The sequence below is a fragment of the Chitinophaga polysaccharea genome, assembly GCF_007829335.1.
Lineage (GTDB): Bacteria > Bacteroidota > Bacteroidia > Chitinophagales > Chitinophagaceae > Chitinophaga > Chitinophaga polysaccharea_B.
Genome location: NZ_VIWO01000005.1, coordinates 519,043 through 576,713 on the forward strand (window position 1 = coordinate 519,043; position 57,671 = coordinate 576,713).

Sequence of the window (57,671 nt, forward strand, 5' to 3'; positions counted from 1 at the left end):
AACAACCTGGCGTATGCTGCTGAGCGGTTCAACGTGAACCTGGCCACCGCAAGGGTTGCGGCGGCAAAAGTTTTCCCGGATCCCAGCCTGTCATTTGGCTGGGTAGATAACGGTCAAAAGAGAATGAAAATGGGATATGGATTTAATACCTCCGTCAGCTGGCTGCTGGAGCTGGGCAATAAGCGGCAAGCGAGAAGTAGTGTAGCATTGAGTCAGCTGGAATTGACGCATCTCCTGCTGGAAAACTACTATCGCAACCTCCAGGCAGATGCCACGCTGGCCTACCTGCAAGCCATACTACAGGAAAACCTGCTTACCGTAACACGGGAATCTTATCAAAGCATGTCGCTGTTTGCCCGTGCAGATAGTATCCGCTTTCAACTGGGAGAAATCAAAGCAGTAGATGCCCGCCAGAGTAAGCTGGAAGCCGCCAATATGCTGAATACGGTGTACCGGAATGAAGCCACCTTTAAGGCCGCCTTATTACAACTGGGCATGCTGATGGGAAAATCATCGGATACGCTTTACTACCCGGCTGCTCTCAAATCTAGCTTTGACCGGGAGTTTAGTTTAAAAGACCTGATCGATGCCGCGATCAGCCACCGCGCAGATATCCTGGCTGCAGGGAAAGACAAAGAAGTAGCTCATAACCTGGTAAAACTGGCGCAGGCCAACCGGATGCCCGACCTGGGTTTGGCACTGGGGATGGCACAAAACTCCGGCGCCACTAACGTCATCGCACCTACGCCCTCTACCAATGTTATCTCTGCAGGCATTAGCATCCCATTGAAATTCTCCGGCAGGTCCAGGGCGGAGCTGCTATCAGCCCAATACAGCGCCGCCCAGGCTGCCGCCCGTTATCAGCAGGCAGCATTACAGGTACAAACCGAAGTAGCTACCAGCTATTATAACTACCTCGCTGCCCGCAAGCAGGTAAATCAATTTCACACCGGGATATTGGAAGATGCAGAAAAAGCATTGGCAGGTAAAATATACAGTTACCGGTCCGGCGAAATCAACCTGCTGGAAGTACTGAATGCCCAACGCACCTACAACAGCCTCAAACAAAGCTATTACGAGGCATTGAATGGGTATGCCGCAGCGCTGGTAGAAATGGAAAGAACAGCCGGTATCTGGGACATTAACTTATAAACGAATGATATGAAACATACGCTGATGATGATATTTTTCCTCGCGTTGCTCCAGCCTGTCTGCGCCCAGCAAGACAGCAGTGGATACCGGGAAGTATCATTTGGTATCAAGGCAGGGATGTCGGCCGGCTCACTATATGGTAAGGACCTCCATTTATTATCGACCGGCAGCTACGTAAAACCTTTACCCGGCATATTTGCCGGCATTACCGTACAAACCAGGTTAGGCAAATATTTTGGCATACAGTCGGAATTATCAGTGGGGCAAAGCCCGTTGATGCTGCACCTGTTAGACAGCAATAGTCAACAGGTATACAACAGCCGTTTTAAAAGTACTTACCTGCTCATCGCCCCCATCACACCTACCGTATACTTTCATGGATTCCGGTTATCTGCCGGCCCTTATGTAAGTGGGTTGCTGCATAGCAGCATAGAACGAAAAGGCGCCAACGGACAAATAACAGCAGATAAAAACATTTTCGGCACCGCTACTGCGTCCGGAGGATTTCGCTACAAATTAGATGCGGGCATCGCGGTACAGCTGCGTTACGAATGTAAAAACGGCTGGAATATAGGCGCAGGCTACTCCCGGGGATTTATACTGGTGATAGAAGATCCCCGCATGCAACATCAATGGAAAATATACAACCAACAATTCAACCTTTTCCTGGGTTACCAATGGCGGAAAAAATAAAACAGGAAAAACAAAGCCTCCGCGTTATCGCGGAGGCCTTTTATCAACTCATATACCAGTCGCCGTTTACATTCAGGGTTTGGCCATTGATGTAGCCATTGGTGGCCAGCAACAATACCACCGACGCTACTTCATCCGGCTGATCAAAGCGGCCGATAGGAATTAATGTGGGCTTAATACTGGGGTTGTCCTTAACCATATCTGTGGCAATCAGCGTAGGAGCGATGGCGTTGGCAGTAATGCCGCCATTACGGGCCAACAATGCTGCATAAGAGTGGGTAAGCCCGATGAGCCCTGCTTTGGAGGCCGCGTAGTGCGGGCCAATCACACCGCCTGTTTGCGCTGCCACAGAAGAAATATTGATAATTCTTCCATAGTTCTTTTCAATCATAGCAGGGATTGCATATTGTGTTGTTAAAAATGCAGATGTTAGATTTACGTCCAGCGCCTGCTAAAAGTCCCGTAGCGATACCTCCTGCAGCGAGCGGGTGGGATTAATCCCCGCATTATTTACCAAAATGTCTACCCTCCTGGGAAACTTTCCGGATGTTGTCAAACAAATTGTTCACCGCTTTTTCACTGGCTACATCCACCTGGAAAGCAAAAGCCTTGCCTCCTCTTGAGGTAATATGCTGAATCACTTCCTCTGCCCGTTCCCGGTTGCTATGGTAGTTAACAATAGCGGTGGCGCCGGCGGCGGCCAGGTGTATAGCGATGTCTCTGCCCCAACCCCGTGAGGAGCCGGTCACGAGGGCTACCTTTTGTTCCAGTGGTTGTTGTTCCATAATTGTCTGTTTTATAATCATTATCCATAATCAGGGAACAAATTTAAGATTAAATGCATCGGACGATTAACGTAGACTCACAGATAAAGGCCTTATAACTATTTGTTAAGATTATCCAAAAACGATATCCATCATTAAACGACAAATGCTATTACCGATCTATCTACTATAACATGTAAAACACTTTTATTATGAGAGCACCCATCTTATTAACAGCCCTTGTAGTTACCACCATGGCCATTTCTAATATTGCATCTGCACAAAATCAATTACCAGAAACCAAATGGCAAAAGAATCACCCCAATTGGACAGCCAATCATCCTGGCAGAACAGAAGTAAACGACCGCCTGGCTAACCAGGACAGGCGCATTAACCGCGAAGTAAGAAATGGTGAAATCTCCCGGGCTCAAGCCAATAAGATGCACTGGGAAGACCGTTCGGTAAGAAGAGAAGAGCGGAAAATGGCCGCAAGGAATGGCGGACACCTTACCCATGGAGAAGTGGCAACGCTGAATCACAGGGAAAATCGGATAAGCAGACGGATCGGACATTAATAGCCGTTTATATTATAACAAGAGGCCTGCTCCTTAATACGGAGTCCAGGCCTCTTTCTTGGGGCTATTCAATATCCTATGCTCATAGCTCCTTACCAGACTTTGAAACGAAGCTTGCCGCCAGCGCTCATTTCAAAAGGACCAGGAGCAGGGTGCAACTTTCTTTGTTTGCCGGCATAATCTGTACTGATCTTTACCAGGGATCCATCCGGGTTTTCAAAGAAAAGGCCGGGTATCAGTGCTTTCCCCAGCCCTTCTGTTGTGATCATCTCCCTATCTATATTCAGCCAGTTCTTATTAATATTCATTTCGAGAAAAATGTCGGCACCCTGGTTCACCAGGCGTGCATCGGCATCAAAAGTAGTGTCCAATACAGCGCTTTCCTCCTTTGCCGCTTGTTCCTTATACCGCTGCATTTTCTCCTGTGCATGCTGATCCATTTCACCATATCCCCTTTTCAATTTGGCATTATTAATGCCGGTAGCACCCTTCGTATATACGTTCCCTTTAAAGCTAACAGGCAGCAACGCGCTACTATACTGGCTGGCATTACCGCCCCTTACAAACAGGTTATTGAAAAATCGGATATCCCCATCGGGGTTATCGTGCAGTGCCTGCACAAATGTGGAATGTGACAACATAAAAGGTGTCATCCTGGAATCATAATGGATCACATCCATTTTACCACCAAAAATATTATGCACAAAGGCGGCGCCACTGGAGTTCATCAGCAAGCTGGTGGCGGAAAGCAGGATATTGTTGCTCACCAGCATTGGTCCGTGATTCACTTCCAGGAAAATATCGAGCCCGTTGTCATGCATCAGGTTACGTTGCAGCTGTGCCCCCTGCGCCATCCAGTCGAGCCAGATGCCCATATTGGTATTGTAAATATGGTTATTGATGATCTGTACGTCTATGGCGCCATGAAATTTGATGCCAGCCATCTCCGCACCATCAAACAGTTTATGCACATGAATATCATGTATCGTGTTGTGCTGGATAAGGCTGAACGAGCATCCCAGGCTACCCACAATACCCGTTTGCTCACAGTAGGCTACGATATTGTCACGCACCACATGCCCACCTATAGTGCCCTTGTTCCACCCGAAAGCCAGTGCGCGTTTAATTGTGCCCACATATCCTTCTGCCGATTCCGTATCCTTGTTATCAAATGTATCTCCATATTTACCCAGGGCAATACCTACGCATTTAGAATATTGAATGGTATTGTTTTCTATGATCCATCCACGGCTCCAGTGCGTTCCGATCAGGCCCATCTGCTCCGCTGTTGGCGGCGCCCAGTTGGTGGCGGCATGCTCCATCACAAAACCGCGTACGGTAATAAAATTGATGAAAGGCTTATCAGGATAAAATACTACAGGCCGCACGTTGATCTCTACCAACTGGCTATTCGGGTCCACACCCTTGAATTGCGCCTGGATAGTGGTATTAGCGCTGTCTACAACCGCCCACCACAACGGGTTCCCGGCATCAGCAGCAGATAAGGCCTGTTCCTGGCTGGCTGCTTCCATCAGCCAGCTGCCATTAAGATAAACGGCACCACGGTGATATTGGCGGTCCTTCGGCTTAGGCCAGAACCAATCGCCATGTATCAACTCCTTATACGGATTGAAGTCGCCAAATAAAGTATTAGGGATTACTGCTTCCCACGTGTCTTTTTGTAACCGTTTCCACCCCTTCACGATCTCTGATCCTTTAATTTCCACCCGTTCGCCCTTGGCCGCCTGGTACGTGATACGCTTCGTATCAGAGTCGCCACCCCTTGGTGGAGTGATCCGCTCGCGATACACGCCGGCATGCACGGTGATCACATCTCCCGGCATCGCCATAGCTGCAGCCGCTGAAATTGTTTTTAGGGGATGCTGCCAACTACCATCATTACTATTATCTCCATTCATGGATACATGGTACTCCTTACCATGCTGTTGTGCCGCAGCGACAGTACCTATCATTACGAAAATGAGTAAAAAAAATTGCTTCATAGTGTCTGTTATCATGTTAATTTATAAAGAAAACAGGTTGGGAACAACCCGTTGTTACTTAGTCCATTGTGTCGTTCATTTAAAAACGAACCAAAATCATTAACCTCCTTGAAAGGAGGCTAGCATTCACTTAAATCTCACGTTATAATTCAAAAATTACCTGTCTATTTAAAATATAAAGTGATTCACCTCTCAACAAGAGCAAAGTAAACCCACGAATATATATCCGCGGGCACTCTCATGTGAAGTGAACAAATTACCCGTTATTATGAATACCTGTCTCTCAACAGGTTCATCATATATACATTCACCTGCCATTGATCCACTACTGGCTTACCCGTTGATGGCTCATATACCATATAGGGATAAGGACCAAATTCGGTAGTAATGGTTACTGTTTTCTCTTCACGCTGTAGCCTTGCCACGATATCATCCCACCACGACAAATGTCTGCTTACGGCATATTCCCATTGGGCCATACGTGGATCTGACACCTGTGGGCCTTCTGTATACCCCACCCTTGCATGGATATGGTCGGTTCGTTCTATCGCCAGCTGCATCGCGGCGACCTGGTCTTCCAGGTATGACTCCGCCACGCATACCCAGTGCGAGGCATCCAACGTAATCCGCAATGCCGGTATCTGTTGGAGATAAGTACTCATAATATGCGCAGCAAAGGAAAACTTGTTACGGTGCGTTTCATGGATTACCAGCCGGCCACAGGCATTGGCTGCATCAATTAACTGCTTATTCTGATGAAAGGAAAAATAGTCCTTGCCAGTCTGCGAATTGATCTTCACCACAGGATATCCTGCCATCTTCTCCAGCCACTTACAATAATTATCATAATGCTGGGAGAAATCGGCATCATTGGTATCGTAATGTTGTGCAATAATTTCCAATCCTGCTTTAGCCGCCAGGTTCCATACCTGCTCCAGCGCCTGCTCTGGCGTATTGAAGGCTATGCCGCACTCAATACCATCGTACCCTTCCTCCTTAACCTTTTTAATGAACGCCTCCCACGAAAGTGACTCGCTTCCCCACCGTGGACAAAAAAATTGAATAGCCATATTGTTCTAAATACTTTTTATTATTCTTAACACCTCCGGACGGAGATAGGGTTTGTTTGCATCTACTGTCCCTTTCCAGGTATAAGGGTCTTCGCCGGATATCATTACAATATCCCGGAGATCCTCCGTTGGTGGCAACTTCCCGTCCTGATCCCAGGGCAACATCGATTCGGCGCTCATGTAATGATTGACCAGCGCGCTGCGGAAACAACCGGTCGTTTTGTTACGCAGCGAACTATGCAAAGTATACCCATTAAAAAACACGACGGACCCACTCTTCACTTCCACTGGCACCGGCTGTTCCGGGCATCCGGATACATCCACCGTATCTACATCGGCATATTCATCACTGTTGTTGGGCACTCTTGACATAATGTAACCCGGTCGTCCGGGAATGATCCATAAACAGCCGTTTTCAATTGTAGCATCATCAATGGCAATCCATACGCCTGTCAGCGAGCGGTCGCGGGTGGGGATATAATATTCATCCTGGTGCCACGATTGCCCTGCTTTTCCGGGCCCTTTCACAAATAACATCGACTGCATGCATTTTACGTTACTGCTGATGATGCTTTGTAAGGTCTTTACTATTTTTTCATGGAACAAGTAATGGTAGATCACAGGAGATATTTTATGTGGAAAATGGATGGCAACATATTTTCTCAATACGTCTTCATCCGTCATACCGGCCTCCACATCGAGCAGCCCTTCCAGTTGGCCGCGCTCCCCCCTGAAGATGGCAGCCGTTTCCTTTTTCAACGCTGCTATTTCCTCCGGTTGCAACAAAGAAGGTGCAACCAGGTAGCCGTTATCAGCATAAAAGGAAATATTCTCCCTGCTAATACCAGCTGCTGCTATAAAAGCATGTTCATTGTTCATAAAAATTATTTTGATGGGAAAAATAATGTCTCGATCTCTTCCAATGATTTACCCTTCGTTTCTTTTACCCTGGTAAACATGTACCAGCATGCAATAAGACATATTCCCGCGTAACAATACATGGTGGCGGCAGTGCCCAGCTGACGGGCCATCACCGGAAACGTATAAGTAACTATAAAGTCAGCCAGCCAGAGCGCCAGCGTGGCAACCGACATCGCAAGTCCTCTTACCCGGTTAGGGAAAATCTCGCTGAGGTACACCCACGTAACCGCTCCCAGTGTACAGCCAAAAGATGCAACATATAGCAACGTAAAGGCCAACACAATATAATGGTCGAAATAAGATAGCTGAAAACAAGCCCCCACGGCCATCAAAGACACCGTCATAGTCAGACTCCCGATAAGAAAAAACATTTTTCTACCGAGCCGGTCTACAAAACCGATGGCAAACAGTGTAGCCAATACCGTTACAATACCCACACCAATGGTCTGCATCAGGGAAGATGATCCACTGATGCCTGTTTGCCGGAAGATGACCGGCGCATAATAGATAATCGCATTAATACCTGTTATCTGCTGAAATACGGCAATGAGTATTCCCAGCCACAGTACGGCGCGGTACTTCATGCTGAACAGTTCCTTAACAGATGAGTGAGACGCTTGCTGGTAACTTTTTTGTATAGCCTCCATCTCCGCTTCCAACGGCGCCTCGCCATGTATCTTCTCCAACACGGTTTTTGCCTCCTGCTGCCGCCCGCGCCTGATCAGCCACCTCGGTGTTTCAGGCACCACTAGCAAAAAGGCCAGGAATAATACCGACGGAACAGCTTGAGACGCAAACATCCAGCGCCAGTTATTTTCGCCGGTGTGGTCCAGCAACAGGTTGGAACAATATGCCAGCAATATGCCGGAAGCGATCGCCATCTGGTAGAAAGCCACCAGCCGGCCTCTTAGCCTGGCCGGAGCCATTTCTGCTATATACATCGGTGATACCAGCGCCGCAGCACCTACACCCAAACCTCCCAGCAACCGGAAGAAAACAAACCAGTGCAACTGCTCCGATAAACCAGCACCTATGCCCGAGGCAGCAAAAAGCAATGCACACACCACCAGCACCAAACGCCTGCCATATCGGTCTGCCGCCCCGCCAGCCAGCAAAGAGCCCGCAGCGCAGCCAATTAATATCGCGCCTACCGCCCATCCCAACAAGTATTCATCCAGCGAAAAATACGCTGAAATATAAGGGATGGCTCCCGATATCACCGCAGTATCAAATCCAAATAATAATCCCCCTAACGCTGCCACGCAGGTAAACAGCCAGATATACCGCCGGTTCACACCAGCGGCTATCGGCTCCATTCTTTGTAAATCGACAGTTGTGACAGTTGAAGGTATACCTGGACTTTCCATTAACAGTTGTTTGTTATCAAAACGAGGAATAAAACAGCGCTATGCTAACGCAATGTTGGCTGATAGCTTCAATATAGCGCTATTGATTAGGACGGTAAATTATTCTAATCCCCGTTTCTACCGAATGTCATTTTGCGAAAAAAAGCAGTCAATTTGCGGCCGGCATTTCACTTGAAGCGGCTCCTGTATATTTTTGGGGTAATGCCTGCATACCCCCTGAAATACCGCGTAATATTATCCAGGTTTCTAAAGTTCATCTCGCAGGCAATTTGTTGTACGGTAAACCGTGAATGTTCGAGTAAATACTTGATCCGCTCTACCCGCACCTTTTTAATCTCTTCCAGTATTGAACTTTGTAACAACAGGTGGAACCTTTTTTCCAGGGCTCTTCTCGACAATGTAGTAGCTTTCACCACATCCAGCACCGTAATATCTTTCACCGGTGCTGCATTGGCGATATAATGCAGGGCCACCCGCACCTGCTCATCATTGACCGCCATCGCATTCGTAGAATTCCTTGCGATGACTGCTGTTGGTTTCATACCAATGATACCGGGAGGCCTTTCCTTGAATTCGATCCAGCGGCTCAGCGCCATTGCGGCCTGAGTGCCGGCCAGCCTCGCGTTATGGTCAATGCTGGATAACGTAGGACTCGATATTTCACAGATCATCTCATCGTTGTCGGCCCCCAGGATAGAAAGATCATCCGGTACCCTTATCCCCAACGTCTTCGCCGCTTCGAGCAATTGGGTGCTCAACTCATCCGTGACCGAAAAAACAGCACAAGGCCTGGGCAGCCTGGCCAACCATTTCGCCAGCTTACCGGGAAGGTCTTCCCATAACAAATGGGTATTATCGAAATTAAAGCTATGCACACCATAACCAGCATTTTCTATATACTTAACATAAGCCGCTTCCCGCTCCTGCGACCATTTGAAATCCTTGAACCCCAGGAAGGCAAAATTACTATACCCCTTCGGAATGAAATAAGCGGCCGCCAGATCGCCAACAGCATAATTATCTCCCCACACATTCACCTGCTCTACATAAGGACTGGTATGCGGTAATATGATCAGGGGAACCTTCAACCGGAACAGTTGTTTAAGACCATCCATCTCCCTTGTGATGATACCATCCGGCTTCCATGCTTTTACCCGCTCAATGAGGCGATGCTGGTGATCGGCGTGTATGAATTTCGGGGAAAAGAAAAAGAAAAGGAACTTGTCGTGGATTTTATTGAAATCCGCGATACCAGTTAGTATATCACGATCGTAGGCCCTGGAAGCATCCAGCAATACCGCCACTTTTTGCTTAGTCTTCACATTGTTGGTAATTTATAACATCATACACGTACACAAAGGTCATCTAATTTCCGGAAACATTTCAACGAGAAGACAACACGTTATACTTACAAGGATACAGCGTTGCGGCATCCACCTTTGGCACTGCGCGCAGCAAGGACTCCAGCTCACTGCTTTCCTTAAACAACAAAGGAAAATGCCTGCTGGTAAGCGCTACATCATGCGGCATAGGCGGGAAGTGACGTAATGCCTCCAGCCGCTCATAGTTATTTATATTACTCAGGGTACCGTCTGCCATAGCATTCAGCACAATAGCCCGCCTTGGCCGTTCTGAATAATTCGCATAGGAACCATGCATCATGAGTGGATGATGGAAGCTCGCATATCCCCTGGGCAATTCATTGGCAACTTTTTTATCAAAAATACGCACCTGCTCTTCACTCAAAACGCCCCGCACTGCATCCATATCGCCTGTTAACCCGGTAATGGGCAGCAGTCCCCACTGATGGCTACCTGGCACATAATAAAGGCAACCATTTTCCGTATTGGCATCATCCAGCCCGATCCAACAGGTAAGATGATGCATCGGCTTAGTGAAAGTCCAATAAGAAAAATCCTGGTGCCAGGCCACTACGCCGCCATGCCTTGCCGGTTTGCAAAATAGCTGATCGTGAAAAAGCCGGAAAGGAACGCCCAGCAATTGATACGCCGCCATCCGGTAGGCCGGGCTCCAGATCAGGTCATGAAATCCGGGCGTGATCCGCCATCCGCCGATAGCATGAAAAAGCACTTTATCCGGATCTTCCGATTCATTACTTTCATAATGGAAGAACAATTCTTTTTCCTTTTCACCGGGCGTTTGCAACTGCTCCAACTCCTTATTGAGCACATCCACCTGGTTAGCACTGAGCAAAGGTATGCCGGAGATATATCCGTTTTCCTGGAAATCGCGTACCTGTGCTTCACTCAGTATGTATGGTTCCCAGTCTTTCGCAGACAGCGGTTGAGGAAAGAGGTCTCCAACCGGACCACCGTGGTCCGCCAAATCAAATGACAATGTTGATACTTGTATTTTCATAACGACGCTTTGATAGATAAAAGAAGTGTGTCAGCAATATATAAGAAAACGTTAGCACCAGGATTGTCTGATTGCGAAAAAAAACTGTCTTTTTGCGAATAACTTCAGGTACTATAAAACGTTCGCTAAAACAGCAGGCCCCCCGGAAACGGGAGGCCCTTTTTCATTCTATTAACTACCGATTATTGGTCTAAACTTATTGAAACGGATCAAATGTACCTCCCCACATCATATTCTGCTGTAGTTTTGGATTCCTTGATAAAAAGCTATAGGGCAATCCGTATATATACATCTTGTCCGGGATAGCCAGGTTATCTTTGTCGGTAGTGATTACGGTGTAATTAAATTTGTTGTATACTTTATTGATATCCGCCATCGGCGCAGGATCGGTTTCTCCCGGCTTCAGTGTAACAGCCAGGCCATGCCGCTGCTTTCCTCTCAGCAAATCAAATCTTTTCCAGCGGCGAAGATCATCCCAGCGCTTGCCCTCAAAGGCGAATTCAACAAAACGTTCATCCTGGTAAGCTTTACGGATATCGTCGGTACTGGCTGCGGTGATACCATAATTGCCTGTTCCCTGGGAAATGCCGGCGCGCTGCCGGATATCATACAGTACCTGCAATGCCTCGCTGGTTTTACCCAGCTCATTAGCCGCCTCACCATAGTTCATCAGCACCTCTGCATACCGTATCTCCGGCCAGTCTACATCAGATTGCTCTACGTTGGGTGCATGCCTGTCTACCCCTTTCAACTTTAGGAAGAAACAGTTCAGCTCACCCATGCCCTGGCCAATCCAGTTGCCATCGGTCACAATGGAATTGAGGGTACCTGTTACGCCACCGGCTGGCGTAAAGGTGGGATTGGTCAGATAGGTCCAATAGTATTCATTTTTATTCACCATCTTGGGCGTAAACTGGACCGGGGCGCCGTTATAGTAGATCGTAGCATAAAAGCGGTCGTCCCTGTTTTGGAAGAAGGTAGGATAGTTAGCATCTGATGGTACGAAACGACTGCCATTCTTCATCGGGAATGCATTGACCAGCTCCAGGGAGGGCGCGTCATTGTCCCAATCGTCGGCCGAATAACGTAGTGGCGCGTTTCCGGGCGCCGCATAAAATGCATCCGGGAAGGTGAAGCGCCGTACCATTACCTGCTCCTTGTTCATCTCTGTATTCCAGATTTCACCGTACACGGGGTATAGTCCCTTTCCTACTCCTGCCAGGAAATTTTTAGCGGCCAGGTTGGCATCATAGGCCATTTGCCAGGTAGCTATCCCATTCAATCCATTAAACAACGGGCTGGCAAAAAACAGTAATACCCTACCCTTGAAAGCCATCGCTATTCCCTTATCGATCCGTCCAACATCCGCGCCCTTCCAGCTGTCTGGCAGTGCGGCGATCGCGTCATCCAAGTCTTTCAATATCTGCTTTACACATTCTGAAGTCTTGTTACGTGGCATTTGCACCTGCGAAAGATCGCTCACCGCCGCCTGCGGTGTGAGGATCAGGGGCACGCCGCCAACATCTTTCACCAGCTTATAATAAGCCCAGGCACGCCAGAATAATGCCTGTCCTTTGATCTGGTTCTTTGACTCCTGCGCAAAGGTGGCCTTGTCGATATTGGCGAGTACATTATTGCACGTGCGGATATCCCCGAAGGTATTTACGGCCCAGTTCAGGCGCACGCCGGCAGCGGCATTATCGTAGTTTTCCAGCCAGTCGTAGGTAGCGGTGCCCAACAATACTTTATCGGAATAACGATGCGGAGATATCGCCTCATCGGTACCATTACCGTTCCCAAAATTTACAAATTGCCAGTTCTTTACCCAGCCATCCCAAAACCAGTTATTATACACCCTGGAACAGCCGCCAGGGTTGCCCATCCCATACGGCCAGCAAGGCATCAGGTCATAGTAAACCGTATCCAGGTAAGCTGTTGCAGCCCGCTCTGATCCCCATACCTGCTCATTGGTAAGGGCATTCAGTGGATCTCTTTCCAATATTTTCCGGCAGCTGGCAAAACTTGCCAGCACCAGGATGGCCAATAATATATATTTTAAAATGTTGCTTTTCATGGTTGCACTTTTTAGCATTAGAACTGTACGTTAAAGCCCAGGGTAACATTTGTCATAATCGGATAACTGCCATAGGAATATACTTCCGGATCATACAACCTGAACTTTCTCAGGCAGAAGAGATTGGTAGCTCCTGCAAATACCTGCGCTGAGCTTAGGCCACTCTTCTTTAACAAGGTTTGTGAGAAATCATACGAGAGGTTCAGGTTTTTGAGGCGAAGGAAATCACCGCTGAATATATTCAGGGACGATACTACGGAATAGTCCTGTCGTTGATTTCCACTGGAATTGTACAGTTTCGGGAATTTGCCGTTGGGATTGCTATCGGAATAGGAATCCGCGTAATACGCAGGATATGGAATCTGCCCACCGTTCCTGCCCCATGGGTCATTATAAATCACCTTGTAACCTGCCAGACCGGCGAACAGTATGTTCAGGCGGAAGCCCTTGTATTCAAGATTAATATTAAGCCCGTAGGAGATAGGGGCATTATTGGACTGGGCTGCGCCTCCGTTACTGGGGCTGCCCAGGATCGGCGCATTGGAATATTTCGCTACCACCACTTTATCATAATTATCTATTATCCCATCTGGCTTTCCACCAGGGCCGCTTACATCAACGAAGTTCATCATTCCTCTCTCCGGTTTCACACCAAAGATGGTATAGCCGGCGGGGAGGGCAGCTACGTCCGCATCGGTGCGCAGGATGCCTGAAGTTTGGTATCCTACCTGGTAGTTCAATGGTTTACCAACAGGATCTTCCGCCGGCGTAGCACCCAGGGCTTTATCCTTTACCAGCACTTTGGTATTGGCCAGCCCAAAATTGGCTTTCACGTCGAAGGAGAAATCTTTCCCTATTTTCCCGTTAATATATCCCAACTCGATATCCATCCCTTTGGCGCTCATCCTGCCATAGTTTTCTATCGGGTAGCTGGAACCAAATTCTACCGGGGTCTCCAGTATGCGTTGTCCCAGAATGTTAAAAGTGTTCTTGGTCCATACGTCAAATACTGCACTCCAATGTTGCCTGTAATTCAGGTCTACGCCGGCGTTATAGGATTTGGCGCCTTCCCAGGTATAATTCGTTTGTGCTATACCGTTATAGGCGAGGATAGATTTCAGAGAAGCCGGATCACCCAGGTAAAATGGCGTAGAAGACGCATTATATATCTCTTTGAACAGCCAGGCGGGGATATTGTCGTTACCGGTAGATCCGTAGGATGCACGAAGTTTCAGCATATCCACACCACTTCTTTTCAAACCGGCCATGAAATTTTCTTCTGACAATACCCAGCCCAAAGAAGCTGCCGGGAAATATCCCCAGCGTTTATCTTTCGAAAATTTGGACGAGCCGTCAGCACGTACAGAAGCAGACACCAGGTACTTGTGGCCATAATCGTAATTCACCCTGCCCACGTAAGATACGCGCGCATCCAGGTAATTTTCAAAGCCATCTGCTTTGGTATCGCCAGAAGCGCGACTGGCAAAGGGAAATTGATCCGTAGTATATACCGGGAAATTATATTTATAGATGCTGGAATAAGTATAATATCCATCAGACTGTTCGTAAACGCCGGTAACATGGAGGTTATGCTTACCGAAATGTGTTTCATAATTAGCAATGGCGTTCAGCTGGTAAGAATTGGTCCTCCCATTTTCATTGCCCACATAGGGTTGTGCAGGCGAGGTGGACAACCTGGTGCCAATTACCTCATTGGTATAAAGCTGCTGTATACCGCTTTTGGGATCTAACTTGAACTGGTACAGCAAGGGTTGTATAGCATATGCTTTAGAAAAATCGTTCCCATTGTACAGGTCCACCACTCCTTTTAACGAAAGCCCCTTGATAAACGGCACCTTGTACTCCAGGTTGATAATACCATCCATATATTGCCTGGTGGTACGTTGATACCCGCCATTTTTGATGAACTCCACCGGGTTAGTAACCCAGTTAGGCGACATCGGTTTACCGTCGATATATGCATAAGTGGTAGGCGGCATGATGTATTTCAACTTTTCATACAGACCGGATAAATCGTCGGTCTGACCTGGTATGCTATGCCGTTGCCCGTTATTATAGCTCAGGTTTAGTCCGATGGAGAGATCCCGGGTGACGGCCACCTGTACATTGCTCCGCAGGTTATATTTCCGGTAAGACAATTGTGGCAGGAACCCCTTTTCATCATAGAAAGTACCCCCGATAAAGTACGTCACGCGGTCGGTGCCACCTGATATATTCAGTGACTGACGTTGATTGAAAGGATTGTGATAAAGTTCATCATAGTGCAGATTCCCCTTGGGATTATGCTGGTGTATCCAATCGCGGTCGTATTGGTTGTAGCGAAAATCTGCTGCGCCTGTATGCGTAGAGTTATACATGTCCATACTTTCGTCCATGCCCAGGTATTTTACATCTATTTCCGGCTTACTGTATACACCAAATACGGAATTGAACTGAACAGTGGACTTGCCTGATTTCCCGGTTTTGGTAGTTACCAGCAACACCCCGTCGGATGACCGGGAGCCGTAAATCGCTGCTGATGCCGCATCTTTCAGGATGGTGATCGTTTGCACCTGGTTGGGGTCCAGCGCATCGAATGCCACCTGGTCACGCACAATACCGTCAATAACAATCAGTGGTCCCGCACTGTTCCAGGAGGAAGAGGAGCGGATACGTACGATGGAAGCTTTACCCGGAATACCGGTACCCGTTTGCACAAACGTACCGGAAGCCCTTCCAGCCAATACATTTGACAGGTTGGACGTTGCAATATTTGTCATTTCTTTTGCATTCACCGTGCTGACCGCCGAAGTAAGACTTGCTTTTTTCTGGGTGCCGTATCCCACTACTACCACTTCATCCACCTTTGATTCGGAAGGTTTCAGGGTGATGGCCTGGAATCCAGCCTTGTTAACAGTTACACGGGTTTGTTGATACCCCACATAGCTTACCAGCAATACAGCGTTGCCGGAAGGCACCCTCAGCCGGAAAGTGCCATTGGCATCCGTGGCAGTGCCATCATGGGTGCCCTCCCTGGATACTGATGCTCCCGGAAGCGGAGTGCCATTGGCATCCACTACCCGGCCGGTGATCACCATCCCCGGCGTGTCTACCACCGGCGCCACCTCCTTCACCGGCGTCAGTCCTGCCTTTGCAGAAATGGCGATAATACCATCTACATCATTATAGGCAAAACGATCTTTCTTCAGACATAGATCCAGCACCTTCTCCACCGGTTGATTTTTCACATCCAGCGTAAGGTTGCCAATCTTCGAAAGTGTTTCTTCGCTTACCACCAGGCTTTTGCCCGTTTGTTGCTGTATCTCACGAAAAACTTCTTTCGCCGGCATATTCCTGACCGACATCGTAACATTCTGCCCGTTTGTACTTGCAACCGCCGATTGCAAGCCAATACAAAGTATTAGGAACGCAGTTACTTTCATGATCCTCAAAAATTTTTGAGTGGGCCCTAGCGCCCTTTGGTTCGATAAAATGTAAATAGGAATTAATTGCATAACTTTGCAATGTTTGGGTTTGTAAATCTGGTTGACAATCGTATTTAAAAGCCCATCCCCCGCCGGGAGTGTTAAGGCCACTCCTGGCTTTTTTGGACTAGATAACGCGGTAATAAATAATCAGTTAGTTCATGCTGATGATCAGTTTCTTCCCTGCTCCGGTAGTTAATTCTTTATCAATTTTAAAATGAGTGTTGGTTGTTTGCAGCGCCTTCAATACCGTGGATAAACTGTTGCTGCGCTTTATAATGGCAAATATCTTGTCTTCAGGTAGTTTCCCTTCAAAAACAATGTCTACATCATACCACCTCGAAAACTGCCGTAGCGCAGCCGCCAATGTGGTGCTCTCAAAGTGGAAATAACCTTCTTTCCAGGCCATTATTTCTGCTGTATTAACGTGTGTATTTACTGTAAGATGACCATCTTGCCCCAACACCGATTGCTGGCCCGGCAGCAGCCCCACCTCCTGTCGTTCTTTTCTAACCTTCACAGCCCCTTCCAACAAGGTAGTTGAAACTGTTGGCTCGTCCGTATAGGCGTTTACGTTAAAGTGCGTACCTAATACTTCTATGCTTGTATTACCTGCCGCTACTGTAAAAGGTAGCCTGTGTTTCCCATCGGGCGAAAATACCTTTGCTACTTCGAAATAAACTTCTCCCGTTACCTCCACATGACGCGTACCGTTTGTAAACGCCGACGGGAAACGGATACTGCTGGCTGCATTTAACCATACCTGCGTACCATCTGCCAATACCATCGACATATGCCTGCCTCTCGGCGTGCTCAATGTATTGTATACCACCGGCCCGCTCTCATGACCGGATAATTTATAGCTCACCACATCGGCCGACTTACTGATCGTCACCTTACCCTGTGCGGCTAACGCACCATTGCCGGCAGCATCCAGCTGAATCACCTGCCCGTTTCCCAGTGTAAGCACCGCGCCACTATGTCCGGCTGGCACATCTGCCGCTGCCAGCTCATGCCTGGTAACAACCGCTGTATGACGCCGGGACTGGGAAAGAAGAAAAGTGGCCAGCAACACGATAATACTTGCTGCTGCTATCATCCACCAACGCATACGGACAACTCCTCCCTGCGGCCCCTTCCGCTCTTCCCGGATAAACGCCAGCAGCGTTTCTTCCGCAGTATCTGACGGAAGACTGAGCGGTAACTCATCATGCATATATGTCCGCAGTATATTCATCAGCAGCCCCTTATTTGCCGGGGCAACTACCATCTCCATCAGCTCGCGCTCTTCCGCATTGCTCGCCTCGCGCGATACATAACGGTCAAAAAGAAATTGTAGCCTTTCCTGTTGCATGATTGTAAAAGGAGTTATTAATAGTAAAGAGTAGGGGGAAAAAGAAAACGGGTTAGCACAATTGAAAATAATTTTATTTAAAAAGATGAAGGTATTATAAGGTGAATAACCGGAGACCCGCCCGGCAATATTCCCTCACCAGCTTCACTGCTTTGGCAAGATGTGCCTTCACTGTTTCAGGCTTTATGTGCATCACATGGGCCGATTGTTCTCTCGACAAACCATCCACCTTCACAAGCTGGTATACCTGCTGTTGCTGAGGCGACAAGCTACTGATAGCCTGCTGAAGTAATCGCCGGCGTTCCGATGCTATGATCGTTTCCATCACCTCATTATGATGCAGCTCCTCCAAACCAGATTCCCCGGTGGAAAGCCGCTCCATCGCTATCTGCCTGAGGGCCTTATATGCTTTGTTGCGCGTGATAATAAACAGGTAGGACTGGAAACAGGATATTTCTGCCAGGCGCTCCCGCCTTTTCCATATAACAACGAAAACATCTTGCAGCAATTCTTCTGCATGCACGGGAGAGCGGGTAATGGTTAATAATATGGTGTAAACCTTACCCTTATTGTGATTGAATAATTTCAGGAATGCCAATTCGTTGCCGAGGGCAACCATGGTGAGTAGTGCTGGCTCATTATAATCATTGGCACATTCCATCTCTTTGATAATTGATCATAGATATTGCGACAAACTAAATCTAGGAAAATAGCCATTACAAAACCTCCACTAATTTGATCTTTATCGGTGTTTTCTTTGCGCAACAAGATTATGGCCGCAACAAGGGGTAATATTGTCCTCCGAAGAGGTAAATATGCCCATTCATTAAACTTCTCCCAGCCAGCATAGTCATTATGTGAATCAATTTGAATCGTTATATGAGCACATTTCTTTCATCTGTTAAATTTGTTACCACCACTGTAGCAGGGCTTGCACTGGCTACTGGCTGCAGTAAAAAAAGCGGCGCCACTTCAGCGATCTCACCATCGCCACTACCGCAAGGTGCTCCTGCAACAGTAGTGATACATCCTGACGCAACAGGGACGCCAATATCTACTTCATTTATGGGTTTCAGCTACGAAATCGGTATACTGCCCGACAGCACTTTTCTTTCGCCATCCAATACCGTGTTGGTGCAACTGATACGCAACCTTGGCGATGGGGTGATCCGTGTGGGCGGCAACAGCAGCGACCGCGTAGTATGGACCAACGCAGCACGCACCACCGCCACCGGCAGGGACTCCCTCACCACTACTGATATCGACCGCTTTGCTGCCTTTGCCAAAGCCACGGGCTGGCCGGTGCTTTTTGGCCTTAACCTGGGGGTATACGATCCGGCCAAAGCGGCAACAGAAGCAAATTACGTTAGCCGTATGTTAGGTGGTAGCCTGATGGCGTTTCAAACCGGCAATGAAACAGACCTCTTCAGCAGGAATGGCCATCGCGATGCCACTTATCAATATACCAATTACCAGCAGGAATGGAGCCAGTACTTCCAGGCAGTTCGTAATACGTTGCCGGCAGCCCCTTTCGCAGGGCCGGATGTAGCCTACAAAACTGCCTGGATCAACAGCTTCGCCATAGCAACGCATCAAAACATCCGCCTATTGGATGGTCACTATTATGTCACCGGTCCTGGTACCGACAGCACCATCACTTATCATACGCTACTAGCGCCGGATACTAAGCTCCCTGTTTATCTCACAGCCCTGAAAAACAGCGCACAACCTTATTCGCTGCCTTACCGCATTTCCGAATGTAATAGTATTTACTCCGGTGGAAGAAAAGGCGTAAGTGATATTTTTGCCTCCGCACTATGGGCACTGGATTATATGTGGACCGTAGCAAAATACAATGGGCAGGGTATCAACTTCCATGGCGGCACCGGCGGCCCCTATACGCCCATTGCCATGGTAAGTGGCTCGCCGGTGGCCCGCCCGGAATATTATGCCATGCTCGCCTTCCACCAGGCGGCACATGGCAGCCTGGTACCCACCGATGTAAACGCAGGGCAGCTCAATACCAGTGTGTATGCCTGTAAAGACATCAGTACAGAATATGTTACATTAATCAATAAAGAAGACAACCGGGATATATCTTTCACCATTACACCGGGTATGAAAGCCGCTACTGCACAAGTGTTTATACTTACGGCTCCTGGCATCACATCAACCGATGGCGTAACCTTTGCGGGTAGTCAACCGGATGCGGGTGGTAAATTCACGCCTGCTAACCCGGCAACATACAGCTCTTCAAATGGCAACTTCATCGTGAATGTCCCCCGGGGAAGTGCTGCCGTGGTAGTGATCCGGTAAACGAGGAAAGCCGGTAAATAAAATGCCCGCAGACGCCAATCTGCGGGCAAAAGGACAGCTAAAGCTTCCGGTCAGTTATTCGTATGTTGACTCCCTTTTCCATCCGACGTATAAGCCCCCATATCCACGCTATTATCAGTGTATGTATCCGACGTGGCATAAAACAGGTTGTCGTCGTAGGTCGTTTTGGTGGCATCTGCTTCAGTAAAAATTTCAATGCCCTGGTAACAGTTTACGATGATGTTGTTGTAAATATGACCGATGGCGTTGAGTCCGGGGCACCGGTATCGGTGATTGGGGTGCGCCCTGTGAGGCAGCCCGGGAAGCAGCCATCAGCAGTATCAAAGTAAAAAAATGCCTGACCTTAATCAAACAACTAATGACCACTTTGATTTTATTGGTATACATAAATATCATTCCAGTTAATGTCAAGTTTTGGGAGGAAAAAACAGTCCTTTCAATTGCCGTCAAAAACCAGTACGCGTAATAGTATCAAATAATGTTACCAGGTAAATAACCACGGCCCCACCGGTAAACAACACTTTTACCCAGATACCGTAGGTATTATGCTTGCTTTTCATCAACAGCCATGATTGCATTATCAGCGAAAAAACAATCGTAATATGCACGCCTGTAAAATAGCTCATCAGGTATACGGATCCCATAACGGTGGGAGTAGGCCCATGTTCATGGTGACTGGTAAAAATGCCACAGATATACCCCATCAACAACAGGATGTTCATGCCTGTCAACCATACTTTTCTAACCCAGCCCCTTCCCTTCTGCAGTGGTATATTCCTGGTTGCCCAATACAGGCTGATGGTCCAGAGTGGAATAAAAATCAGGGAGTACCATACCAGATTGTCTGTAAGTCCTTCAAAGAAAAAGTCCGCTATCACCGTCATCCCCGGGAAGGATAAAGGCAGCAGTAAGTAGATGACCAGGATATTCAGCGAGCTGGCCAACCCGGTATCACCGGGATCTTTCAGCATCCGCTTTTGAATAAGCAATAGTAATAACAGTATCAGCAATGTAACAAATAGATGCAGTGTCATTGGTCGTTAATTACTCCATGATAAAACCCGCTGGTCCAAACCCTTTCAGGCTATATTTAAACTTCCCGTTTATGATGGGTATTGCTTTCCCGTTTATGTCACCCCGCAATGTTACCGGTGTGGCTTTGTGGAAATGCTGATGCCCTGGTAAGGCAATGGTCACTTCTCCCGACGTTCCCGTCATTTCCCATAAACGTAGCAAGGTCCCTTTGTTTCCATCCGGATCAGCACCGAAAGCGGTCACCAATATGCCTTTCCGGGAGAGTTCCACACCGCTTTGTTCCGCCGGTAAACGGTTAGTGCTATTTTCAGGTACTACTGTCTGCAATGGATACCGGGCTTCCAGGGCGGGAACAGTCATCCTTCCTTCTTTCGGCGTATGCTTATCAAACGTCCATATCCTCACGCGCGAGCTCCAGCTACCCGGATACCAGTAACGATAATTAGTATTCCATTGGTTGTTGTATAAATTAACATACACCACCGGTTTCACAGGCACAAAATCGAGTGAGAATTTCCAGCAACCGGGCGTATCCAAACTAATAAGCGGATGGTCGATAGGGCAAACCGCAATACCACTACCCGTCGCATCTGTGAGGACAACACCATCTCCCACTGAATACAGGTGTTTGTTGGCCCCTTTTAAGATACCGTTTGCAGGATCCATGATTCCCAAAGGACGGTATACTTTAAAAACAGGGTCTTTGATATTGAACGGGAGCGCCAGCCAGTCGGCCTCCGGCCAGTTGTCCCTGGCCTTGTTAAGGATAGTCATCTCCATGTCTACATAGGGTTGGCCATCCATCAGGGTTACTGCCAGCTGCGATGCCGGCAGATGCCTGGCAGTGTCGGCCGGCATTTCCAGCAGGGCCGTTTGTTGTAGCCCGGTAACATGAATACTTATTTTTCCTCCTCCGGGAGATGCCATCCGATATTGGACTTCCTTTTCGGAAATCATGCCCGGCTTTTGTATACCCGGATGCAGCCAATCTCCTTTTTCGCCAAATACCTTCCATGCACGATGCTGCTGATATGCTTCCGTAAATCTTGCTGTTTGCTCATAGGTAAATCGCTCATTGCAGTACTGGCCTGTCTGGCAACCGGATATCCCCGCCGCCCAATCATGCCCGGTACGTTTATCGATCAGCGATAGTATGGTACCGTTGTCGGCGTTAAATGTTATCTTATAGAATTGATTTTCGATGACGTTGCCGGATGGAGACTTTATTACCGGCTTATCCGGTATGGCGACGGTGGTGTATCCGCCAGCCGGAATATTTTTCACCATTATGGATTGCCCGTTCACAGTGATCACTTCGCTCCGCCGCCAGGGCAAAGGATTGTAAACGATAACGCTGTTGGAGGCGCATTTTACCGATCGTGCCAGCCATGACAGGTTTTCCTGTTTCAGGCAATTCGAAATACGGGATGCCTCCCGGATGTAACCGGTTTTATCATCCCAGGACGCTTCGAGATCAGCATATTTGGAAGATGGTAATTGCTTAAATGCATCGCCATACTGATCAACGGACGCCGAACCTCCCCAGGTATGTTCTGCGTACAATGCCATCAGTTCGTAAGCCCTGGCTACCGAATCAGCAATAGATGCAGCCGGTAATCCCCAGATCTTCAATTGGGTATTCAGGGCTTCATCTGCTGCCAATAGCGGTGTTGATTCCCTCGACAATTTTGCGCCCCCGGGGTCACACATTACGCCGTGCACCCAGGTATCCGGCATTTCCGCTTTCACTACCGGTAATTTCGGGTGTTCCGTCAACATAATGCGGGCAAAATCATCCATTGTTCCCACCCGTATTTTTACACCGGGCATCTTCTTCTTCGCTTCCTCAAACAATGCCTTCACCTCCTGTTCTTTAGGAGGGCCGCTATTATCCAGGGTGACAAAAATTGCCGGCCAAACTTTATATGGCCAATCTGCTGGTGGCAACAGGTTATGGCCCACAAAATGTTCTCCCTTTCCCCATTCGTGAGGCCAGCCCAGGCCGGTAGTTGTGCCATAAATGCTGGAATAAAAAGTCAGGATACGGGAGCCGTCCGGCCCTTCCCACCAGAAGAGCCCCGGTGTTTGCACAAACCCGCTCGGCCAGTTGCAGCCGATATGTAAAAATTTTACCCCCGCATTGGCTAACACCGTCGCCAACTCCCCGGAATGCGAAGGCATGTCTGTAACCTTTGCCGACTGTGGAAGTGGAAGATGGTATTGCCTGGTAAGTCGCGACGCAAAACCAAGTCCCCTCGTAATCACCTCCGGCTCACATACATCCGTTTCAATGGTAAAAGGCATCGCATGTGTAATAAACTTCCCCTTACTAAAGGCTTCATCCAGCTGCTTTCTTCGCTCCGCTGTCTGCCCCGGCCAGGGCTCCATTACTTTCGACATCACCCATCCGGGACAGGTCCATTTAAATTGCTGCTCGGGCGGAACAGACCGTGACCCCTCCATGGTTTTGAGCGCACGGTCAATCATCTCAGTCCGGTAATACTGTACAATATCCTTTACGCGATGCGTATAACCGATGTCGAAATGCGTTTTAAAAACAACAATGATTTCTTTCACAGGTGTGCTGACAACCAGCTCCCCGGAATCGCCGTGATTCTTCGACGGGATTTGCCCGACTACATTTTTTGTTACCCAACATAATAGCGTCAGTGCAAGAAGTCTTATTCTGAATGTATGCATCGTTAGGATTTTTTATTTACCACACGGCAGTAAATGGCACAGCTATTCCTCCTCACTATATGCGTGGAATCTTTCCGTCTTATTAATATTTATTTCCGGCCAATAGCCCTCCTGTATTTCACCAATGCCCCGTATTTGCTTTTATCCGGGGTTCAAATGTTTTTTTTCGATAACGGGAATATTTGTTCATTCCTGGCTATGCTGGTTGCATTAAAAATCAGGTGATCAATATTATCCTAGACGAGCATTTTTTCAATCTCTTCCAGGCTCTTTCCTTTCGTTTCCATCAACTTACTTTTAGCATAGAAAAAAGACAGCAAACAGAAAAAGGAAAAGATAAAAAAGGTGACCGCTATACCCAGGCCATCCCTCATTACAGGGAATAACAGGTTGACGAACCAATCCGATACCCACATGGTCATAATGCACACGGATACCGCGGTTCCGCGTATATGTGTAGGAAATATTTCCGTAGAAATAACAAACTTCAGGGGCCCCAGCGAAAGCGCAAAGAACAACAGAAACAGGATAATAGCCCCCAGCATTAACCAACCCGTGACACCGTTCAAAAAACAAAAACCGGTGAGCAGCAATGCCAGTGCAGCAAACAAAGAACCATACAAGTATAGCGGACGACGGCCCCAGCTATCTACTTTCAGGATGGCTACCACGGTAAACACCGTGTTGGCCAGCCCCAATATTACCTGGTAAAACAAGGCATCACTGGTAACAATACCCGCCGATTTCATGATTGTAGGGCCATAGAAGATAATACCATTAATACCGCTGAGTTGCGAGAGGGCGGTGAGTATCGTAGCCAGCGCCAGTAATTTACTGAGCGGTAAACGTAGCAACTCAGAAAAACCACCCTGCTTCTGTGAAGCCACTTCCAGGATAGCTTTCAGTTCCACCGCTGCTTCCTGTTCACCGGTAGTTTTCAGTAACACAGCGTATGCCTCCTCTGTTCTTCCATATTGTACCAGCCAACGCGGACTTTCAGGGACGATCAACAATAACAAGGCAAACGCAGTGGCAGGTATCACCGCCACGAGAAACATCCCGCGCCATACGTTTTCTATAAACAGCCAATGTAGCAGGCCCTCCCCGGCGCCAGTATGCGCGGCCGCATTCCTTTGTAAAAAAAGATTGCTTAAATAAGCGCATAATACGCCAATGGTAATAGCCAGCTGGTAAAAAGTAACCAATGCCCCGCGCTTATGCCCCGGTGCTATTTCCGAAATATAAAGCGGCGATACATTAGATGCCACCCCTACCGCCATACCTGCCATGATGCGAAAGAAAATCAATACGGCATAATCTTTTGAAAACGCAAACCCCACCGCGCTGATGAGAAAAAGGAAAGCGGCGATAAATAACACCTTTCTCCTTCCTATCTTATCACTGAGATAACCGGAAAACGCTACGCCGCCAATACAACCCAACAACGCACAGGAAACAAACAAGCCTTCCTGTGAAGAGGATAATCCATACTGTAACTTTACAGGCTCTATAATACCACTCACCACGGCCATATCAAAGCCAAAAAGAAAACCTCCCAACGCTGCAATGAGCGTAATGAATACAATAAACCGGCTATTTTTTGCCTGCGTCATAAATTTTGGTTGTCGGATGATGATTATATTTTCTTACGCCTGTCTCAGCAATGATCATCTTTTACGTATGCCACTACTACAAATGCCTTTCCATTGCCCCGGTTGGTTACCTGGTAACTCCCAGCGGCTGCCGGCACCACAAACGTTTCCGCATAGTGATAGTCCGCTGAATGACCATTGCTGTCAACCGAAATGCTTTCTCCTTCCACCAGCATACAGATGTGGCATTGATTATTAGTTGGAATACTGATGCTGCCGGTAAATTCATACCGGTAAACACAGTAAAAATGCTCCTCGTGCGTAGGCAGCTGTATTTTTCGGCCACCTTCCCATTCGGCTTCCACTACCGGGTGAGATATTAACTTCCTGGCCACATAATCCCCCTTCCTGTCGAAGTAAAGGTTGTTCATGGCATGTTCAATATTAATAGGCCGGGGCTGACCATTGAGCCCCAGGCGTTGCCAATCATACTGTTTAAACGTAAAAATATAAGGCGTGCTACTGATTTCCAACACCATATTGTTTTTCCCGGAAGCATGTATGGTGCCGTTAGGAATCAGGAATAAATCATGCTTATTCGCAGGGAACTTTTGTACATATTTCTCTGCTTCCATTTCAACACCTGTTTGCTGTGCGTCCACTAGTGCCCTTTCAAACGTTTCCGGGTTTATGTCATCCTGGAAGCCCAGGTAAACAACTGCGTCGTCGTTACAATCGAGGATATAATAGGTTTCGTCCTGTGTAAAGTTTTCGCCGAAATGTTCTTTCGCATAGGCCGGCCTGGGATGACACTGAATAGAGAGATTACCGCCGTCGAAAGTATCGAGGAAATCAAAGCGGATAGGGAATTCGGTCCCAAACCTTTTCGCGGCCTTACCCAGTAGTTTGATATTATCTGCATATAGCAGGTAGTCAAAAGATACTTCGAGTAAATTATTCTCTCCTTCCAGCACAATACCATTTTCGGGTGTAATCAACTCGAAAGACCAGGCATAATTAACTTCATCCTGGTTCAGTTGAGGAATATGTTGCTTCATCCAATCGCCTCCCCATACACCGGCTTCAAACCAGGGCCGTGCCCGGAAAGGCTGTTCCAGCATCCGGCCTATCGCGTTGCGGAAGGCATCACCTTGCATCCAGGTAATTTCATCAATACGCTGTTCATCAATAATATAATCAATTTGGGGAAGCAGTTTTGCTTTATGCTTGCTCAATACCGGCCAGTCAACGAAATAAAAACGTTTGTACATCTGCGTAGGCTCCGCTGCTTCACTGGCGCCGAGGTTGGTAATACTGCCCGCCCGCATGCGATATTGGATTTCATTTTTGGGTACATCTGCATACAGCAGTTTGCCTTTTACACCGGCCAGTGCAGCGCCTGTTCCATAAACAATGCAGATATCCGCTGCGGGGTCGGGATGAATCAACTGCAATTTCTTTTCGTCAAAAAAATCCAGCAGTTCGCCGGTGTATCTTTTCCCGAATACAGGGTCGTCGCCATTGAGACTGCCCGCAATCATGGCATCTATTGTTGCCACCGGCTTCTGGCAGGTGCTGATGTCGTACCAATATATTTTTTTATTTTCAATGCTCAATGCTCCCTGTAATTGTTCCCTGAAATGCTCCCACAATACGCCGCCATAGCCATCTATGACAATCACTTTTTCGTTGCGTATGGCTGTTGCCAGTGTAGCAAATCCCCTGTATACTTTTTCACTGGAAGAAAAGGAAGGATAGATATTATAAACTCCTGAATCGTCTGTTGATGCCGTTACGGGTAATAATCCCTGTGACGTTTTTCTCATTGTCTTATCGCTGTTTGAAAGTTTATTGTTGCCTGCCATTATAGCTGCGCCGGTAATAATGCAGTCTTCTGTATTGTTGCACAATACCATATTGATGGTATCGGCCATATGCCCTAATGCTGCTTTTAAAGAAGGGCCGAATGAGGAAAAGGCTCTGACAATATTGCCGCCGATCACCAGCTCATCACAATGAAACCGCTGCAGCCAGGGCAATAGAAAAGATCCCATATTTTTTCCATAGCGGCTCATCACCGCCTGTGCATCGGCCGTTCCACTCTCCACTAATTCTTTTACAGAAGAAATAGTTGATCCCGTGGTTTGTGCGTAGGTATTTAATATCCACCGGGTAGAAAAATAATCGTCTGCCTTCGCATCGCAAAAATCCTGGTCATAGAAAGCGCCGGAAGCGGGAATATCTGGGTGCGCCTGTAATAAAGCGCCATCCAGCATAAAAGCAGACCCGAATCCTGTACCCAATGTAATAAAAATGGTCCGCTTCCCTTTTAACCCATACAGTTGCCTGGCGCCGGCTGCAAAGCAATGCGCATCATTAAAAAAACTGAACTGGGTATGATGGAGACCGGTAAAATCTTTTATTGCCTGCCCTATATGCAGACCGAATGTTTTTTCAAACTTCCCTCCTACATTAGCGATGGCGCAAACGCCTTTCCCGTAGTCGAAAGGTCCCGGGAAGGCAATTCCGACTGCGGCTATATCGTTCTCTCCGGGAAGCAATTCTTTAATACAATTCCCTAAGGCAGCAATAACATTAGCGGCGCTGTCATGAGAATTGAGTCCTGTCCTCGTTTTCAGAACGGGCGCTCCGCTTGCATTTTCGATCAGGGCAGCTGATATATGACTGCCTCCTACATCCATGCCTATTTTTCTACTTTCGGTTTTCATCTTTCTCCGACCGATTAAATACTATATAATAGGTAAACCATGTTGTTGCACAAAACGACATGTTTATATGTACAAACATATTGCTAATATAATCATTTCCCAAATAATTCCGTAAAATCATCATTTAAGTTCCCCGGCAAAAAATAAGGTTGGTTCGCTATGGCTTATGGACCGGAAATTTTTCAATGGACCCGCTCTATTACTGGCATCGACTGACGATCTGCCTGAGTACACCTCTTTTTTTAAAAGATACGGGGAAAACCAGCAATCAGCGTCCGTTCTAAAGTCACACAAGTGTATAATTTAGCTATTTTGTCAGCAACCGTTCATCCAAAAAATCAAAAAAGTGTTGACAATATGTATATATGTACATACATTTGAAAGATAATCAGGTAGCTACGTTATGAAGATGAAATGATTTTAAGCCTGTATCAAAAAGGGCAAACAACCAATATCACTAACAGCAACACGGAAAAGAGGTTACCGGCTGTCACATAAAACGTACCGCATACCGGGTCGCGCAACGAACAGCAACATATCATCAGGCATTAAAAATTACTATGGTGAAAAGCACAAAAATTGTACTACTACTGGCGGCTATGTGGGCGTCAACAGTCATGGCACAAGAACAGAAAGAGCCACGTACCAACCCCAAAGTCACTGATATATGGGTCGTGTTTAAAACGCACTTCGACCTCGGTTTCACCGACTTACCGGAGAATGTATTCAAACGGTACCGGGAAGAAATGATGGACAACGCCTTAGCCGTTATCGAGAAAAGCGCCACACTTCCACCTGAAAAACATTTCGCCTGGACCGTTTCAGGCTGGCCGCTGCAGGCACAGATACTCGGCCCCCTGCAAACACCGGAACGAAGGGCCAGGATTGAAAAAGCCATCAAGACTGGCGCGCTGGTAGTACATGGTCTCCCTTTCACCACACATACAGAGTCGCTGGATGCCGAAGACCTCGTACGGGGTTTGGGCTATTCTTCCGCCATTGCCCGGAAATATGGGCTTCCAATGACGATCAGTGCAAAGATGACGGATGTACCCAGCCATTCCTGGATAATGCCTACCCTATTACACCATGCAGGCATAAAATTCCTGCAACTGGGCTGTAACCCTGCCAGTCAATATCCACGGTTCCCGGAGCTGTTCTGGTGGGAAGGACCCGACGGATCAAAAATACTATGCAACTATACGCCACTCTATGGATCTGATATCAGACCCACCGAAAACTGGCCATGCAAAAACTACCTCGCCATGCAAATGACCGGCGATAACCATGGTCCTCCCTCCGCACAGGAAATAGATAAGCTCCTGGCTTTTGCAGCGAAGGAAATGCCCGGCGTTAAGATACACTTTGGCACCCTGGACGACTTTACCAAAGCAGTACTGGCAGAGCATCCGGACCTACCCACAGTAAAAGGCGACTGTCCCGATACCTGGATCCATGGCATACAATCAAACCCTGAGGAAACTAAAATTGCCCGGAACATCCGTCCCCTCGAATCAGCACTCGATGCCCTGAACACGCAAATGAATCGCTGGGGCATACCAACAGCATCTGTTGCAGAGAAACTGGCAAAAGCTTATGAACAAAGTCTCCTCTATGGTGAGCATACCTGGGGGATGAACGCCGAATATGGCCCCCGCTATAGCTATGGCGACGACTGGAAAAAATGGATGAACGAAGCCGCCGCAGAACCCATTCCCGAAAACGGGAATTATGCGAATCTGAAAAACAGCGACGCACACAACACTTCCATCGGCAGCAAAAGAAAATGGCTGCATTCCTACGATGAAAAACGCCAATACATCCGCAATACAAACGATATCGTAGGCACCACCCTGTCTCAACGACTGGACCAGCTGGCAGCTGCTATCAATAAAAAAGGAAAGCGCGTAGTAGTATACAATCCACTCCCCTGGAAAAGATCGGGCATGATTGAAGATCCCTGGAGCAAGGGCCGTTATTACTACCTCCCCGATATCCCCGCCTCCGGCTACATGGCCTATTCACCCGATGAGCTCACAACATCGAACGTTACCCACAGCGAACAACCGGCATTTAGTACGCCCTATTTCAATGTAACGTTTGACCTGACCAAAGGTGGTATCTCCTCACTGGTGGAAAAATCAACCGGCCGCGAATTAGTTGACAAATCCTCCCCGTACGTGATGGGCCAGTTTTTACACGAACGCTTCAGCACCAATGAGGTCAACAAATGGTTCAACGCCTACAGCAGGATAAAAGATGGTTGGGGACTAAACGATCTTGGGAAACCCGGGATGCTCAACACCCCCTACCTGGCATTTACACCTGACAAATGGAAAATTGATGTTGCCCGTACCGATATCGTAGATATTGTTACGCTCACCGCTGTAGCAACAGCTGGCTATGCCCAACGGTATACCCTCACGTTTACGTTCCCACGAAATACTGCCTATGTGGATGTAGCATGGACCGTTACGGATAAAACACCGGATAAGCAACCCGAAGGAGGATGGCTTTGCTTTCCGTTCAACGTGCAACAACCTACCTTTACCATCGGTCGCCCCGGAGGCGCCGTCAACCCGGCTACAGATATTATTCCGGGCTGCAACAGGTACCTGATGGCGGTAACTTCCGGTGTAGCCATAACACAGCCCGATCAATCCGGGATCGCATTAGCGTCTGCAGATGCGCCCCTGATCAGCCCGGGCCAACCCGGCTTGTGGAAATGGGACATGGATTATATTCCCAAAACACCCGCTGTATTTGTCAATCTCTATAACAACATGTGGAACACCAACTTCCGGTTATGGCAAGACGGCTCCTGGAGCGAAAGTGTACGTATCTGGCCGGTGGATAAAGGCGCCTCAACAGTGCCCAACCTGGTACAACATTCCTGGGAAACCCGTCTGCCATTACTCACTGGCGTAGCAGAAGGAGAAGCAGGGAAATTACCGGCAAAGCAAAGTGGCATCGCTGTTTCCCGGACCGGCATACTAGTAACTGCCTTTGGTGAAAACCCCGACGGCAACGGCACCATCTTACGGTTATGGGAACAAGCCGGTATTTCCGGCAACTGTAAAGTAAAATTCAATAGCCCAAAAACGATCAAATCAGTGATACCAATTGATTTGCGCGGCAATAAAACAGGTCCGGCGATGGCGGTGAAGAACGGGGCGTTTGACTTTCACCTTGGTAAATATTCGCCGGCATCATTCCAGCTTGTTTACCAGGACTAATAGCATTCAATTTTTACAACAATGCACTTTAAGCCTACTAATATGCGCAGCGTATCATTACTACCGGCCAGCATCATTTTGTTGTTGACGCTTTACAGCAGCTCCCTGTTTGCCGGCCCAGGCAGTATTGCTGGTAAAGCTACTATCACCGCTTCATCCGAGCTGAATGAAAAGAGCAAGGCAAGGAATGTGGCGGACGGAATTATAAGAACAGAGGGTATAGGTGAATGGGTATCCAAAAGTACCGTCACCTTCTGGGGACAAATCGACTATCCGTGGATACAGCTGGATTGGGCCCAACCACAGATCATCAATAAAATTATTCTCTATGACCGGGCTACCAAAGCCTCCCATAACGCCGGCGGCACGCTCATCTTTAGCAATGGTACCCGGATACCCGTTTTTGAAATACCCAACGACGGCGCACCAAAAGTAATTTCCTTTACCGACCAGGCTGTCAGCTGGGTACGTTTTGAAACAACAGATGGCGACGGGCCCAGTATTGGTTTATCTGAGGTAGAGGTATATCCGTCGGTTTCTCAGCTTACTGACCCTGTTGCCATAGCAGATCCCTATATAGAAACAACACGGGGCCGTAACTTTTTCTTTGTTACCGGCAGCCAGCCATTTGGTATGATTAGCGCCGCGCCGCTTACCCGCAACAAAAATCAATTCGGCGGCGGATATAACTATAATTCAACGGAAGTACTGGGATTTCCGCAGGTGCACTGCTGGATGCTTTCCGGTATCACGCTGATGCCCACGACCGGCGCTATTAGTCCCAATAAAGGAGAACAAGGATGGAAATCAACCTTCTCGCATGATGGTGAAATCGTGCAGCCAGGCTATCAGCGGCTTTACCTGGACAATTATAAACTATGGGTAGAACAAACCGCTGGCGACAGGGTAAGCTTCTACCGCTTTACTTATACGGAAGATGCGTTATCCAATATCCTGGTCAACCTTGGCGGCTATGTTTCCGCTGTAACGATGACGGATGCACGCGTAGAAAAGGTAAGCAATACCCGTCTTGAAGGCAGCGTTAACACTACCGGCAGGCTATGGGGTGGCCCGGAAAATGTGCGGATCTATTTCGCGATCGACTTTGAAAAACCATTCGAAACATTGAATGGATGGGACGGACACAATGATCTCACCGATGTTAAAACAGTAACCGGCAGCCCCGAAAAGCATGCAAAAAACGGCGGTAGCATGAGCTACTACGATGCACCCACCACCGGCGTAGCAGCACAGTACCATGTAAAAGCAGGAGAAACGGTGCAGATGAAAGTAGCGGTTTCCTATACCAGCGTTGAAAATGCAAGAAACAACCTGGAATCGGAATGCCGGCATTGGAATTTCGACCAGCTGCGGGAAACGTCACAGAAAGAATGGAATGACATGATGGGCCGCATCACTGTAAAGGGAGGAAGCAACAACCAGCGGGTAAAATTTTATACAGACCTCTGGCATGTGTTACTGGGACGGCATAAACTGGACGACGTATCTGGCGACTATCCCGATAACACCGAAGGAGAAAGACGCGGCAGCTTCACCATCAATACAAAATTCAAAATCCGGACACTGCCAAAAGATAAAAATGGCAAGGCAAAGTTTCACATGTACAACTCCGATGCTTTCTGGCTTACTCAGTGGAATTTAAATATACTATGGGGATTGGCATGGCCGGAAGTACTCGACGACTTTGCCGCCTGCCTGGTGCAGTATGCCGACAATGGGAAATTACTCCCCAGGGGGCCTAACGCAGGCGGTTATACGTTTATCATGACAGGCTGTCCGGCCACCAACCTGATCACCTGCGCCTATGAGAAAGGAGTGTTAAAAAAGACCGATGTATTGAAAGCCTACGATGCTATGAAACAAAATCATGCACCCGGCGGAATGATGGGTGGCAGGAAAGAAATGGAGTTTTATATCAAAAACGGCTACTATCCATCCAACGCAGGCATCACACTGGAAATCACTTTCCAGGATTGGGCGCTGGCGCAGATGGCGAAAAAATTGGGTAAAAAGAATGATTACAATTACTTCAGCAAACGGTCGCAAGGCTGGACAAAACTTTTTGACCCCGATCAAAAGCTGATATTCCCTAAAACCGAGGCAGGCAACTGGCTGCATAGAGATCCGCTGGACGGAAATGGCTGGGTAGAGGCAAATGCCTGGCAGGCTACCTGGTCGGTTTCCCATAGCATTGGCCAGCTGGCTGAAATGATGGGTGGACCAGATACACTTTGCAAAAAACTGAATTTCGCGTTTGAACAGGCGAAAGACCAGGATTTTGTTTTCGGATATGGATCCGGGTATGTAAGCTATGCTAACCAGCCAGGCTGCTCCAACGCGCATGTGTTCAACTATGCCGGTCGCCCCGATCTTACTCAATATTGGGTACGCAGGGTAAATGAACAGGCCTATGGCGCCGTTACACCCGATAAAGGATATGGTGGGCATGATGAAGACCAGGGCCAGATGGGAGGCGTAAGTGCCTTAACCTCCATCGGCTTGTTCAGCCTGAATGGCACCTGTAGCATTGACCCGGTATATGATATCACCAGTCCCGTTTTTGATGAAATAACCATCCAACTCAACAACGATTACTACCCGGGAAAAGCATTTGTGATTAAAACCCATAATAATTCCAGGGAAAACTGCTACATACAAAAAGCTACCCTGAATGGCAAAGAGCATCAACAGTTTTCTTTTCGACATGCCGATTTCAGCAAAGGAGGTGTTTTGGAATTATGGCTGGGAGCTAAACCCAACTTCTCCTGGGGGCACTAACACAGCTGTCTGCTATAACTGCACACTAATTTATAACCATCTCTGATTAAAATGCAAAAGTCCCGCTTGTAGCGGGACTTTTTGTTAACCTATAGCTCCTGCAGTTATTTCAATATCTTATCGACGATCAACGCTCCCACGTTCTTACCCTGTACAGCACCTGCTTCTACGCCTGTACGGTAATGAATTCCCCCGTATACGCGACTGATAGAAGCTTCGGCAGCCGCGTCGGCAAACGAATTAAAATGCCGCTGCATGCCGATATATCTCAGATCACTGGTATCCTGGAAAGAAAAATTACGGCCATACATATACTCCAGCACAGTAGCCGCCGATGCCGTGATCACGCTATGCCCACTTGGATATTCGGGGAACGGAGGCGTTTGTAAAAAAGGCACAAAATTATTATCAATGTGCTCATCTATATAGGTAACCGGGCGTATTACGCTGCTCCGGTATTTTTCATCCCAACAGGCTATAAATCCATCGTACAGCGCTATGGCCGTCATCGCATATCCCTTTGCCACCTGTACCACATCAGCATTTGTTTGCCGGGCAGCAATCGCCGCAATACCCATCCAATGCCCTCCGGGTGTTATTTTCTTTGTACCGAACATCAGGTGTCCGGAATGCTCAATTACAAAAGGATTATCATCCCAATAACGCGCAATTGTTTCCTGTTCTTTGGTTAACTGTTTATGGATGGTGTAAACCTCATTGGCATTCTTATAAAAAAAACTGTTGGTATCTACACTAAACTGTGGAGGAGCTGGCGGCATAAATTGTGAAGCCGAATCCAGGACCAATGATTTCATGGTGTTCCAGCACCACTCCACCCCATCTAAATAATCAGGTGGTGTAGGTCTCCATTTCCCAGGCTCTTTACTCCCCAGGTATTTCGGTTTTCCTCTCGATACCAGGTAGCCGTCGTCTTTTGCCCTCGCCAGTATTACTTTGGCAATAGTGTCGCCAAACGCAATGGAGCGGTCGTAGGTAGCTTTGTCCAGCTTGTCGCTGAACATGCGATACACGGCCTGTTCGTGTTTCTTCAGGGAGTCCACAGAAAAAACCTTTATGTTGCGGGTTACTGTAAAAAAAGCCTGCGATGCTGCCAATGTATAGTCATAAGATTTCCCTTTTTCCGGTTCAGGCATTTTTGCAAAACCGCGTAACTTCCCGGCAATAGAACCTGCACCAGGCTTGCTATAGCGGATAGCTTCATAAGAGGCCAACGAGGTGTATACATACAACCGGGCAGCTACCGGGGGCGTAAATACATCGTAAATAATCACCTCGGTAAGCAGATCCTGGTTTTGATGTAATATCTCTGTGGCAGGTACCTCATTGATTGTTTTCCTGGAGCCGCAGGCAATAAAAAAAATGACGCCACCCGCCAGCAAACAGCACCTGATAAATTTCTCTTTCATTCTTTTTTATTTTTATAGAGATAGAAACTGGTATAGAATTTTTTTATTTATACATCAGAAAGATACTTTCCTGGTTCTTCCGTTGCTATCCGCAATCACTATCGATGCCACGTTATCACCAACGCTAAGGAACCTGGCGGACTGGGAAAGAAAGGAAGCGCCCTCATAACATTCCTGCTTTTGTTTTCTTCCATCTTTAAATAAAAAGTCCGCGCTGATATCCCCCGGCAACAGCGGAATATGCTTCGTCCCCTTTTTCAGTGCAAATACTTTCAACGGGCCGCGGTTTTGGCCTGCGGCCAACAGATAATTCCCTTTCTTACTTCGCAGCTTTACCAGCGCTTTCCCATTGCCGGGAATAAAAATGCCGCTTTGAAGTATAGATTGCGGGGCAAAATTCCCTTTGCCGTCACCTTTCAACATCAATCCATTCAAGGCGTCATAACGGCCTACAGATACATCTGTTCCGTAGTCGTTGGTGTTGATGACCACATCAAGGTTCCCATCTCCATCAAAATCATCTGTCACCATTCCATTCAGGGCCGACAACTGGGCTTTAAGCGGTAAGGGTACCAATGTAAACTTTCCATTTCCATCGTTTCTGCAAAAACAAGAGTTGAAATTATTGGCGTGTAATTTTAGTACCCCGTCCAGTTGTTCTTTCGTGAACAGTTGATCCATGGTAGCAACGGCATACGATTTATAGTTCTGGAATTTGGAACGCATTCCAATGATCTGTTTTATCATGTCATCCCGGCCGGGAACAGGAAACTCTTTCCGGGTGGTATCTTCCTGGCTCACCGGGAGATATAGGGCAGGAATGGCATCATAGCTGCCGTTGTTGTCAAAATCTTTCGCATAAATAGTGGCAGGATACTGCTGCGATGCCTTGAATAATGAGTTGAGACCCAGGTTCCCCGCTATAAAATCAATATCCCCGTCGTTATCAAAATCTCCGGCCGCTAAACTATTCCACCAGCCTACCTGGCTGGACAGGCTTGTTTTTTCCGTTATGTTTTTAAAATGTCCCTTTTCATTTTTCAGGAAAGTAAGTGGCATCCATTCGCCAGCCAACACCAGGTCAGGCCATCCGTCGTTGTCAAAATCCGTCATGAGCGCATCACACACCAGGCCTATATTATTTAATGTTCCGGCAACCTCGCCGGTAACATCAGTAAATTTTATCTGCCCGTTCCTGGAGTCGTTGCGGTAAATATATCCCGATACCGGGCTGGGATAACGCCAGGGGTCTACCCTCCCGGCCACAAACAGGTCCAGGTCCCCGTCCTTATCATAGTCTATAGCCCTCACACAGGACTTACTGGCATAATGCTGAGGCAACGCGAGCGAATCTTTTTTGAAATTTCCCTTTCCATCATTTACAAAAAGCTGGTCCTGGTAAATGGTGGAATTAGACTTACTTTCGTAACCTCCATGCGCTATATACAGATCCAGATCTCCATCGCCGTCGGCATCAAATAACGCAATACCCATATCCTGGAAATCGGTGTTCATTCCTTCTACCGGTGTTGCAAGCGATTTTTGTTTGAACAAGCCATCGGGTTGCTGGAATAAGGCCGTGGCTCCGAGGTATGAATTTCCGCCGATAATAATATCATCCAGTCCATCGCCGTTAACGTCTCCTGCTGCCAGCGAGGGCCCATATTCTGAGAACTTATGCGGCAATAATTTCTGGATGTTGAAATCGATATAGTCTACCTGGGAGTGTTTGTAATGAATTCCCAGCGAATCCGTTATTTCTCTAAAGAGATTGTTATGTGCCAATGCTGGCACCAGCCAATCGTAATGATCGCGGGCATCGGCTTTATTGATTTTTATCGTCTGGTCCGGTTTTATATTTGTGGCTACCTGTTTGCTTCCATCCGGCCATTTCACCACCAGCGAATCAATTTTTGTTATGCTTCCAAGTCCAAAATGAGGATTTAGCTGGATGCTCGACAAATATCCACGATAAGGTGTTAGCTCATATGCCTGTTGCTGACTTCCATAATACAGCTCAATCCATGCCCCCAGCCCATTTATATTCCGTGAATCGCCGGTGAGCTGCACAGACAAATAGTGTTTATCCTGGGGCTTGGCATCCATCATCGTATTCTCATAAACGGAAGCTTCGTCATTGATGTTATTGATAACCATATCCAGGTCTCCGTCGTTGTCCAGGTCGGCATACACCGCGCCGTTTGAAAATGTGGTCCTGCTGAGACCCCAGTTCACCGATACATCTGTAAACCTGCCATTGCCGTTATTATGAAAGGCGTACTTGTGCAGTTTCACTTCCGGGATTTGCGCAAGGGTATTGGATTGTGGCGTAACAGGCGCCGCCTCCTGCCGGTAAGCAATGAAATCTCGATCTGTTACGTCTTTAGGGAAACCGTTAGTTACCACCAGGTCTCTCCATCCATCGTTGTCGAAATCGGCCAGCAGGGGGCACCAACTCCAGTCAGTTTCCGCTACGCCCGAGAAGTAGCCCGTTTCACTGAAGACCGGGTCGCCGATCGAATCGTTGGCATTCACTCTCGGCCCTTCATTTACCTGGATGGAGTTTCTGACATATTGGTATTGATATTTAAAAAAATCATTCAGCTGAAATGTCTGGTAACTGTTTGCGCCCAGCATCATCTTCTTACGGTAGTTGTCTTCCGGGTTCATATCCAGTTCCACAATATCAGACAAGCCATCGTTATTAATATCTATCACGTCCTGCCCCATGCCATTGGCGGAAGTGTGCTTAAAATAAGCAGCGGCCTTGTCTGTAAAGGTTCCGTCGTGGTTATTGATATATAACAGATCGTTAGCAATAAAATCATTGGTGACAAAAATGTCCTTCCATCCGTCTTTATTGATATCTGCAATGGTAGCACCGTGCCCGTATCCTTCAATCGTAACGCCAGCTTGTTTTGTGACGTCTGTAAATACAGGATGGTGCAGCGCGTTATTCATATCATTACGGTAAAGCCGCCCGGTGCTGGGGAAAGTACCGTCGGTAATTTTAGCCTTAAAAACAGAAGGATTTACGTTGGGTAGAATTTCGTTTACCACAATATAAACATCCAGGTCCCCATCGTTGTCGTAATCAAAAAAGGTGGCCATCGTGGAATGGGTGCTGTCATCCAGGCCATAAGCTGCGGCTTCGTCTTTAAAAACAGGAATGCCTTCTTTATTCAGCCCCTGGTTTATGTAAAGCAGGTTCTTTCTTTTCTGTGGGTCCTTATTCATGGAGGCGCATACGTACATATCCATCCAGCCATCGTTGTTGATGTCGACTACTGCCACTCCCCGGCACCATTTGCTGTTTCCGTCTACGCCGGCCGTAGCGGTAATGTCATCAAAACGCAGCCCTCCTTTGTTCAGGTACAATTTGCAGGCAACCATATTCCCCGTGAAGTACAGGTCCTGCAAACCGTCATTGTTGAAATCGCCTACTCCCACGCCGCCTCCATTGTAGATATTGGTGACATCAATCGGATTCAGCGAATCGCTTTCCACTATTTTATTGTTGAAAGTGATCCCGGAATGTTGTGAAGATACCGGCTGAAATAGTGTATGTTTTTGCTGACAAGACACAACAATCAACCAATTAAGCAGTAGCGCGGTCATGAGCCGGGGTGATAGCATACGTGAAAAGTTTATGAATATTTAAATACGGGATACTGGTATTACCTCTTTCGCAGCACAGGCTTTGTGCGCAGTAAGCGCTATCCGGCGTTGCTGAACGCATATCCGGTAACGTGAAACTGTTTGGCTGATATCCTGTCTGTTTATCTTGTTCCTCCCTGTGGGGCCCCCCCTGATTTCGGTTGCTTATATATTATCCACTGTTTCGCTGAATAAAATTGCAGTGGCGTTTACTTGCTTAAAAAAAAGTTGGTGGTAATTATTTTTTTACTACTTTTAATATGTACAAACATATGTACATAATAAGTAGATACAAAAATATAAAAAATTACCGAATAAAAAAGGACTTGTTAGATCATCCGTTTTTTTTGAAACCCGCACCTGTAAGAAACTGAGGCTGACGCATTACCTACAACATCACCTATAAAATCACCAAAATCTTGCTCCCTGGAAACAGGGTGATAGCAAAAAAATTAAACCACGATTATGAAATCGACACTACTTCCAGGTGTTTGGCACAAAGCCAAATACACGCTTTGCTGGATTACGCTGCAAAGTCTTCTGTGTACCCCCTTATGGGCCAATGACAAACACTCCCCTCCGGGCATAGCGCCGGATATTTCCACCAAACGAAAAACTGTGGGCATTGCAGACCGGGTTGTCAAAGGACAGGTAACCGGGGAAAAGGGGGAGCCACTGCCAGGCGTTAGCATCTCCGAAAAAGGCACCGGCAACGGCACCGTGTCGGATAAAGACGGCCGGTACACCCTCAAAGTAAAGGATGCCAACAGTATAATTGTGTTCTCTTTCATCGGTTACCTGCCCCGGGAAGTGAAGGTAGGCGCCTTGTCTGCTATCGATGTAAAATTGGAAACGCTTTCAAAAAACCTCAACGATGTGGTAGTGGTAGGATATGGCACCCAGAAAAAGAAAGAACTCACCAATGCGGTGGTACAGGTATCCGGTGCTGAGATTAAGAAATCTACTGCCGTTTCTATGTCTAACTCCTTGTCTGGCCGCCTGGCAGGCGTATTTGTTAACCAACGAAGCGCAGCACCGGGTTTTGACGATGCAGAAATACTGGTACGCGGTCCTAAAACATACCGCAACAGCTCTGCACTAATCGTAATTGATGGGGTAGCCAACGCCGATCCGGACGGATTAAACCGGTTGGATCCCAATGACATTGAGTCTATATCCGTATTAAAAGATGCCTCTGCCGCAGTTTATGGGGCACAATCAGCGGGAGGTGTTATCCTCGTTACCACCAAACGGGGAAGAAGCGGCAAGCCCACTTTCGATTTCAGCACAACACAATCCTACCAGTCGCCTACCATGAAAGTAAGATCGGCCAACGTTTTTGAATACATGAATGTGCTCAACGAAAGAAGAGCGCTGGAAGGAACGCCACCCGATTTTCCGGATGATTTGGTGAATGCGTTTAAAAATGGGACCAGAAGGCCGGAAGACTGGTACAAGGCTCTGGTAGCACCTCCTGCCAAGCAATCCAGACAGTCGCTTACCATGAGAGGTGGAACAGACAGGGTGAAGTACTTCTTGTCGCTCGGAACCGCCGGACAGGGGGGCATTCTACGGGGTGATGATAAAACAAAACTGAGGCAATATAACGTAAGAAGCAACGTAGACGTTTCTGTAACGGAAGATCTCGAAGTAGGCCTGGATCTTGCCTATCGGCAAAAAAACACCCAGACCCCACAAGGAGGCTCAGGACAAATATCCTACTTCGCCAATACCAGCCCTTTACAGGAAGCCTATATTGGTGGCGACTATCGCTACCCCGGTGAAGGATGGTCGCAGCTAAACCCTGCAGCAAGGTTACTCAGCCCCGGATACCAGCGTTACCAGGCAGATGTTACCAATGGTACCATTCGTTTCAAATACAATATGCCATTTCTGAAAGGCCTGTCATTAGATGGTTTTGCTGCTGTTGTCAAAACCCTGAACTACGACAAGGTTTTCAACTACACCTGGTTTTACTATGAAAGAGGCGCCAACCCCGGAGAAATAGTAAAGAAGAAATCAAGGTCAGTAGAAGATATCGGGCTGAAGGAAAATTTCACACAAAGCCAGTCTGTTACGGGAAACATAAAGCTCTCTTACAACACCATCATCAAAGACCATAAAATAAATGCCTTTATTGCTTATGAGCAAATGGCATACAAAGACAACTTTTTCTGGACCAGCCGCCTGGGCTATGCTTCGCCATTAATTGACCAGATCTCTGCGGGAAGCACCGACCGGCAAAACTGGAATAACGATGGAGGCGCCAGCGAGTCTGCCCGCCGGAATTATTTTGGTCGTGTGAACTATGAATACAAAAGCAAATACCTGTTTGGTTTCAGCGCCCGGTATGATGGATCAACCATCTTTCCTAAAGAAAGCAGGTTTGGATTTTTCCCCCAGGCATCTGCAGGATGGGTGCTCAGTCAGGAATCCTTTATACCGAAGCATATATTCAGCAACCTGAAATTAAGAGCTTCCTGGGGCCAGTTGGGTAACGACCGCGTAAATCCCTTCCAATACTTAGGCGCCTATGGCTATGCACCAGGCTGGGTGGTGAACGGATCAGATGTACAGGGAATATCCCCTACCCAAACCCCCAATCCACGCATTACCTGGGAAGTAAGTGAAACAACGGACCTTGGTTTGGAAACAGGATTCTTAAATAATCGGTTAACCTTCGAGTTCGATGTTTACAACACACAAACGTCCCATATCCTGGGTAAGCGACAAGCCTCTGTTCCCGGATATACCGGTCTCGCATTGCCAGATGAAAACATTGGTAAAATGAACAGCAAGGGATTTGATGTGCAAGCAGGCTACCGGCAGAATTTTGGACGCCTGGGTTTCAGAACCAATGCTAATATTTCCTATAGCAAAAATAAGATCATCTTCTTCGACGAAACACCGCAGGCGCAGCCCTATCAGAAACTGGAAGGCAATCCGCTGGGTTCCATATTGGTGTATAAAGCCATCGGTATCTACAGGTCACAGAGCGATATCAGTAAATATCCCAGCTATCCCGGCGCTACCGCCGGCGGGCTGATATTTGAGGATCTGAACCATGATGGCAAAATTGATGTGAATGACAAATACAGGTTCGATGCTACTGCCTTTCCTAAAACGCAGTTTGGCTTAACTATCGGATTCGATTATGGCAACTTTGACCTCACCGTGTTGCTACAGGGACAAACAGGCGCCAAATGGAGATTAAGCAATGCGTTTAATTCAGGCGCAGGAGGAAACGGTCTTGAATACGTGGCCCTGAACTCCTATTCATTAAAGAATACCAATGCCGTACTTCCCATGATTGCTCCTAACGGTGTAGCCGCAGAAGACGCCGACTTCTACTACCACAAAGCTGTGTGGGCCCGTTTAAAGTCCGCCGAACTGGGATACAATCTTCCAAAAAATTTGCTATCGAAAGCCAAAATCTCCGGTTTGCGGGTGTATGCATCTGGCGACAACATATTCATGTTGTTCAACAACCTGAAGAAATATGGTGCCGGCGATCCCGAATTCGTACTTAGTAACGGCGGCGGCTATCCCAACATGAGAACATTTAGTTTCGGAGCTAATCTTACTTTCTAAAAATTCATTATGAAATCATTGAAATTATTACATAAACAGGCTGCGAAAATCTCCATCTTCCTGCTTGCCGGCATAGCAGCAAATACTATTTCGTGCAATAGGGATCTGCTGGATAAAAAGCCTTTGGATAAACTTACGGATGATGCGGTCTTCTCCGATGCCACTTTTCTCCAGAACTATGTATATGGCGTATACAATGGCATGAAACCCATCTGGTATCCCGGCACCGGCGGATTCGAAACCCTGACGGATGTTGCCGTTTCCCAGCCTGAAACACACGATAAAGCAGCTGGTATCCGTCAGTATATCCAGGGAACTATTTCTCCTGATAATATCACAGATCTAACCAACATCTGGAATGAGGAATACGGGTATATCAGGAAAGCAAATGTGTTCTTTGAGAAAACAGCCACTTCGTCCTTTGATGCCACCGTACTAGATCCCATGAAAGGGGAAATGCATTTCTTACGGGCGTGGATGTACTTTGAGCTCACAAAAACATTTGGCGGCGTACCCATCATCACCAAAAGCTACAAACTCGACGATGCCAATCTTGATGTGCCCAGGAATACATACGATGAGTGCTCAAAATTTATCCTGGATGAATGCGAGCAGGCCATCACGCTGTTAAAGAATGTGGCCCCGGCGGGAGGAAAAATAACCAAAGCTGCCGCCATGGCTTTAAAAGCAAGGGTGCTGTTGTATATGGCGAGTCCACTCAATAATCCCTCCAACGACAAAACCAAGTGGCAGGCTGCTGAAACAGCTACCAAAGCTGTACTTGACCTGAGTTTCACACTGCATCCTACGCATGAAGACCTGTTTACCAGGCCACTGAAAATGGATGAAATCATCCTGGGGAAATCCTTTACACCTGGCACCAGGGTACCAGACTGGGGTTTTAACTACGATTACTGGCCCAGTGGATTTGATGCCCGGCAGCGCATTATGCCTACGCAAACATTTGTGAATATGTTCCAGATGACTAACGGGCAATATCCCTACCTGGCAGACGGGGTTACGGTTAATCCCGCTTCCGGATATGATCCGCAACAACCCAACAAAAACAGGGATCCCAGGTATTACAGTGATATTATCTATCCTGGCGCAGGTCCTTTTACCATCAATGATGGGGCAAAAAGTACGGTAAGAACATACGAATACTGGGAAGATGCCAATCCTAATCCGGACAATGCAGCACCTTATGCCAATCCTAATAAGGTAGATCCTAAAAACGGACAAACACTTTATGATTTTGGACGCGACTCCAAAACCTATTGGGTAAAAGGCTTCACCCCATTCCACTGGAGAGTGCAAACAGGCTATACCTTCAGAAGGCTCTGTGATTTCAATGGCCCCCGTGCAAGCTTCGACTATGATTATTCCCAGGCCATTGTTTTTCTCAGGTTGGCAGAATTTTATCTCAACTATGCAGAAATTGAGATGGCTCTCGGCAATGAGGCAGTGGCAAGGGATTATATCAATAAGGTACGAAAAAGACCTTCAGTGAATATGCCTGACATTACCAGCTCGGGCGCTGAACTGGTAAGAGCATACAGGAACGAACGGGCTATCGAACTACACCTGGAAGATCACCGCTTCTTTGACCTGATGCGTTGGAAAGCGGCTCCGGGAAATATTGATATTCCTATCCGCGGGTTAACCAGTGTGAAAATGGATTGGACCGGCGCTCAACCTGGTGATTTAACAGGCAAACTGTCATATACCTATGGCGTCATTGATGCCGCCGAAGTAAGAGCACCATGGAAAGGCGACTACTACTATCTATTGCCCATTCCACGGGAAGAAATAAAGAAAAGTCATGACGCCATCAAACAAAATCCGGGTTATCAATGATCACCTACCAGCATACATCTGTCTCGAGTCCACATTAAATTCAAGTCAAAAAAAGAAAGCCTCCCGGTACAAATTTTCCGGGAGGCTTTTTAATAGCTGCTTATTCATTAAAGTTTAATAGACATTCCGATATTAACGGAATAATCGGCAAACGCCGCATCGCCCTGTTTATATACACCGGTGGCCTGGGTTTGTAATTTGTCGCCATAGCTTTGCGTACGGTTGCGTTTCAATGCCATGGGCACCGTTGCAAAAAGCCCCAGGTTCCTGAATTTATAACTCAGTCCCGGCTCTGCAGAAACAACATAGCCTGGGCGGCGAAATCCGCTGCTACCGCCGATGAGGTCCTTCGCCGGAATACATTCTCTACGAATACCCGCTGATACGGTAAGGTGCTCCAGTGAATAATTTGCGCCCAAACGCACCATGTATTGATCAGGTACACTCATAACAGCCGTTCCATATTGTATGGCGCCCGCCGATGCCGTACCGCCCCTGGCTGTAGACACCCCATTTTGTTCTCTTGGATTAAACAGGTAGTAAAAACTTCCATACATACTAAGCCGGTGAGAGAAATTGTAATAGCCATTCAATTCTGTTGTAAAACCGGTACCACCGTCACCCAATTGTATCGACTGATCAACCGGGCCCAGTATCCTGGTGCTGTCGTTTTTAACAAAATAATCCTGGAATTGGTAGTCTCCCGTGGGCAATTTAAGCCCCAGCCCCGCCTGTATATTTCCCTTCATCGCCCTGGCAGGATTCAATAGCCAGCGGTACACAGCAAAACGGATATCGCCTATACCAAATGAGTGGGTTTGCTGGCGTGCATTTGGGCTCTTGCTGTTGTTGCCATAGTGCTCGTACAGCGACGACCTGGTGTTGGCCAGCACAGGAACGTTAACCGCCAGGGACCACCTGCTGTTAAACACACGCACCAGCGACAGATCCAGCGTATGCTGCCAGTTGATCACTTCCGTATGCTGCTCCAACCGTTCTTTTTGTTCTTCTGTTCCGACAAAATGACGGAAAGATTTAAAATACCGGTACAACATATTTACCTGCCACCCCGGCCCTGTTTCGGCCTGAGGTTTCATACATACAGTACCTGTACTGCGGATGGCCACACAACCCTGGGCCTTTGCCGATTGTTGCAATAGTAACAGAACGGCGCCTGCTACTACCATTTTCCCACAATGGCGTCTTACACATTTAAATGTAGATTTTGGCATAATGTGTTTGCTTTAGTAATTAATTCTTACTGATTTCGTAAAATGGGCTGGAACATAACGGGAAGGATGAGAAATACCCGATCTATTTCATAACGGTATACTAACATCTCATGAAAGTTACAATATTTATAAATATGTTCAAACATACCAACAAAGTATTTTTCAAACCCAATTCTTCCTACGCAGAAAAAGTATATGATGGGTAACACCAAATTGTTTAATGATTTCCGGCAAACCCCATAATATCACATTGGCTCCTTTTGGCTACAACGTTGCGACTTTTGGCTACATCCGTCTTATTCATTGTTCGGACTTTTGAGTCAACAAAAAAACACGATCATGAAGATTGTACTCACAGGCTCGCTTGGAAACATCGGAAAGCCTCTTACAGCCACATTGGTAAATAACGGCCATACCGTTACTGTTATCAGCAGTAATGCTGCCCGTCAGGAAGATATTGAGCTCCTTGGTGCGAAAGCAGCCATAGGCAAATTGCAGGACGTGGATTTCCTGGCGGAAACCTTCAAAGGTGCTGATATTGTTTACCTGATGGAAACAATGGAAGCGGTAGGCGATATGTTCGATACATCGGTCGACTTTATCAGCGGTATTGCCCAAATCGGTCAAAATTATAAAGAAGCCGTGGAACGCTCCGGCGTAAAAAAGGTAATACATCTCAGCAGTATCGGCGCGCATACGGATAAAGGCACAGGCATTATTCGTTTCCACTATGAGGTAGAAACCATACTCCGGCAACTGCCGGCTGATATAGCTATCAAATTTATTCGCCCGGTCAGCTTCTATATCAACCTGTTTTCGCTCATTCACACGATCAAGTCCCAGGGAGCCATCATTTCCAACTACGGCGGTGATGTCAAAGAGCCCTGGGTTTCCCCGAAAGATATAGCTGCTGTTATTGCCGAGGAGGTAGACACACCATTTGAGGGCAAAGCAATACGCTACGTGGCCAGCGATGAGGTGTCACCCAATGAAATTGCCCGGGCATTAGGCGAAGCCATCGGCAAACCCGACTTACAATGGCGCGTTATTCCAAGCCAACAGCTGCTGGATGGCTGGCTAAGCATTGGCTTTAATGAGCAGGTAGCTAAGGGCTTTGTTGAACTACAGGAAAGCCAGGGTAGCGGTCAACTCTACGAAGACTACAACCAACACAAACCTTTGTTGGGTCAGGTAAAACTGAAAGACTTTGTCAAAGATTTTGCAGCCGCGTATAACAGGCAATAAGTCCCCCTATATCTTCAGCCTGGCGCCGACTCTCTGGCTGCTGGCGCCAGGCAAATGGAAATGGCGGTAGCCACGCAACGGTGCTATTAAAAGTATTTTTTAACTTCGGATAAAGTATACCGTAAGATGAGTGGGATTCATTGCCTAATAACCTTACCGAAAATTTAAACGCATGGGGACTATTCAAAAATTAAGGACCATTAAGGAGTTTCATCAAACCCGGAACCTTCCTCCTCCGGAACACCCCTTAATCAGTGTGGTAGATTATGCGGATGTACAGTTGCAGCAGGAATACTTCGACTGCAGCTGGACGCTTGACTTCTATTTGATATCACTTAAAAAAAATATCGGCGGCAAAGTAAAGTACGGCCAACAGACCTATGATTTTGACGAAGGCGTTATGTTCTTTATCGCTCCGGGACAGGTTTTCCGCATAGAACCCACGACTGGCTCACCTTCCGACAGATCCGGCTGGATGTTGCTCATTCACCCGGATTTTCTTTGGAATACATCTTTGGCTAAAGCAATAAAGCACTATGAGTATTTCAGCTATACCATCCATGAGGCGCTGTTTGTATCCAAAAAGGAAGAAGATACCATGATGGATATCATCAGTAACATCAGGCGGGAGTATCATACGAATATCGACAAATTCAGCCAGGGAATTATTATTTCACAGATCGAAACATTGCTTAAATACGCTGAGCGGTATTACAATCGCCAGTTTATTACCCGGAAACGGGCCGGCCACCAGATGCTGGAACAACTGGAATTGTTATTTGCAGCCTATTTCAATGATGATATCGCCAGTACAAAAGGCCTGCCTACCGTACAGTATTTCGCGGAAAGGCTACACCTGTCACCGAAATATTTAAGCACCATGCTCAAAGCCTTAACAGGGCAAACAGCGCAGCAGTTTATCCATGATAAATTAATAGATGTAGCCAAAGAGCAGTTGTCCATCACTGACCTTAGCATTAGCGAGATAGCTTATCATTTGGGCTTTGAGCATACCCAGTCATTTAGTAAGCTGTTCAAAAGCAAAACCTCCCTTACACCACTGGAATTCCGGAAGTCATTTAATATGAACTGAGATAATGATATTAATAATTCGGGACGCAGAGCGCCCCGAATTAAGATCTTATTTTTTAGCCTCCTTTGTTATCCACTGGTTCAGCGTGTTTTCCGGAGCTTCCAGTACTATCTTGTAATAATCTGAAGGATAATCTTTAACATCGATCCAGGCATGCTGACTGGTTACCGGTACTTCGCCTACCAGGTGATATTGATCCGCCTTACCTGCTTTAAAATCATTAGTGGTGGTTAACCAGATCTTCACCTTTCCTGCCGGCTCCAATGCCTTCCAGGTAATATCAAGATGTCCCTGCACGCTGTTAACCAGCGCCTGGGAGATGGATACCTTCCCAATGAGCGGTGTACCGTCAATTTCCCGCTGCACGTCTTGCGGCACCTTAATATTCATATAACGATTGATCGTGGGCATGATATCCACGATAGCCGGCCGGTAGCGGGTAGCATAAGCATTCAACGGCTTGTAATTCGTTACCATCCAGGTGGTTCGCTGGCGCAGCGACTGTCCCCCATGGCCCTTACCGGTCTTCTCGTCCCTGCCATGATCCGTAGTGATCACTAACAGCCAGTCTTCCTTAAACTGTTTCTTACGATATTGAATAGCATCATACAGTTTGCCCATCTGTACGTCCAGCATCTTAACGGCTGCTTCAAATTCAGGACTGTCGCCATGCATATGCCCCATATCATCCGTATATTCCAGGTACACCCATGATAAGTCCGGTGCATTTTTCCTGATGGTGGCCGTCGCCTCGTCTACGACTTTTTCATCAATACGGTGCATGAACTGATGTGCCCTGTCATGCTGATAGTGGATCGTATCCAGCTCATAGCCATCAAAAAAATAATCCATCTTTACGTTGCCTGCTGCGGGCAGTTCATGTCCGATCAACTTGGTACGGTTGTCCTGCCAGCTGGAAAATATCGCCGTCTTTTTACCAGGATACTGCGCTTTAAACAGGCGGAAAATGTTCTGATAGTTGTAATTCGGCGCCGTAATATCGTTATCGGGTACATTATGTTTGTTCACCCAGGTGCCGGTCAACAGGCTATTGTAGCCCACCGCAGAAATAGTGGGCGTTTCATTGTACGAATTTTTATCGCCGCCCACATGCATCCGGGTATAGGTACCGTCGTTGATAATCCTTTTAATGTTGGGAAGCTCCAAACGTTCTATTACATCTGCAGGGATACCATCTGCAATTACAAAGACCGTCTTTCTAACATTTTGTGCATATACGCCAGACTGAAAAGCCAGGAATACAATTGCCAGTGATTTTGTCCATTTATTCATTGCTATACTGTTTTAACGGCTACGCCGCACCGGTATGGATGCAGCGTAGCCTATTTATACTTTATAAAATTTCTACGGTTTAATCAGCCACATAACGCCATTGATGTTGTCACCTTCCGGGTACTGGCTGGTAACAGCTGCCTGTACATGGTCTTTGTTCAGCTGCAACTCGCTCTCCGGGTACATCCATCTTTTAGGTATTTTATTGTTGTTAAGCATTCCTGCACCGGAAACATCAAATACAGGAAACCCTGTTCTGCGTTGTTCGTAGAACGGCTGCCAGCCGCTGTTAAAGAATGCGGCAATATATTTCTGCGTAATCACCTGGCGTAGGCCATCGGTGGGGGATAGTTTTACAGCAGTCTGTGCAACATAACTATCAATAGCCGCCTGGTCAATCTTGTAAAAAGCCATAGATGCGCGGATACCTTTTTCGTAGTAGTCGCTGGCCGTACCGCTGATCCAGCCTCTCAGCACCCCTTCAGCAAGGATGAACTGCAACTCCGGATATCCCAGGGCAATACTTTGTTCGTTTACCGGGTTATTGTAAAACCGTGGATTAATTTTAGACACTTCTCCCGCAACGGTGCGCGCGTTATTTTCATTCACCGGCGCGCTCGCTTTTGCACCACCATAGGCATTGAAATCAGTAGCCGGTAAGGCGGCGAATTTAGGGGCCTTGTCTGCAAAGCTGAACAGTCGCGCATCTTTGAGTCCTTTCAGAAGATTCACAAAACTCTCTTCCATGTAATCAGCCGTTTGTAAGTCGTTGTTATTGAAGTATGGATAGCGATTCCCTTGCAGGTCGTAGAACTTCAGGGCCACATTATCGTCGTTGCCCGCAGGCAGCGGATAAGTAGTGGGGTTGTTCACAATATCTGCAAACCGCTTTTTCACGTCAATCTTAGACTTTCCCTCCTTCAGTGATAAACTCATCAATACACGCAGCGACAAAGCATTGATAGCACGTTTCCATTGCTGCATGTTGCCGCTGTAGAGAATATCACCCTGTACAGCAGTAGTGCTGGTAGAAATGAGGCTATTGGCCGCATTCAGATCATCCAGGATGTTGAGATAAATATCTTCCTGTTTGTCGTAGGCAGGAGCGCCTATCCCATTATCCCCTTTCAGTGCGCTGGAATAGGGCACATCGCCAAAGGTTTGGGTGAGCTGCAGGAAATACCAGGCGCGAAAAAATTTGGCCAACGGCTGGTATTCAGGTTTGCTTTGTGCGGTGGCCGCCTGCTCCATCTTCAACACCTGGCGCAAGCTGCCATAGGCATCAAAGCCGGCTCTGTTCCAGCCATAATATTGGTTGACGTTGGAAGCATCCGTGTACACCATCTGGCGACAGGCAAGTGCAGCACTGATGGTGGTAGACTGAAAAGCATTCTGTATGATCGCATTCAATAACAGGTCGGGCGTAGCGATGGTAGACTTGTTAGGGTCTGTCTGGAATTCGCTGAATTTTTTACATCCCGATTGTATGACAAGGATACTTAATAATATAAAGACGATTTTTTTCATAAACCAGCGCATTAAAACTTAATATTAAAATTGATACCCATAGAGCGAGTAGACGGCGTCTGCAAGTTATCCGCAGCAGGATCCGGGTCTACATTCGGCATTTTGGAGAACAGCAATAGGTTGCGGCCCACAAAGGATACGGTAGCACCTTTAATAAATGACCTGTGCAGCCACGACGATGGGAATTGATAAGTAAGCGTTACCTCACGAAGCTTCAGGAAAGTCTGTGAAAAATAATTGTAGTTATTGTTGGCGCCATTGCTGGTGTTGGTCATATAATCGATATAGTTCACCGCCTGGGTATTAGGCGCAAACGTACGGGTATCCTTCACAATGTTGCCATAGCTGTCGTAGGTTGCCTCACCGCCTGTTACCACTACGCCTTTACCCACATAGGTAGATTTACCTTCATTCGCCTCATCACGAAAATGATTTACTGTACCCGGATGAGTACCGCCCCACCACATCTTCTGGTTGGTAGTAGAATACATCATACCGCCGATACGGCCATCTACCAGGAATTTAAAGGTGAAGTTCTTATAGCTAAAGCTGTTTTCCATACCATAAGTCCAGTCAGGATCATTATAGCCAATAAAACGGGAGAAGGCATCATCCAAAGGAAAACCATTGCTACCATAGATGATGTTGCCCTGCGGATCTTTCTGGTATACATCTGCAAAAATCTTATCGGTGCGATCACCTACACGCAGGAAGTTCAGGGTTTCTGCATTGCCATAGATCTCTTTCAGATAACGGCGATATTTGCTGAAGTTGACCGCTACATCCCAGTTGAATACTTTACCCCGTATTGGAGAACCTGTCAGCGCCAGTTCTATGCCTTTGCGCTGGTACACGTTGCCATTGGCGAGCTGGCTATTGTAACCGCTGGAAATGGATGTTGGTACAGAAACGATGTTATTATAATCGCGGGTCTGGTAGTAGGTAGCTTCTATGCCAATCCGGCTGTTGAAAAACTTTGCATCCACGCCGGCTTCCCAGCTGTCCGAGGTTTGCGGAATCAACTTTTTGTTCAGCAAAGCGTTTCCATAAGTTAAAGAGGGTATGTTATTCCAGATAGTACCTTTATTGAAAGAAGGCAGGTAGCTATAAGTATAACTGTTATCGTTCAGCGTAGCGCTGGATACTCTTGACCAGGAACTTCTCACCTTCAGAAAAGTAACCCATGACGGCAACTTAGTGAGTTGAGAAATGACTACCGCGGCGCTGACAGATGGATAGAAAAAGCTATTGTTTTCTGTTGGCAAAGTGGAGATGATGTCATTTCTTCCGGTAGCAGAAAGGTAGATCGCGTTCAGGAATTCGAGGTCGATCACCCCATATGCACTGCTGGTCCTTCTCTCTTCCACAAAATTCTCGGCCTGTACGGGGTTGGCAGAATTGCTTAAACTATAGAAACCCGGAACCGTTAAACCATCTGTGTTGGCATCTCCCCACTTGTAGTTACGATAATAGTTCGATCCGCCAAGTTGTGCATGGATCTTGAATTTGCTGGAGAAGGTATGGTTATAGTCGCCAATTAGGTCAGAAGCAATGTCGAAATAGTTTTGTGTTGCCACGGTAAACTGGCCCCTCGACTTGTTGCCATAGCCGATATAACTCTTGGGCTCCTTATAGGTACGGTTAAGGCCATACGTATTGATACCATTCCTGAACTGCACTGAAAATTCAGGGCTGATCTTATACGAGAGGTTCAGGGAGCCGAAAGTATTATCCTTATTGTATCCACGCAGGTATTCATATGCCTGGAAATAAGGGTTGTTGTAGTAGGAGTTGTTGTAGTTACGTTGCTGAATGCCCTCTTTACCGGGTACCCAATAGTTGCGCAGGTCTTTTACACTTACATCGGCGCCGGTCCATAATACGAGATTATAGAGGTAGTTGGTAGGACCATAGCCGGTTTCAGGGAAGTTGTCGGTATACTGCTTATTATAACTCAGCCGGGCATCCATGGTTAATGCATCTGATAATTTGTAGTTACCGGCTACTGTAAATGAACTGTTATTCAAACCGGTATTAGGTACAATACCCTTTTGATAGATATGAGAAGCAGAGGCGCGGAAAGATCCTTTGTCGGAGCTTTGCATGATGCTGATGGTGTTACTCGCCACCACGCCGGTATTGAAGAAGTCCTTCACGTTATTTTTACCACGGGAGATGAATGGCAGCGGAATACGTTTACCGGTGGCCGTATCAATAGGACTATTGAATTGCGGGGTTTCGAAATAGCCGCTTGGTGTGCTGGGATCGCGCTGATCAAGCTTAGGTCCCCAGATCCAGCCCGAACCTTCAGGTCCGCCACCGGATCCGTCCACATACGTATATTTTCCTTTAAAGCCTGCACCGTAAACGGTTTGTACGTTAGGGATACGGATAAAGCTGGGTTGCAGTTGTGTGGAGGAATTGATCTCTACGCTTAATGTTTTGCCTTTACCGCGTTTGGTAGTAATCATGATGGCGCCGTTCTGGCCAATAGATCCATACAATGCGGAAGCACTGGCGCCTTTCAGAACGGTCATACTTTCTACGTCGTCGGCATTTACTTTATAGAAATCGGCTGTCTGGTCGGGCACCCCGTCGATCACGATCAATGGCTTACGGCCGCGTAATGATATGCCCGGGTCCTGGAATAAATCAGTGGAGTTCTTGATATTCAAACCTGCTACCCTACCGGTAAGGGAGTTTACCAGGTTGGGTTCCCGTGCTTTCACCAGGCTTTCGCCCTGTACTTCCTGCACCGCGTAGCCGAGTTTGGTTTTCTCCTTCTTTACACCCAAAGCCGTTACTACCACTTCTGATAAGCCTTTGGAATTTTCTTCCAATTGTACGTCGTACTTATCACCATCACCTACGGGTACTTCCTTTACCAGGAAGCCTATAAAGCTGAAAACGAGTATGTCGCCGGTATTGGCTTTGATGGAGAAGTCGCCTTCCTGGCTGGTGATCGTACCTGTGTGGGTACCTTTAATGAGCACCGATACGCCGGGAAGGCCTACCTTCTTTGCGTCTGTTACATGCCCTTTTACCAGGCGGGGCGCAGGCACAGGTGCAGGCGCTGCTGCGGCAGGGGTGCGTAAAGGTTCAATAATGATTTGATGTCCGGAAAGGCGGTAGGAGAAGCTTAGCTCCTGGCCAATTTCATCGAGGATGATGGCAAGGCTTTTATCGCGTTTCACCAGGTTAACTTTTCTTGTCAGCAGCCTGGTATTGTCTACACAGATAAAATTAAATTCAGTTTGTTTTTGCAGTATATCAAATACGTCGCTGAGTGGCATATTCACCGCAGCCAGTGAGCATTTTACTTTTGACAGGTCCTGCAAATTCCCTACCCTGTTTGCAGCCCATGCCTGCCGGGTACATAAAAAAAGTACAATAACTGTTAAAAGTCTGCAAAGACGTAAAATCAGAGATACAGGATAACTCTTTTTTTTCATAAATTAGCAAATTCGTTAATTAGATTCCAACAATTTAATAGCGATCCGACCGGCATTTCGTAGATGCCGGTTTCTTTTTAACTCATACGCTGGTAGCGACTTACATCGTCTTCATGTTGCAATAGTTTTAGTTGTTTAGGTGGTAGTTAAATTCAATTGGCCTGCGCCAGATACAAGTACATTCCAACAATTTGACAGCGATCACCGGCATTTCGTAGATACCGGCTCTTTTATTTAGTTCCTTTCTTCATATTTACATAAATAGTGTCGCCCTGTTGACGGTAGGTCAGCACACCAGAGGTACAGATGGTCTCCATGACAGCATCCAGCGGTTCATTTTTAAATTGTGCATAGAGATGTGTTGCTGCTGCTGCTCCATTATTAAAGACAATCTTTACACCGTACATTTTTTCTATCCTGGCAGCGGCGCTGCCGAATTCTTCATTTTTAAATATCAGCACATTCTGCTGCCATCCCAATACCGACGTGGAGTCCAGTGGATTTAAGGCTATTTGATTGGTTTGACGATCTACAGAGATCTCCTGCCCCGGCTTGAGCAGGTAAGTTTTGGTTCCTTTCAATTTTACTTTAACCGCACCTTCCAGCAAAGCCACGGTATTGGCGGGTGCTTTCGGATCTGCCTGTACATTGAAATGGGTACCCAATACCTGCACAGATAACAGGGAAGTTTTTACTACAAACGGCTGATGAGGCGCCTGGCTTACCTCAAAGTAGGCCTGTCCTTTTACTGATACGGTTCTGTTGTCTTTAGCAAAAGCCGCAGGATAGGAAAGTTCACTTTCGGGTCCTAATACCACCCTGGTGCTGTCTTCCAGCACAATGGTCTTTTTCTCACCCGGGCGTGTAATAACTTTTAGAGAAAGTAACTGGTTGGTAGGTTTAGGGGTAAAGAGGTACCAGGTAGTAAGTACCATACCCATTATGCCGGCTGCTGCTGCAAACCAATATAATTGTACCCGTTTGGATTTAACCGGCGCAGGACGTTCTTCATCAGCTGCAATCCTCGCCCGCAAAACAGATAATGCCTGCCCCACCTGTTCGTCGGTAGTGCGCTGATGCTCCTGCCACACCCTCTTTATTTCGTCGAAGTCTTGCTGGTGACGTTTATCCGCCGTCATCCAATCCATCAGCCAGGCATTCTCCGCGTCGCTGGTCTGCCCCGATAGGTACCTGGTGACCAACAGGTAAAGTTCTTGTTCTCTCAATTTATACGTCCTTTTACTATAAGACGTAAGAACAATTACAAATCATGACAACGAAAAAAAATATTTTTTTAGACAACGGAGCTGTCGAATCGGTAGGTTTCTTTTAAGAATTTAATGGCGCGGTACATCTGGGTTTTGACGGAGTTAATGGAGATATCTAACAGGTCCGCAATTTCCTGGTAGCTGAGTTCATCTTCCCGGTTCATCCGGAAGATCAGCTGCATCCGTTCAGGGAGCAGTCTGATGAGCTTCTCAATATTTTCGGCTGCCTCTTTATAATTTAAGGTGTGGTCCGGGCCTTCCTGGCTGACCATGGTATCGCCGTGAATATCTTCCAGGGGTGTATTGAGCTTTAGTTTACGGCGATAATCGTATATGCGGTTTTTAACGGAAACGTATAGAAAGGCGGAAAGTGAGGAATGGATGTTGATGGTATCCCTGTTTCGCCAAAACTGGTGGAATACTTCCAATACAACATCTTCCGCCTCATCACTCGGATAAGGCAATAGTGACCTGCTAAAGTGCAACAAGTTGGGATAATACTTCACGAACAACAGATCAAATGCCCGCGATTCACCCACTTTTATGCGGGCAAGTAGTTGTAAATCATCTGTATGATTAGCAGTCATGAGCCGCCAAAAGTAACATCGGTTTGTGAATACAATGTTAAATATAACAATATTAAACTCCAATCATCCAAATTTTATTTCGGGGTATTACGGAATCATATAAATTATTTTCACTATTAATAAAAACAGCGCAAATGCTATTTGCTGTTGTTGGTTTATTTCAAACACTAACCGACTTATGGCGTAAGAGTGGCGAAACGACAGCGTTTCGCCACTCTGTTTTATTTCCACCAATAGTAATAATTATGCTGCCCATCATATTCAAATCCACAGCGAGGGTAGAGTTTATTACCGATATCATTTGTCTTTTCCGTTTCGAGCATCAAACCGCAAGCTTCCGTTTCGTTGCACCATTGCTTGCTGCGATCTATCAGGGCAACAGATAACCCTTTCCCCCTGTAGTCAGGATGAACAAACAAATCACTCAATAACCACTGCTTTGCCAGTTTAATGTAATGGTACATCTTGTACAGCTGCACAAATCCCACCGCTTTATCTTCTACATAAACCAGGAAAATATTGGATTGCTCGTTGTCCAGTCTTTCCCGTATGAACTGCTTACATTTTTCATAATCATCGGCCTGGCGGTAGAAAACCCGGTACAGGTTGAATAATTCCGCAGCATCATTTAAGTGTTCCAAACCTACTTTTCTAATTTTGTATTCCATTGCCATAAATTATATTGAATGAATAGCAAAACTACTTTTTAACTGGACCATTAATATGGTCCAGTTTTTTATTAAAAAGATAGTCCAGGTATTTTTAAACGGACACATTATTGTTCCCCTGCCCATCATAAGAGCAACAGTTGCCGGTATAAAACAAACCAAGTCGCAATTGCCCCTTGAGATTGTCGCTTTAGCCCCCGTTGCCTGAAGAAAGACTCGGTTACATTTGTGATACAAATCACTTAGCTATGCGAAAATTAATCGTGAAAATGTCGGTTTCTATTGATGGTTTTGTAAGCGCCGCAGATGGCGGGAAAGATTGGGTATTCAAAACCGGAGATGAGGAGTCGGCGGCCTGGAGTGTCGATCAAATCCGTCAAGCCGGGTTGATCATCATGGGCAGGAAGACGTTTGAAACGTTGGCCCCTTACTGGCCTGCTGCGACCGGGCCTTTTGCTGCACCCATGAACGAGATTCCCAAGGCTGTGTTTACCCAAAAAGGATTTAAA

General features: G+C 47.0%; 36 protein-coding genes (2 of these 36 only partly in view). 11 read left to right on the forward strand and 25 right to left on the reverse strand.

Annotation, left to right across the window (positions count from 1 at the left end; all coding sequences use genetic code 11):
- Positions 1-1,152 carry the 3' portion of a TolC family protein gene (locus FHW36_RS18970; RefSeq protein ID WP_186452525.1) on the forward strand. It extends 111 nt beyond the left edge of the window, so 1,152 of the gene's 1,263 nt are visible here — the last part of the coding sequence; its start codon lies beyond the left edge, outside the window; its stop codon occupies positions 1,150-1,152.
- A gap of 9 nt (positions 1,153-1,161) precedes the next feature.
- Positions 1,162-1,845, forward strand: coding sequence for an outer membrane beta-barrel protein (locus FHW36_RS18975; RefSeq protein ID WP_145671147.1), 684 nt, complete (start codon positions 1,162-1,164; stop codon positions 1,843-1,845).
- Between the two features lie 43 nt (positions 1,846-1,888).
- Here the strand turns inward: FHW36_RS18975 and FHW36_RS30970 are convergent, their stop codons facing one another.
- Positions 1,889-2,290: an SDR family oxidoreductase gene (locus FHW36_RS30970; protein WP_222429132.1), complete on the reverse strand. Its 402-nt coding sequence runs from the start codon at positions 2,288-2,290 to the stop codon at positions 1,889-1,891.
- 61 nt (positions 2,291-2,351) lie between these two features.
- Positions 2,352-2,630 (reverse strand): SDR family NAD(P)-dependent oxidoreductase, encoded by a 279-nt coding sequence (locus tag FHW36_RS30975; protein WP_222429120.1) that lies wholly within the window; start codon positions 2,628-2,630, stop codon positions 2,352-2,354.
- A gap of 191 nt (positions 2,631-2,821) precedes the next feature.
- Between FHW36_RS30975 and FHW36_RS18985 the strand changes: the two genes are divergently transcribed.
- On the forward strand, positions 2,822-3,184 hold the full coding sequence (locus FHW36_RS18985) for a hypothetical protein (protein WP_145671148.1): 363 nt from the start codon (positions 2,822-2,824) through the stop codon (positions 3,182-3,184).
- A gap of 92 nt (positions 3,185-3,276) precedes the next feature.
- On the opposite strand, the gene FHW36_RS18990 is transcribed toward FHW36_RS18985, so the two are convergent.
- The 10 genes from FHW36_RS18990 to FHW36_RS19035 form a co-directional block, all read right to left on the reverse strand.
- Positions 3,277-5,187, reverse strand: a complete 1,911-nt coding sequence (locus FHW36_RS18990) for a right-handed parallel beta-helix repeat-containing protein (RefSeq protein WP_186452526.1) — start codon at positions 5,185-5,187, stop codon at positions 3,277-3,279.
- A 266-nt stretch (positions 5,188-5,453) separates the two neighbouring features.
- Positions 5,454-6,257, reverse strand: a complete 804-nt coding sequence (locus FHW36_RS18995; RefSeq protein WP_145671150.1) for a sugar phosphate isomerase/epimerase family protein — start codon at positions 6,255-6,257, stop codon at positions 5,454-5,456.
- A gap of 6 nt (positions 6,258-6,263) precedes the next feature.
- Positions 6,264-7,136: a phytanoyl-CoA dioxygenase family protein gene (locus FHW36_RS19000; protein WP_145671151.1), complete on the reverse strand. Its 873-nt coding sequence runs from the start codon at positions 7,134-7,136 to the stop codon at positions 6,264-6,266.
- A gap of 5 nt (positions 7,137-7,141) precedes the next feature.
- Positions 7,142-8,494, reverse strand: coding sequence for a sugar porter family MFS transporter (locus tag FHW36_RS19005; RefSeq protein ID WP_186452527.1), 1,353 nt, complete (start codon positions 8,492-8,494; stop codon positions 7,142-7,144).
- 218 nt (positions 8,495-8,712) lie between these two features.
- Positions 8,713-9,867, reverse strand: a complete 1,155-nt coding sequence (locus FHW36_RS19010) for a substrate-binding domain-containing protein (protein WP_145671153.1) — start codon at positions 9,865-9,867, stop codon at positions 8,713-8,715.
- A gap of 61 nt (positions 9,868-9,928) precedes the next feature.
- Positions 9,929-10,924, reverse strand: coding sequence for a phytanoyl-CoA dioxygenase family protein (locus tag FHW36_RS19015; protein WP_145671154.1), 996 nt, complete (start codon positions 10,922-10,924; stop codon positions 9,929-9,931).
- A gap of 196 nt (positions 10,925-11,120) precedes the next feature.
- On the reverse strand, positions 11,121-12,998 hold the full coding sequence (locus FHW36_RS19020; protein WP_186452528.1) for a RagB/SusD family nutrient uptake outer membrane protein: 1,878 nt from the start codon (positions 12,996-12,998) through the stop codon (positions 11,121-11,123).
- 17 nt (positions 12,999-13,015) lie between these two features.
- A complete protein-coding gene (locus tag FHW36_RS19025) occupies positions 13,016-16,441 on the reverse strand; it encodes a SusC/RagA family TonB-linked outer membrane protein (RefSeq protein WP_186452529.1) in 3,426 nt (1,141 codons plus the stop codon).
- A gap of 196 nt (positions 16,442-16,637) precedes the next feature.
- On the reverse strand, positions 16,638-17,837 hold the full coding sequence (locus tag FHW36_RS19030; protein WP_145671157.1) for a FecR family protein: 1,200 nt from the start codon (positions 17,835-17,837) through the stop codon (positions 16,638-16,640).
- A 94-nt stretch (positions 17,838-17,931) separates the two neighbouring features.
- Positions 17,932-18,498, reverse strand: coding sequence for an RNA polymerase sigma factor (locus FHW36_RS19035; protein WP_145671158.1), 567 nt, complete (start codon positions 18,496-18,498; stop codon positions 17,932-17,934).
- A gap of 218 nt (positions 18,499-18,716) precedes the next feature.
- Between FHW36_RS19035 and FHW36_RS19040 the strand changes: the two genes are divergently transcribed.
- Complete coding sequence (locus FHW36_RS19040) at positions 18,717-20,153, forward strand: glycosyl hydrolase family 79 C-terminal domain-containing protein (protein ID WP_145671159.1); 1,437 nt, start codon at positions 18,717-18,719, stop codon at positions 20,151-20,153.
- Between the two features lie 467 nt (positions 20,154-20,620).
- On the opposite strand, the gene FHW36_RS19045 is transcribed toward FHW36_RS19040, so the two are convergent.
- The 4 genes from FHW36_RS19045 to FHW36_RS19060 form a co-directional block, all read right to left on the reverse strand.
- Entirely contained in the window at positions 20,621-21,208 is a 588-nt protein-coding gene (locus tag FHW36_RS19045) for a hypothetical protein (protein ID WP_145671160.1), read from the reverse strand.
- Positions 21,209-21,218: 10 nt separating this feature from the next.
- Positions 21,219-23,909, reverse strand: a complete 2,691-nt coding sequence (locus FHW36_RS19050) for a glycoside hydrolase family 38 N-terminal domain-containing protein (protein ID WP_145671161.1) — start codon at positions 23,907-23,909, stop codon at positions 21,219-21,221.
- 236 nt (positions 23,910-24,145) lie between these two features.
- On the reverse strand, positions 24,146-25,522 hold the full coding sequence (locus FHW36_RS19055) for a sugar porter family MFS transporter (RefSeq protein WP_145671162.1): 1,377 nt from the start codon (positions 25,520-25,522) through the stop codon (positions 24,146-24,148).
- Positions 25,523-25,566: 44 nt separating this feature from the next.
- A complete protein-coding gene (locus tag FHW36_RS19060; protein ID WP_145671163.1) occupies positions 25,567-28,230 on the reverse strand; it encodes an ROK family protein in 2,664 nt (887 codons plus the stop codon).
- Between the two features lie 560 nt (positions 28,231-28,790).
- On the opposite strand from FHW36_RS19060, the gene FHW36_RS19065 reads away from it, so the two are divergent.
- Positions 28,791-31,466 carry a glycoside hydrolase family 38 N-terminal domain-containing protein gene (locus FHW36_RS19065; RefSeq protein WP_145671164.1) on the forward strand — a complete coding sequence of 892 codons (2,676 nt, stop codon included), beginning with the start codon at positions 28,791-28,793 and terminating at the stop codon, positions 31,464-31,466.
- Positions 31,467-31,487: 21 nt separating this feature from the next.
- On the forward strand, positions 31,488-34,265 hold the full coding sequence (locus FHW36_RS19070) for a GH92 family glycosyl hydrolase (RefSeq protein WP_222429121.1): 2,778 nt from the start codon (positions 31,488-31,490) through the stop codon (positions 34,263-34,265).
- A gap of 104 nt (positions 34,266-34,369) precedes the next feature.
- Here FHW36_RS19070 and FHW36_RS19075 read toward each other — a convergent pair whose 3' ends face one another.
- Complete coding sequence (locus FHW36_RS19075) at positions 34,370-35,692, reverse strand: vanadium-dependent haloperoxidase (RefSeq protein ID WP_145671166.1); 1,323 nt, start codon at positions 35,690-35,692, stop codon at positions 34,370-34,372.
- Positions 35,693-35,746: 54 nt separating this feature from the next.
- A complete protein-coding gene (locus FHW36_RS19080) occupies positions 35,747-39,328 on the reverse strand; it encodes an FG-GAP-like repeat-containing protein (RefSeq protein ID WP_246121187.1) in 3,582 nt (1,193 codons plus the stop codon).
- 486 nt (positions 39,329-39,814) lie between these two features.
- Here FHW36_RS19080 and FHW36_RS19085 point away from each other — a divergent pair, with 486 nt between their 5' ends.
- Positions 39,815-42,940 (forward strand): SusC/RagA family TonB-linked outer membrane protein, encoded by a 3,126-nt coding sequence (locus FHW36_RS19085; RefSeq protein WP_145671167.1) that lies wholly within the window; start codon positions 39,815-39,817, stop codon positions 42,938-42,940.
- 9 nt (positions 42,941-42,949) lie between these two features.
- Positions 42,950-44,797 carry a RagB/SusD family nutrient uptake outer membrane protein gene (locus tag FHW36_RS19090; RefSeq protein WP_145671168.1) on the forward strand — a complete coding sequence of 616 codons (1,848 nt, stop codon included), beginning with the start codon at positions 42,950-42,952 and terminating at the stop codon, positions 44,795-44,797.
- A gap of 107 nt (positions 44,798-44,904) precedes the next feature.
- On the opposite strand, the gene FHW36_RS19095 is transcribed toward FHW36_RS19090, so the two are convergent.
- Entirely contained in the window at positions 44,905-46,029 is a 1,125-nt protein-coding gene (locus tag FHW36_RS19095; RefSeq protein WP_246121188.1) for a transporter, read from the reverse strand.
- 339 nt (positions 46,030-46,368) lie between these two features.
- On the opposite strand from FHW36_RS19095, the gene FHW36_RS19100 reads away from it, so the two are divergent.
- Together FHW36_RS19100 and FHW36_RS19105 are read left to right on the forward strand one after the other, a co-directional pair.
- Entirely contained in the window at positions 46,369-47,274 is a 906-nt protein-coding gene (locus FHW36_RS19100; RefSeq protein WP_145671169.1) for an NmrA family NAD(P)-binding protein, read from the forward strand.
- Between the two features lie 172 nt (positions 47,275-47,446).
- Positions 47,447-48,367, forward strand: coding sequence for a helix-turn-helix domain-containing protein (locus FHW36_RS19105; RefSeq protein WP_145671170.1), 921 nt, complete (start codon positions 47,447-47,449; stop codon positions 48,365-48,367).
- A 48-nt stretch (positions 48,368-48,415) separates the two neighbouring features.
- Here FHW36_RS19105 and FHW36_RS19110 read toward each other — a convergent pair whose 3' ends face one another.
- The 6 genes from FHW36_RS19110 to FHW36_RS19135 all read right to left on the reverse strand — a co-directional run bounded on the left by FHW36_RS19110 (position 48,416) and on the right by FHW36_RS19135 (position 57,162).
- On the reverse strand, positions 48,416-49,660 hold the full coding sequence (locus FHW36_RS19110) for an alkaline phosphatase family protein (RefSeq protein WP_145671171.1): 1,245 nt from the start codon (positions 49,658-49,660) through the stop codon (positions 48,416-48,418).
- Positions 49,661-49,732: 72 nt separating this feature from the next.
- Positions 49,733-51,187, reverse strand: a complete 1,455-nt coding sequence (locus FHW36_RS19115) for a SusD/RagB family nutrient-binding outer membrane lipoprotein (RefSeq protein ID WP_246121189.1) — start codon at positions 51,185-51,187, stop codon at positions 49,733-49,735.
- Positions 51,188-51,198: 11 nt separating this feature from the next.
- Complete coding sequence (locus FHW36_RS19120; RefSeq protein WP_246121190.1) at positions 51,199-54,525, reverse strand: SusC/RagA family TonB-linked outer membrane protein; 3,327 nt, start codon at positions 54,523-54,525, stop codon at positions 51,199-51,201.
- Positions 54,526-54,869: 344 nt separating this feature from the next.
- Positions 54,870-55,865, reverse strand: a complete 996-nt coding sequence (locus FHW36_RS19125) for a FecR family protein (protein ID WP_145671174.1) — start codon at positions 55,863-55,865, stop codon at positions 54,870-54,872.
- Positions 55,866-55,933: 68 nt separating this feature from the next.
- Entirely contained in the window at positions 55,934-56,494 is a 561-nt protein-coding gene (locus FHW36_RS19130) for an RNA polymerase sigma factor (protein ID WP_145671175.1), read from the reverse strand.
- Positions 56,495-56,715: 221 nt separating this feature from the next.
- A complete protein-coding gene (locus tag FHW36_RS19135; protein ID WP_145671176.1) occupies positions 56,716-57,162 on the reverse strand; it encodes a GNAT family N-acetyltransferase in 447 nt (148 codons plus the stop codon).
- A gap of 248 nt (positions 57,163-57,410) precedes the next feature.
- Between FHW36_RS19135 and FHW36_RS19140 the strand changes: the two genes are divergently transcribed.
- A protein-coding gene (locus FHW36_RS19140) for a dihydrofolate reductase family protein (protein ID WP_145671177.1) crosses the window boundary here: on the forward strand, positions 57,411-57,671 show its 5' end (the start). It continues 318 nt past the right edge of the window; the window shows 261 of its 579 coding nt (coding positions 1-261); it begins with the start codon at positions 57,411-57,413; the stop codon falls past the right edge of the window.

What these genes read in the sequence shown, in the direction of transcription:
- FHW36_RS18975 (WP_145671147.1), top strand. Translation starts at nt 1,162, where the DNA reads ATGAAACATACGCTGATGATGATATTTTTCCTCGCGTTGCTCCAGCCT.
- FHW36_RS30975 (WP_222429120.1), bottom strand. Translation starts at nt 2,630, where the DNA reads ATGGAACAACAACCACTGGAACAAAAGGTAGCCCTCGTGACCGGCTCC.
- FHW36_RS18985 (WP_145671148.1), top strand. Translation starts at nt 2,822, where the DNA reads ATGAGAGCACCCATCTTATTAACAGCCCTTGTAGTTACCACCATGGCC.
- FHW36_RS18990 (WP_186452526.1), bottom strand. Translation starts at nt 5,187, where the DNA reads ATGAAGCAATTTTTTTTACTCATTTTCGTAATGATAGGTACTGTCGCT.
- FHW36_RS18995 (WP_145671150.1), bottom strand. Translation starts at nt 6,257, where the DNA reads ATGGCTATTCAATTTTTTTGTCCACGGTGGGGAAGCGAGTCACTTTCG.
- FHW36_RS19000 (WP_145671151.1), bottom strand. Translation starts at nt 7,136, where the DNA reads ATGAACAATGAACATGCTTTTATAGCAGCAGCTGGTATTAGCAGGGAG.
- FHW36_RS19005 (WP_186452527.1), bottom strand. Translation starts at nt 8,494, where the DNA reads ATGGAGCCGATAGCCGCTGGTGTGAACCGGCGGTATATCTGGCTGTTT.
- FHW36_RS19015 (WP_145671154.1), bottom strand. Translation starts at nt 10,924, where the DNA reads ATGAAAATACAAGTATCAACATTGTCATTTGATTTGGCGGACCACGGT.
- FHW36_RS19020 (WP_186452528.1), bottom strand. Translation starts at nt 12,998, where the DNA reads ATGAAAAGCAACATTTTAAAATATATATTATTGGCCATCCTGGTGCTG.
- FHW36_RS19025 (WP_186452529.1), bottom strand. Translation starts at nt 16,441, where the DNA reads ATGAAAGTAACTGCGTTCCTAATACTTTGTATTGGCTTGCAATCGGCG.
- FHW36_RS19030 (WP_145671157.1), bottom strand. Translation starts at nt 17,837, where the DNA reads ATGCAACAGGAAAGGCTACAATTTCTTTTTGACCGTTATGTATCGCGC.
- FHW36_RS19035 (WP_145671158.1), bottom strand. Translation starts at nt 18,498, where the DNA reads ATGGAATGTGCCAATGATTATAATGAGCCAGCACTACTCACCATGGTT.
- FHW36_RS19040 (WP_145671159.1), top strand. Translation starts at nt 18,717, where the DNA reads ATGAGCACATTTCTTTCATCTGTTAAATTTGTTACCACCACTGTAGCA.
- FHW36_RS19045 (WP_145671160.1), bottom strand. Translation starts at nt 21,208, where the DNA reads ATGACACTGCATCTATTTGTTACATTGCTGATACTGTTATTACTATTG.
- FHW36_RS19050 (WP_145671161.1), bottom strand. Translation starts at nt 23,909, where the DNA reads ATGCATACATTCAGAATAAGACTTCTTGCACTGACGCTATTATGTTGG.
- FHW36_RS19055 (WP_145671162.1), bottom strand. Translation starts at nt 25,522, where the DNA reads ATGACGCAGGCAAAAAATAGCCGGTTTATTGTATTCATTACGCTCATT.
- FHW36_RS19060 (WP_145671163.1), bottom strand. Translation starts at nt 28,230, where the DNA reads ATGAAAACCGAAAGTAGAAAAATAGGCATGGATGTAGGAGGCAGTCAT.
- FHW36_RS19065 (WP_145671164.1), top strand. Translation starts at nt 28,791, where the DNA reads ATGGTGAAAAGCACAAAAATTGTACTACTACTGGCGGCTATGTGGGCG.
- FHW36_RS19070 (WP_222429121.1), top strand. Translation starts at nt 31,488, where the DNA reads ATGCACTTTAAGCCTACTAATATGCGCAGCGTATCATTACTACCGGCC.
- FHW36_RS19075 (WP_145671166.1), bottom strand. Translation starts at nt 35,692, where the DNA reads ATGAAAGAGAAATTTATCAGGTGCTGTTTGCTGGCGGGTGGCGTCATT.
- FHW36_RS19080 (WP_246121187.1), bottom strand. Translation starts at nt 39,328, where the DNA reads ATGCTATCACCCCGGCTCATGACCGCGCTACTGCTTAATTGGTTGATT.
- FHW36_RS19085 (WP_145671167.1), top strand. Translation starts at nt 39,815, where the DNA reads ATGAAATCGACACTACTTCCAGGTGTTTGGCACAAAGCCAAATACACG.
- FHW36_RS19090 (WP_145671168.1), top strand. Translation starts at nt 42,950, where the DNA reads ATGAAATCATTGAAATTATTACATAAACAGGCTGCGAAAATCTCCATC.
- FHW36_RS19095 (WP_246121188.1), bottom strand. Translation starts at nt 46,029, where the DNA reads ATGCCAAAATCTACATTTAAATGTGTAAGACGCCATTGTGGGAAAATG.
- FHW36_RS19100 (WP_145671169.1), top strand. Translation starts at nt 46,369, where the DNA reads ATGAAGATTGTACTCACAGGCTCGCTTGGAAACATCGGAAAGCCTCTT.
- FHW36_RS19105 (WP_145671170.1), top strand. Translation starts at nt 47,447, where the DNA reads ATGGGGACTATTCAAAAATTAAGGACCATTAAGGAGTTTCATCAAACC.
- FHW36_RS19110 (WP_145671171.1), bottom strand. Translation starts at nt 49,660, where the DNA reads ATGAATAAATGGACAAAATCACTGGCAATTGTATTCCTGGCTTTTCAG.
- FHW36_RS19115 (WP_246121189.1), bottom strand. Translation starts at nt 51,187, where the DNA reads ATGAAAAAAATCGTCTTTATATTATTAAGTATCCTTGTCATACAATCG.
- FHW36_RS19130 (WP_145671175.1), bottom strand. Translation starts at nt 56,494, where the DNA reads ATGACTGCTAATCATACAGATGATTTACAACTACTTGCCCGCATAAAA.
- FHW36_RS19135 (WP_145671176.1), bottom strand. Translation starts at nt 57,162, where the DNA reads ATGGAATACAAAATTAGAAAAGTAGGTTTGGAACACTTAAATGATGCT.